We start from the raw sequence: 54,818 nt of genomic DNA, 5'->3' as shown, positions 1-54,818 counted from the left end.
CGGCATCCAGCAACTGGATGGCCTGCTCGCTGGCGGAGCGGTCAAGAGCGGGGGCTTTGGCTTTCGGCATGACGGGGTGGCACGTGCGCCGGGCGCGCAGGATGGCTGCCCCGGATTCTACGATAACTGTCGTCGCCGGCCTGCGTGATACAGTCTTCAGCGTACGGCACACCGCCCCCACGCAAGCATGAAAACGCTGCTGATCGTCTATCACACCATGACCGGAGGCACCCGGCAGATGGCCGAGGCCGCCGCTGGCGCGGCCCGCCAGCAGCCCGGCATCACGGTCGTACTCAAGACCGCTGCCGAGGCAGGCCCGGACGATGTCCTTGGCGCCGACGGCTATCTCTTCGCCACGCCGGAGAACCTGGCCGCCATGGCAGGGATGATGAAGGACTTCTTCGATCGCTGCTATTACGCCGCGCTGGACCGCATCAACGGCCGCCCCTACGCCACCATGATCTGCGCCGGCAGCGATGGCCAGAATGCGCTGCGCCAGATCGAGCGCATCGCCACCGGCTGGCGGCTCAACGCCGTGGCGCCGGGGCTGATCGTCTGTACGCATGCGCAGACACCGGAGCGCATCCTTGCGCCCAAGCAGATCGAAGCCGGGGACTTGGCGCGTTGCGCGGAGTTGGGTGAGGGGTTGGCAGCGGGATTGGGGCTTGGGGTGTTCTGATGGCACGCCAGGTGCCGTACCGCGCTATCGGGCGGGGCGGGCCTGTTCTCAGGCAGCCAGTGGTGTGATGCCGCTCGGGGTGTCATTGCCGCCCCCTTCCTCCTGCACGATCAGCGCGACGCCACGCCGCCTGGCCGCAGCCATGCCGATACTGACGGCGATTTCGCGATCCTCGCAGTGCACCAGGCCCTTGCGGGCACTTTCGACCGCCAGTTCCCAGCCTTGCGCCGTCTGCCTGATCAGGAAGTTCGCAGCCATGGGTCGCTCCGTCGTTGGTGTTCTTGCAGCGTAGTCCATTGGCCTGCCAATGAAATCGGCGTCAGTCCGATAGCGTGCGGGCACTTCTCCTACACCGGGGTGGGGACGGTTAAATCCAGGCGCCGTACCTGACACACAATAATCGCGGAAATATGATTGTTGATGCATGTCATGGTTATAACGCCCCGATCGATCCAAAAATCCTCCTCGACTACGAGAAACCTGAGCCCCGGACCCGCGAGGAGCCGTGCCGCGCACGGTGACACGCCGGGTCATGATTATCGGTGACAGGCCCGGGCAAGCCGGATCAGCAACCGGCTTGCCCGCGCCCATTCCCGATATATCGGAGGAGAACAATGGATGTACACGATATCGCCGGCACGGCTGTGGCCGGCTCACCGGCCCCGGTTCCGCGCGCCAGGCCCCCGCGTCCCGGCAAGAGCATGCTGCAGGATGTTGAGCAGATCCGCCTGGCAATCGAGATGATCGGCCTGGGCGCCCGCCTGCAGGTGCTGGAGTCCGAAGTGTCTCTGCCACGCGTGCGCCTGATCCGGCTGTACAAGGAGCTGTGCGGGGTGTCGCCGCCCAAGGGCATGCTGCCGTTCTCCACGGACTGGTTTGTCTCCTGGCGCCCGAATGCCCATGCCTCGATGCTGCTTGGCGCCTACCGCTTCATGACCAGCCGCGGCAGCCTGGACGGGATCCGCGCGGTCTTGTCCAGCTACCGCATGTACCGCGAACAGCTGTGCGCCACCGGCGAGGCCTCGCAGCTCAGCTTTACCCGCGCCTGGACGCTGGTGCGCTTCTATGAGCGCGGCATGCTGCGGCTGGCGCGCTGCAGGGACTGCCGGGGCGAGTATGTCGTGCAGGCCGACGATGCGCGCCACCGCTACGTCTGCGGACTGTGCTTGCCGCCTGCGCGCGCAGGCAAGGGCCGCAAACCCGCGCCGGCGGCGTTGGCCGGCTGACGCCGCGCAAGGCGTCCCAGTGTCTGCCGCCGCACAGTCCGGTGCACGGCAGGCTTCCATGATGAGTGCTACTGCCATCCAGGCCGCCGGCGTTTCAGGCCGGCCCCGCTTGTACCAGGGAGCCTCGCCCATGTTCAGGATCACCATGCTTGGAAAAAAGACCGGCGCGGCCGCGCCCGACAACAATGACCACAACACCGCCGAATCTCCCGCTCCGGGTGCACCTGGCGAGCCGGGCAAGACGATGCCGGAACAGCTGGCGCAAAACCTCAAGACACAAGGCGATGCCATGATCCAGTATGGCGCGCGCCTGCTGGTGATGCGCGAGCTGCTGTGCTCGCTGACCACAGGCCTGCCGCCGGCGGCGCGCGCCAGCGCCGAGCAGCGCTTCCGCCAGCGCATCAACCAGTTGATGTCGCTGACCGACGACCATGTCCTGCCGGCGGAATTCCACCGCGCCCTGCTGGCCGAGGTCAATTACTACCTGGGCGAATTGAAAAAACCCTGAGCAATTCCTGCCCGATAATCCCGCCGGTCATTATTGCAGGCGTGACGACGCCGCCTGCGCGTATTATTCAGCGCCATTTTCCCTTCCCCGGATCGCACCCCGGCACAGTCGGAAATGCCCTGCCCCGGCCCGAGCATTTCCGCTGAATCACCCAGGCGCTGCAATAATCTCCCCCTGTTTGCTACTGGTAGTAACCGTCATCGCCGGGCAGCTGCCATCGTGCTACAGTGCGCCCTTCAGAGAAAGCTTGCGCAGCGACGCATAGCGCACCCACGCCGCCCTTCGGCCCGCGCGCCGTGCCGGGGGCGCCGCCCTGGCGTCCCGCCTTGCTTTGTCAGCCTCCGACGCGCACACCGTGCCGCGCCAGGCGCCGGGCATATGCCGGGGGCCGGCCCTCGCTCTTCCCGTCGTTCGGGTGCACCCCGTTCGCCACCAGCCAGTGGCGCCGAATTATTGCCGCGCAGCCGCCTGCCCGGGGCCTTTGCCCGAGCCGCCGCTGCCGCTCCTAGGATCTACATGAAACACCGGCTCCAGGCTGCGCTCACCATCGCAGTCTTCAAGCTCGTCGCCGCCCTGCCGTACGGTGTCACCGCACGCCTGGGCGATGCGATCGGCAAGCTGCTGTATCGCATCCCCAGCCGCCGCCGGCGCATTGTCCATACCAACCTGTCCCTGTGCTTCCCGGACATGGATGCAGACACGCGCGACAAGCTGGCACGGAACCACTTCGGCCACGTCCTGCGCAGCTACCTGGAGCGCGGCGTGCAGTGGTTCGGCAGCGCCGAGCGCCTGGGCAAGCTGGTGGAACTGGACTCGCGCATCGACCTGGCCTCGTGCGCGGAGCATCCGACCATCTTCATGGGCTTCCATTTCGTCGGCATCGAGGCCGGCTGCATGTTCTATTCGATGCGCCACCCGGTGGCCTCGCTGTACACCAGGATGTCCAGCCAGATGCTGGAAGACATCTCGCGCACGCAGCGCGGGCGCTTTGGCGCCGAGATGATCCCGCGCAGCGGCAGCGGCAAGCAGGTGGTGCGCACGCTGCGCGCCGGCTGCCCGGTAATGCTGGCGTCGGACATGGATTTCGGCATCAACGATTCGGTGTTCGTGCCGTTCTTTGGCGTGCCGGCCTGCACGCTGACCTCGGCCTCGCGCCTGGCCAGCATGACCGGCGCGCGCGTGGTGCCCTTCACCACCGAAGTGCTGCCCGACTACCGCGGCTACCGGCTGCGCATATTCGACCCGCTGGAAGGCTTCCCCTCGGGCAGCGTCGAGGAAGATTCGCGCCGCATGAACGCCTTCCTCGAAGCCCAGATCGCCACCATGCCGGAGCAGTATTACTGGATCCACCGGCGCTTCAAGAACCGGCCCGCAGGCATGCCGTCGGTGTACTGAGCCCGGATTATCCGGCGGCGCGGCGCCAGGCCTCCTGGATGTCCGCCACCAGCCGCTCCAGCTGGGCCGCATAGCGGGCATTGTCGCGGCTGCGCTCGCTCTCGTTGAACGGGAAGCTGATATTGAGCCCGTAAAGCTGCTGGTCCGGCCCGGAAAATGCGGCCCCCACGGCCAGCAGGTGCCCGGGCTGGTAGGCCGCGGTGCAATAGCCGTGCCGCTGCGCCTGCGCGATGCCGCGCAGCACCTTGGCCCGCATGTTGATCCAGTCCTCGCCCTGGCGCGCGGCGATGCCGGCCAGCAGGTCCTCCCTCACCCCCTCAGGCTGCGCCGCCAGCCATGACAGCCCGATCGCCGTCATCTCCATCGGCACGCGGGTTCCCGGCACCACGCGCCGCGTGCGCGACACGCTGTCGCGGCTGTGCCGGATCGACGCCAGGTACACCATCTCCAGCTGGTCGCCCACGGCCAGCCCCACGTTGACCTTGCCGGCCTCGGCCACCTTGCGCATCAGCGGCAAGGCAATGTCCGGCGCGCGGCTGGACTGGTGGAAGGCATCGGCCAGGCTCAGCACCACCGGCGCCAGCCGGTAGGCGCGTTCGTTCACGTCATAGCGCAGGAAGCCGGCATCCACCAGCGAGCGCGTCAGCCGGCTGACGGTGGGGCGCGGCAGGCTGGTGCGCACCGCCAGCTCGGCATTGGTCAGGCTGGTGGTGCCAACACGGAAGGCCCGCAGCAGCACCAGCCCGCGCTCCAGCGACTGGCTGCCCGCGGTGTCGCGGGTAAAGCGGCCGGTCTGGTGCGTGACGCGGCGGGTGGAGGGCTCTGGCAGCACGGCGTCCGGCATCGCCAATAATTTCAGTTAGTGAAATTAGAGTATAGCGGTACGGCCGTGCGGCGCGAATACTGTGTCCATCCCGGCCCCCGAGCCGATCCACCACAGAGGAACGCCCCGCATGTCAGCCGACGCCAATATCCAGGTCACCCATGAAGGCCACGTCGCCCGCATCGTCCTGTCCCGCCCACCGCACAATTTTGTCGATGCCGACATCATGCGGCGCCTGGCCGACACCCTGCAGGCGCTGGACGACAACGAGAACTGCCGCGCCATCGTGCTGGCGTCCGGCGTCAGCGCCTTCTGCGCCGGGGCCGACTTCAGCGGCGCCGACCAGGGCGCGATAGCCAACGACCCGGGCGGCTTCTACGCGCATGCGATGAGGCTTTACCGCAACCGCAAGCCGATCGTGGCCGCGGTGGAAGGCGCCGCCATCGGCGCCGGCATGGGGCTGGCGCTGGTGGCGGACTTCCGCGTGACCTGCGCCGAGGCACGCTTCAGCGCCAACTTCAACCGGCTGGGCTTTCACCCCGGTTTCGGCATGAGCCTGACGCTGCCGCGGCTGGTGGGCGAGCAGCAGGCCGCGCTGCTGTTCTATACCGGCCGGCGCATCACCGGCACCGACGCGGTCGAGATCGGCCTGGCCGATGAACTGGTGGAAAAGGCGCAGGTCAATGCCCGCGCCATGGCCCTGGCGCAAGAGATCGCCGCCTCTGCCCCGCTGGCCGTGGAATCCACGCGCGCCACGCTGCGCGAAGGGCTGGCCGACCGCATCGCCGAGATCAACCAGCGCGAACTGGCAATCCAGCACGGACAGTTCCGCAGCGAAGACTTCCGCGAGGGCGTCGCCGCCATGGCCGCGCGCCGCGCCCCTGTTTTCAAGCGCCGTTGAAGGAGTGGCCCCGATGAGCGAACAAGACACCCGCGCCACGCCGGCCGGCCCGCTGGACGGCATCCGCGTGCTCGACCTCACCGCGGTCGTGCTCGGGCCGCTGGCCACGCAGGTGCTGGCCGACTTTGGCGCCGACGTGATCAAGATCGAAGGGCCCGAGGGCGACCTGATGCGCGCCAACGGCGTCTCGCAGCACGCCGGCATGAGCTCGATCTACCTGGCGCTGAACCGCAACAAGCGCTCGGTCGTGCTCGACCTGAAGACCCCCGAGGGCGCCGAGGCGCTGCGCGGGCTGATCGCCAGCGCCGACGTGCTGGTGCACAACATGCGCGTAGCCGCGATCGAGCGGCTGGGCTTCGGCTATGCCGAAGTGGCGCGCATCAATCCGCGCATCGTCTACTGCGTGGCCACCGGCTTCGGCCAGGACGGTCCGCACCGCGACAAGCCGGCCTTCGACGACATCATCCAGGCCGGCTGCGGGCTGGTCGCGCTGGGTTCCACCACCGGCGATCGCCCGGAGTACGTGCCCAGCCTGATCGCCGACAAGACTACCGGGCTGGCCCTGGCCAACGCCGTGCTGGCAGCCCTGCTGTGCCGCGAGCGCCACGGCGTCGGCCAGTCGGTGGAGGTGCCGATGCTGGAGACCATGACCGCGTTCGTGATGGCCGAGCACCTGGGCGGCCTGACCTTCGAGCCCGCACCCACAGGCGCCGGCTACGCCCGCCTGCTGCAGGGCGGGCGCCGACCCGCGCCGACCCGCGACGGCTGGATCTGCGCCCTGCCCTACACCGAGCGCCACTGGCAAGCCTTCTTCCGCGCCGTGGGCCGCGACGACCTGGCCGAGCGCTACGAGGTGGCCGACCGCGCGCAGCGCAACGCCAATATCCGCGCGCTGTACGGTCACCTGGCCGAGTTGACGCCGGCGCGCACCACCGATGAATGGATGGCGCTGTTCGAGTCGCTCGACATCCCCGCCACGCCGATCTACGGCCTGGACGCGCTGGTCGACCACCCGCACCTGCGCGCCGTCGGCCTGTTCCAGGAAACGCAGCACCCCACCGAAGGCCCGCTGCGCGAAGTGCGCCCCGCCGCGCGCTTCTCGGCCACGCCGCTGTCGCTGCGCCGCCATGCGCCGGGACTGGGCGAACACACCGCCGAAGTCCTGCAGGAGCTGGGCCTCGCCCAAGGCGTCAGCCAACCATAACGAATCAGCAGGAGACAGGGCATGAACTTTGAACTGGACGACGAACACCGGATGCTCAAGGACCTGGTCGCGCGCTTTGTGCGCGAGCAGCTGATCCCGCTGGAACCCGCGGTGCTGGCGCGCGAAGCCGCCGGCGGGCAGATGACGCTGCTGCCGGAAGAGCATGCGCGGCTCGACGCGATGTCGCGCGAACTGGGCCTGTGGGGCCTGGATGCGCCCACGGAGATGGGCGGCGCCGACCTGCCCACGGTGGCCATGGTGGGTGTCAACGAAGAACTGGGCAAGACCATCACGCCCTACGAATTGCCGCCGGACTCGCCCAACCTGCGCATGCTGATGCTGAGCGCCAGCGAGGCCCAGCGTGAGCGCTACCTGGCCCCTTACGCGCGCGGCGAGACCGTGTCGGCCATCGCCATTTCCGAACCCGGCGCCGGCGGCGACCCCGCCATGATGACCACGCGCGCCGAACGCGACGGCGAGCACTGGGTGCTCAATGGGCGCAAGATCTGGATCAGCCGCGCGGCACGCGCCGACTGGACCATCGTCATGGCCGTGACCGACAAGGCCAAGGGCGCGCGCGGCGGCATCTCGGCCTTTATCGTCGAGCGCGGCACGCCGGGCTTCCGGGTGGAGCGCCGCATCCCGATGATCGGCGGCGCATCGACTTACGAGGTGGTGCTGGAAGACTGCCGCATCCCCGCCTCGCAGCTGCTGGGCACCGAGGGCCAGGGCTTTGCGCCGATGCAGGCGCGGCTGTCCACGCGCCGCGTGCAGATGGCCGCGTGGTGCATCGGCCGGGCGCAGCGGGCGCTGGACATGATCTGCGAGTACGCGCCGCAGCGCCAGACCTTCGGCGCGCCGCTGGCGCAGCGCCAGGCGATCCAGTGGTGGGTGGCCGACGCCGCCACGCGCATCCACGCGTGCCGCCTGATGACCTACGAAGCCGCCAGCCGCATCGACGCCGGCGACGAGGCCCGCACGCAGGTATCGATGATCAAGGTATTCGCCACCGAGATGGCGTGGGACGTGATCGACCACGCCATGCAGACCTTCGGCGCGATGGGCATGACCAAGGAGCTGCCGCTGCAGCAGATGGCCAACGAGACCCGCCTGATGCGCATCTACGAAGGGCCCAGCGAGGTGCACCGCTGGGTCATCGCACGCGACCTGCTCGGCTTGCGCCGTTAGGCCCCCGCTTATCCCCTTGCACCGGCGGGAACACGCCGGGCATTCCACGCTCAGGAGACACCATGCAACAGGTTTTCCGTTCCCGCCGCCGCTTCCTTGGACTGGCTGCCGCCGCACTGGCGGCCATCGGCACCGCCACGCCGCTGGCGGCGCCCGCCGCCGAGTCCGCCGACGCCTTCCCGTCCCGCCCGATCCGCTTTGTCGTGCCCTTCCCTTCCGGCAGCGGCACCGACACCACCGCGCGCATGTTCGCCAAGAAGATCGGCGAGCTGACCGGCCAGGGCGTGGTGGTGGAGAACAAGCCCGGCGGCAACGGCTTCATTGGCGTGCAGACCGCGCTGAACGCGCCGCCAGACGGCTACACCGTCTTTATCGGCAGCAATTCCACGCTGTCGACCAACGCCGCCACCTTCCGCAAGCTGCCGTATGACCCGCTGACCGACTTTGCGCCGATCACGCTGCTGTCGCGCGGGCCATGCGTGATCATCGTGCCGGCAAGCTCGCCCTACCGCACGCTGACGGAACTGCTGGAAGATGCCCGCAAGCGCCCCGGCGCGCTCAATTACGGCTCGGGCTCGATCTCCTACACGCTCTACTCCGAGTGGCTCAACGACCTGGCCCGCATCAAGACCACCGCCGTGCCGTACAAGGGCGCTGGCGATGCCATCAACGGCGTGATGGCGGCCAATGTCGACTTCGCCGTGGTGGATGCCACCGGCGCCATCGAACTGGTCCGCGGCGGCAAGGTCCGCGCGCTGGCCTACACCGCACCGCAGCGCTCGCCGCTGCTGCCGGACGTGCCCTCCATCGCCGAAGCCGGCCTGCCGGACTTCCTGGCCTACAACTGGGTAGCCGCGGCGGTCTCGGCAAAGACGCCGCCGGCAGTGGTGAAACGGCTGCAGGACCTGTTTGCGCAGGCCGGCAGGGCCCCGGATGTGCGCGAGTACTACACGCGCCAGTCGACCAAGCTGATCCTGTCATCGCCTGCCGAAATGCTGCAGTACCAGAAGGACGAGATCCAGCGCTGGAAGCGGCTGGCGGAGGTGGCCAAGATCCCGCTGCAATAACCGCGTGGCCCTGCCGCTGCCTCAGCGGCTGTGCTCGCTCAGCAGCACCGTCAGGCGCTGCGCCAGCGGCGACAGGTAGGCGCCCTCGCGCGAGATCACGCCGATGTTCCGGCGCAGGTCCAGCTCCTCCACGCCCAGCGGCAGCACGCGCAGGCCGTGCTGCATGGCATCGCCGCCTTCATTGGCGATGCTCAGCATCTGCGTGCCCTGCATCAGCGCAAACAGCGAACTGCTGCCAAAGTCGATCTCGATGCGCGGCTGCGGCTCCGGCAGGCCGCGCTGGCGGAACGCCGCGTCCACCTGCTGGCGCAGCGTGATATGCCCTTCGGGCAGCAGCCATTCCTGGTCCGCCAGGTCCGCCAGCCGCAGCTTGCGCCGCTGCAGCAAGGCATGGCCCTCGTCCGCCACCACCACCAGCCGGTCGTCAAAGAGCGGCTGCACCGCCAGGCCGGTCGATGAGGCTGCCAACGGCGCCGGTGCCACCGCCACATCCAGTTCCCCCGCCGCCAGCAGGTCCAGCAGGTCGCGCGCCAGCCTGCGGCGCAGCCGCAGCCGTGCCACGGGACGCTCGCGCACCAGTTGCCGGCAAGCGCCCAGGATCACGTTGCCCGGGATCGACGGCGAATAGCCCACGCGCAGGATGCCCTGCTCGCCGGTGCGGATGCCCAGCATCTCCTTGATGCCGTCCTCGTATTCCAGCTGGATGCGCCGCGCCCGCTCCAGGAAGCGCGTGCCGGCGTAGGTGGCGGTCATGCCGTTGGCGGTGCGCTCGAACAGCGGCAGCCCGGCCTGGGTCTCCACCCGCTGCACCGCCTTGGTCAGCGCCGGCTGGCTGATTCCCAGCGCGTCGGCGGCACGGCCGATGCCGCCGTGCGCCGCCACGGCGAGGATGTATTCGATATCCCGCGTCTCCATTGCCTCACATTCCTGATGGTTATGGCTTTATAGCCAATACTTCATTGTGGTGATGCCAGCCATCTTACAGACTACGGCGCACGAGCACACGTAAAAGCGCTCACCGGAATCAACAGGCATCAACGGAGACAGCATGGGTTTCGCGTATTTCCTGCGCCGCGCCGCGCGCTACTGGGGCGACCAGCCCGCCATCCTCTACCAGGACCGGGTGGTGACCTATCGCCAGCTGGACCAACGCTCAACGCGCCTGGCCAATGCGCTGCTGGCACTGGGCCTGCAGCCCGGCGACCGCGTCGCGGTGCAGTCGCGCAACCGGCCCGAGCTGGTCGAACTGGAATGCGCGCTGTACAAGGCCGGCCTGGTCAAGGCGGCGCTCAACCCGCGCTTCACCGCGGCCGAGGCCAGCGACGTGGTCGGGAACTGCACCCCGCGCGTGCTGATCACCGGCCCCGGCTACACCGGCCATGCGCGCACCACGGCCGGCTTCGGCAGCATCGAGACCTTTATTGCCATCGGCGATGCGCCGGCGGGCTATGTCGAGTATGAAGCGCTGCTGGCCAATGCCGGCACCACGCCGCCTGACATCACCCCCGCCCCCGACGACCTGGCCGTGCTGCACTTCTCGTCCGGCTCCACCGGCAAGATCAAGGCTGCCATGCAGAGCTACGGCAACCGCATGGCGGCGCTGCGCAAGATGGTGTCCGGCATGGACCGCCCGGCCCGCCCCGGCGACCGGCTGGCGCTGATCGGGCCGGTCACGCACGCCTCCGGCATGCTGATGCAGCCCTACCTGTACCAGGGCGCCACGCTGGTGCTGTTCGAGAAATTCGAGCCCGCGCACTTCCTGGCCGAGGTGGCGCGGCTACGCATCACCCACGTGTTCATGGTCCCGGCCATGATCAACATGCTGCTGGCCGAGCCCACGCTGGCCCAGGCCGATCTGTCCAGCCTGAAGACTCTGGCCTACGGTGCCGCGCCAATGGCGCCGGCACGCATCCGCGAGGCCTGGGAGCGCATCGGCCCGATCCTGTCGCAGGGCTATGGCGCCAGCGAATCGACCTCGGGCGTCACACGTCTGTCCACCACCGACCATGCCGACGCCATTGCCAACCACCCTGAGCGCCTGGCCTCCTGCGGCCGCGCCCTGGGCGAGACCGAAGTGCGCGTGGTCGACGAGCAAGGCAAGGAGGTCGCCGTGGGCGAGATCGGCGAGCTGGTGATCCGCGGCGAAGACGTGTTCCACGGCTACTTCAACGAGCCCGCGCTGACGCGCGAGACCATCATCGATGGCTGGCTGCACACCGGCGACATGGCGCGCGTGGACGAGGCCGGCTACCTGTACCTGGTCGACCGCAAGAAGGACATGATCATCTCCGGCGGCTTCAACGTCTATCCGACCGAAGTGGAAGCCACGCTGTACCAGCACCCCGACGTACTGGAAGCCTGCGTCATCAGCGTGCCGGACGACACCTGGGGCGAAAGCGTCAAGGCCGTGGTCACGCTGCGCCCCGGGCGCGAGGCCACCGCGCAGCAGCTGATCGCGCATTGCCGCGAGCGCATTGCCGACTACAAGTCGCCGCGCTCGGTGGACTTCGTCGCCGAGCTGCCCAAGAACGCCAGCGGCAAGCTGGCCCGCAAGATCGTGCGCGAACGCTACTGGCAAGGCGTCGGGCGCCGTGTGAATTGAAGGAGCCCGCCATGTTCGATCACCTGACCAATCCCGTACTGCTGGAAACCCGCGCCGGCATCCGCCGCTTTATCGACGAAGAACTGCGCCCGCTGGAACAGGAACTCGGCCTGGGCTCTGAAGACCCGTGGCCGCGCGAGACCCTGCGCAAGGTCTGGCGCCGCTCCAGCGAGCTGGGCTTCTACGCCGCGTGCCTGCCGACATCGCTCGGCGGCAAGGGCCTGAACATCCAGGAGCAATGCGCGCTCAAGGCCGACCTGGCCGCCAGCGGCTCCACCCTGGCCGCGCACGTGCTGGGCGACCTGGGCGGCCCGCCGCGCGTGGGCAACATGCTCAAGTACGCCACGCCGGACCAGCTCAAGCGCTACTTCGAGCCCGTGATCCGCGGCGAGAAGTCGACCTGCTTCGCACTGACGGAAACGCATTCCGGCTCCGACGCGCAAAGCATCAGGACCTCGGCCGTGGCCGATGGCGACGAGCTGGTCATCAACGGCGGCAAGCACTACATCAGCGGCGCGCCGTTCGCCGACTTTGCCATCGTCATGTGCGTGACCGACGCCACCACCACGCCGCCGGCCATCACCGCGGTGCTGGTCGACCTGGACCTGCCCGGCGTGACGGTAAGCAACGAGTACGTGCCGATGTCGGGCCAGCATATCGACGGCGACATCCGCTTCGAGAACGTGCGCGTGCCGCGCGCCAATATCTTTGGCGGCGAAGGCAACGGCTTCAAGCTGGGCATGTCGCGCATCAACGTGAACCGCCTGCTGCACTGCCCCAGCATGCTGGGGCTGGCCACCAGGGCATATGAGTCGTCGGTGGCATATGCCGGCCAGCGCCGCCAGTTCGGCGGGCCGATCGCGCGCTTCCAGGCGATCCAGCACATGCTGGCCGACATGGCCGCCGCGCTGTGGGCCTGCGAGAGCATGATCACGCACACCGCCGCGCTGGCCGATGCCGGCGCCGACCTGCGCATGAAGGCTGCGGCGTGCAAGCTCTTTGTCTCGGAGCGCTGCTTCGAGGTGGCGGACAAGGCCGTGCAGATCCACGGCAACGTCGGCGTCACGCGCGGCCATCCGGTGGAGCAGACCTTCCGCAAGCTGCGCATGTTCCGCATCTTCACCGGCACCAGCGAGATCCAGCGCAACACCATTGCGCGCGCTATCCTTGAACCGCTGCAGCAGCAGAAGGCCTGACCGTGCCGGCGGCACGGTCGCCGCCGGCATGAACACCATAAGACAAGACCACGGAGACCAAGCATGAACCGCCGAAACTGGCTTGCCACCGCCGGCGCCGCCGCGCTGGGCAGCCTGCTGCTGCCGGCCCGCGCCGCCAGCGCTTCATCCAGCTACCCCAGCCGCCCGATCCGGCTGATCGTTCCGTTTATCGCCGGCAGCACGCCCGACAACGTGGCCCGCACGCTGTCGGCGGAGCTGGGCAAGAAGCTCGGCCAGCCGCTGGTGGTCGAGAACATGCCCGGCGCCGGCGGCATCATCGGCGCCAGCGCGCTGCGCCGGGCCGCGCCCGATGGCTATACGCTGGGCATACTGGCCAATGCGCACGTGATCAACGTGCACATGTACCGCAAGATGCCATACGATCCGATCCACGACTTCACGCCGATCACGGCCCTGTCCGGCGGACCGTCCGCGCTGGTGGTGCCGGTCTCGTCGCCCTACAAGACCGCTGCCGAACTGATCGCCGCCATGAAGAAAGCGCCGGGCAAGTTCAACTACGGCTCCGGCGGCAAGGGCAGCATCGCCCATCTTGCGGTGGAAACCATGCTGCACCAGACCGGCTGTGACGCCGTGCATATCCCTTACAAGGGTGCGCCGGAAATCATCACCGCCATGCTGACCGGACAAACCCAGTTCGGCATGCCGGTGCTCGGCACCGCAACGCAATACGTGCGCAATAACCAGGTCAGGGTGCTTGCCGTCACTGCGGCCACCCGTTCGCCGTTCTTCCCGGACGTGCCAACCATGGCCGAAGCCCTGCCCCCGGGCTTTGTCATCGACAACTGGAGCGGCCTGTTCGCACCGGCCAACTTCCCGGCCGAACTGACCCAGAAGCTGCATGCCGCCGTCGGCGCCCTGCAGACGGCCGGCGTGTTTGATGCCCAGCTCAAGGCCAATGCCGGCGAACTGCGCCGCAGCGCCTCGCCCGCGCAGTTCGGCACCATTGTCGCCAGCGACAACGCGCGTTACGGCGACCTGATGAAGTCGATCGGCATGCTCGGCGACCTGGGGTGAGCGTCCGGTCCGCCCCGCGCCGCACGCCACCTTCCGCACGTGCGGCACCCCTTCTTTCGTTCTCCCCCCAGGGCGCTGTATGAAGCCAGAATGGTCCTGCCTCAAGGACGTCACCATCATCGACGTCAGCCAGTTGCTGCCCGGTCCGCACGCATGCAGCCTGCTGCGGCAACTGGGTGCCGATGTCATCAAGGTAGAGCAGCCCGGCACCGGCGACACTGCGCGGCAGCTTGGTCCGACGGTGTTTGCACAGTTCAATCGCGGCAAACGCTCGGTAGCGCTGGACTTGAAGACCGATGCTGGCCGCGAAGCCTTCCTTGACCTGGTCCGCAATGCCGATGCCGTGGTGGAAGGCTTCCGCCCCGGCGTGATGGCGCGACTCGGGCTGGGCTATGAAGCACTGGCGGCGGTCAATCCGGCCATCGTGCTGTGTTCGGTCTCGGGCTTCGGCCAGACTGGCCCCTATGCCAGCCACGCCGGGCATGACCTGAACTACCTGGCGCTGGCCGGCTATTGGGCGACGCCGGTGCAGGTGCACGACAAGGTCTCGCGCCCGCGCGTGCGGGTGTCGGATTACGCCGCATCCGGCTACGCGGCGCTGTCGCTTGCAGTGGCGATCATGAGTGCGCACCAGAACGGGCAGGGGCAACATCTGGATGTCTCGATCCATGACGCGATCCTGTCGTGGACCGCCCATGGCGTCTGGGCCGCCCGCGGGCATGAGGCATCGCCGCAGGCATCCCCTACCGTGATGCCGGAGAACGATCTCTTCGAGACGCGCGATGGCCTGCATCTGGCGATGGGCATCCTCGAGAACAAGTTCTGGGTCAACCTGTGCGAGGCGCTGGGTGATGAGTTCCCGGCCCTGCGCGATCCGCGTTTTGCCACGCGTGCCGGACGGTACGGGCACAAGGTGGAGGTCAATGACCTGATGGCGGCGGTGTTCCGCACGCGCGACCTGGCCGAGTGGGAGGCGTTCTTCGGGCCGCTGGATATTCCGTTCTCGCCGTTGCTGGGGGCGACGGCGCTGTTTGAGGATCCGCATGTGCAGGCGCGGGAGGTGGTGCGGTCCGTACCCGCGGAAGGCGGGATTGCTGTGAATTTTCCGGTGAAGTTTTCGTTGGGGTTGCCGGAGGGGGAGGATTTTGTGGCTCAGGTGGGGGAGCATAGTGTGGACGGATCCCTGCCAAAGATCTTCGCTGGCGGGATCGGGAACGCATAATTTGGCTTAGTTCCATGCCGCGACCACCTCGCATTCCAAGACTCAACGATTTCCGACTCGCCTGAGTTGCCGCAAGCTTCGCGCGCCTCTTCCGAATGCGACATCTCTTATCGCCTGCATGACTCTGGCAGGAAATACTGGTTGCGTCATCGGATCGCCGGTGACCGGGCGTGGAAACCCGAGGTGTCTCCGGGCAGGAGAGTCGCATCCCATACGGCACTCCTGCGTGCTCGCATGAACGCATCGTTCCATGGCGGGCCAGGCGAGGCAGCCGCAAGGCTGGCTGGTTTTCCCGGAGACTGGTTTCCACCCTCGCAGTCTGGCCCGCCACCTTCACCTTCAAATGAGTGGCGCGCCTTAACCTGCTAAGGAGTCAGTAATGGTCGATGCAATCGAAACCAACGCGTGCCTGCATGAAGTGCGTGCCGGCATTGATGGCGTACTCGTACTGCTGGAGCAGCAAAGCGTGCGCTCGGAAGCGTGCTTCAGCGCGCTCTGCCTGCTTGAAATGGTGAAGGCAAAGCTGGATGCCTTGATGGCGGCCGGGCCGCTTGCGGGATAGCAATGCCTCTGGTCTGGCGGTGCTTCGGCACCGCCAGACAGTCCTCGTGGAAGCCGCATCAAGCGTGGCCGTTCGAGCGGATCTGCCGCACAGTATCTCCCCTCAAGGAATTTGGCAGGCACTGCCTGGCAAATGTGCGCCCAAAACATCACTTGAGCTCACCACCCTTTCCCAGGCGTTCTCCTTGCCCTTTTTCGCCGCTTCACAGCTAGTACGGCGTCACCGCCGCGCCTCCTGTTGCTCGTCGCCGCACGCGTTGCGCAATTGCACGTCCCCGTCGTGACGATGTATGTGCAATTCGGCGTTCTCTCGTCTGGCCACCCCCCAACCCGCAGCGATTGCCGCCTCCATGGTCGGAAATTTCTGGGCCTTTATATTGAGGCCGCCGAACTCCAATGCCCAGCCATCTTCTGCGGGCAGAACGCGAATGATCCGCGATTGCATAATGACCCCTCTCTGAATTCCCCGCGACGTATAACGGGCGTCGCGTAATGTCGAGCAAAAACATGTTCCGCTGGCAAGCGGAGCTGGGTAAGAGGCGGGATCATCCGGGGGGAACCGAATCGAGGGTACGTCGTGCATCGCTGTACCTGCGTCGGCGAACACACGAGCAGGAATGCTGCTGCATGGGCGGGCACCTTTCGCTGCCGTATGAGCAGAAGACGCAGCAATCACCGGCCTTGGGCCTTAGCATCGCGTGGCAGCACTCGCACTCATAGCACCACTGGCAGGCATCGATGGGCATGGTTTCTTCTTTTGCATGCGCGCACTTGGGGCAGGTGATGATTGACTGCAGCTTGACGGCGCTCATCATTTCTCTTTGCCTCACGGCCGATGGGCAGCAGACGGTCACCGTGCCTGGCGCTCCGATCCCTGTCGTTACCCATCGAAACGCAATCCGCCCTTCCCGTATGTGCGGTTTAGGCGTAGCGTAGGTCCGTACCAAGGTACGGAGTCAAGCGATGGAGCACACACTAACAATCGGGAAGCTGGCCAAGGCGGCTGGTGTTGGCGTGGAGACGGTACGCTACTACCATCGGTGCGGCCTGCTGCCGGTGCCGGAGCGTGCCTATGGCGCCATTCGACAGTATTCGCAGCAGAGCTTGCAGCGGCTTCATTTCATTCGCCAGGCCCAGTCGCTCGGGTTCACCCTGGATGAAATCCGGGTACTGCTGCGACAGAACGATGGCAGCACGTGCAGTACAGCCCGCGCGCTGGCCGAGCAAAAGCTCAGTCTTGTTGAGGAAAGAATGAAGGATCTGCGACGAATGCGAGCGGAACTGAAGAATCTCATTGGGCAATGCCACGCCAATGGCAATGAGGCTTCTTGTCCCTTGATTGACACCTTGTCTGCCAACATGAGAGCAGAGAACGCTCGTGACGCTCCATTTCGGCATCGGTGAACGAGGTACCCGCTGAGTCCGTCCGGTACACCGCTCGATGTGCCGGCGGTGTACATAGGAACGGTTGTGCCGGCCAAACGGCAAGCAGCGTGACGCGAGTTGCGCAACGTCCACCGTGGGCCGACACCGTTCCTGCACAGCGTCTTCCGCTCAGCGCAACGATCGGAACGCAGATCGTAGCTCCGCGCTGAACAGCTCCGGTTCTTCCCAAGCCGCGAAGTGACCGCCTTTGGCAACGCGGTTGTAGTAGATCAGGTTTGGATAGGCTCGTGCCAACCACTGCCTCGGTGGCCGGTAGACCTCGCCAGGGAAGACGGTCACTGCCACTGGAACGGTGATGGGGGAATTCCTTGCCGGGGCGGCACTGGTTTCCCAGTAGATCCGTCCGCTCGACCCGCCTGTATTTGTGAGCCAGTAGAGCGAGATGTTGTCAAGGATCGCGTCACGGTCCAGTGACCGCTCAGGATCGCCACGCGTGAATACCCAGTCGGCCTGCTTGTCATAGATCCACGCTGCCAGCCCCACTGGCGAATCGGCCAGGCCAAAGCCGATGGTCTGCGGCCGCGTTTGCATGATGGCCGCGTAACCGAATCCCTTGTTGAGGAAATCCCTCGCCTCATCGAACACCTGCTTTTCTTCGGTGGTCAGGTTTGCCGGCGCAGGCTCCCCGCTTTTCAGCGCCATGGCTATTGCTGGTGGCAACGTCGTGGCGCGCTCGATGCGGCTGACGTGGATGCCAAGCAGTCCTTCAGGCGCCAGACGGCCAAGTGCGTCGGAGATGATGGCGCCCCAGTCGCCTCCCTGCGAAACGTAGCGCGCATATCCGAGCCGCTTCATCAGCACGTCCCAGGTGCGTGCGATGCGATCCGGATTCCAGCCAGTGTCTGCGGGCTTCTGTGAAAAGCCGAAGCCGGGAATCGACGGAATCACCAGATGAAACGCGTCGTTCGCAGTGCCGCCGTGCGCGGTGGGGTCCGCCAGCGGGCCAAAGGTCCGTGGCAGAGGGGCGCTCATGTGTCGTGCGGGATCCCGTCGTCCTCAGACGAGGTCGGCTGCCCGGGCCCCGCTCGCAATGCGGGCTTACCGGAATGAAGCGCGAATCTCTGCCACGGTTTGCTGGGGGTCCTGCAGGTGCGGGTAGTGCCCAACCCCGTGAAGCAGGGTGAACGCTGCATGGGCCTTCTCGGCGAACTCGATGCCCATGTCCTTATTGATGTAGATGTCTTTCTCACCCCAGACTACCTTCACGGGCGTCTTGAGCCGGCCCAGGTTCGCCTCGAAATACTCCTGGTCCCGCGTGAAGTGCAAGTAGTAGTGATAGAAGGCGTCCGCTGACGTCATCTCCCCATGGCTCCATCCGCGTGACATGTCGTCCTTGAGTTCGCCGGATATGTCGAACTGCGCTTCCCTGGCCAAGCCGCGCCTGTAGGCATTCTGGAGAACATCCTCGCGATTCTTGTTCAACTGAACACGAGCCAGCTCGGCCGAAGGTTGCGACTTCAGGCTCTGCAGGCTTTCGTACATGTAACGAGGTCTGTTGAACGGGGCGAAGTCGCCCACGATGATCGTCCTGGCAATGTCCGGCTCCTCGAGAGCCAGGAGAAGGGCAGGCAAGGCTCCGATATCCGTTGCGTAGATCGTGAGCTTTGACGTGCCGATGCCCGCCTTGCGGATGTACTCCTTCAGAACCCGGGCATAGTCTCTGGGCGCATAGGAGAACTTGTCGGCCGTTGGTCGTGATGAGAGGCCGTAGCCAGGCCAATCGATGGCGTGTACTTCGTAGTCATCGCCGAGAGTCAGGGCAATGTCCTTCCAGGCGTACAGGGTCTCCGGGAATCCATGCAGGAAGAGAACGGTCCCTCTCGGACTGGGGTTGTGCACCACCATCGTCCTGAGCGAGATGTCCGAGTCGAGTTTGATGAATCCGATCTCGGCTTTCTGTACCGGCTTGTTGGCGTGGTGGGCGCATCCCGACGCAATCAAAGCGCCGAGGACGAGAACGGAGGCAAGCAGCCGCGGCAGGAATGACCTGGACATGTCAGTGGTCCTCGATGCGGGCCTGCCGGCTCAGTGAATCAGGCGATCGACCTGCGTTTGCAAACGCGGACCGACCAGGAGGATGGCGGGAATGACGATCACATATCCGATGCCCCAGGAACGCAGCCACGTCAGGGCAAATCCTTCCGAGAATCCGAGATTGAGAGTAAGGAGGACAAAGGAAATGATCCCTGTCGTCACGACTCCCATCGACAGGGCGAATGCGACTTTCCGTTTCAGCTGCACGCTCATGGTTGCTTCCTTTGGCAGATAGAATACCAATTGGTATATTTTTGGTCGAAAAAATCACTTCAGATCGACGATGGTTTTTTCTACCGCCGACATCACGGCCTTGCTGTAGCCAGCGTTGCCTGTGAGGCGAGAGATCATGATGGCGCCCTCGATCAATGCAATCAGCGTGACGGCAGTCTGCTCGGCATCGACGTCTTTGCGGAACTCCTGCGAAGCAATCCCTGCCTTGATGACTTTGACAAGATGCGTCTTCCAGCCCCGGAAAGCCTCCATGGCTTTCTCGCGCAGGGCCGGGTGCGTGTCGTCGGCTTCAATCGCTGTGTTGAGCAGCGGGCATCCCCCCACGGGGAATTCCTCAGGCAGGCTTTCATACACGCCTGTCAATGCGAGCAGCTGCTCCTTGCTGGTTTCTCTCGTGGCCATTACGGCCCGGACTGCCGCCTGCGCCTGCTTCCAGTTGTGATCGAAAGCAGCCAGGGCCACTTCCTCCTTGTTGGCAAAGTTGCCGTAGACGCTGCCCTTCGTCAGCCCGGTGGCCTCCGTCATATCGGCCAGGGACGTACCGGCATAGCCTTTGACGTTGAAGATCGGGGCTGTCTTCTCGACGATGAACTGGCGGGTTCGCTGAGCTTTATTCATGGAAGCCAGAATATACCAATTGGTATTTTTGTCAAGTGCATCGATGAATCCGCTCGGAGTGATCCCCCCTGCCCCCGCCATCAGCCTGATGAATGCGTTCAATCGCCTGGCGATCAGCTTCCTCCGCGCGCCGGAAGCTGCGCTCGCGCTCAAGGACTGATTGGAACGCCATACCAAGGCGGCGCGCGGCGCAGATGCGGCCGATGCCACCATCTGCGGGGCCATCTAACATGGCGCCATGCCAGCCTTTGCCGTGTCGCCCAAGCCGGTGCCTTCGAGTCCGGCGCATACTGTGTTCTTGTACGGCGGGATCGCCACGGGCTTTCACTGACGGCATGAGACCACCGGAACACGGATGCCATTGCGATGCGCACACCTGAAGACCCGGCCATGATTGTCAGCAGAGGCTGGCTAGCGCGCCTGGTCCTGCCCGCAGGCATTCATCCCGGCGCCTTGCCGCTTCTCGTTGGCCGCGCGCTGCGCGGCTTCTGTGACGGCTTTATCGCCGTGCTGTTGCCGGCGTACCTGCTGGCTCTGGGCTTCGCGCAGCTGGCAGTGGGGCTGGTCAGCAGCGCAACCCTGATCGGCTCGGCGCTGGCGACGGTCCTGGTGGGCATCATCGGCCACCGCTATCCGCAGCGCAGGCTGCTGATGTCGGCGGCCGCGTTGATGGCCGCCACCGGCATAGGCTTCGCCGGACTGTCCTCCCTCTGGCCGCTATTGCTGGTCGCATTCGTCGGCACGCTCAACCCCAGTTCCGGCGACGTCAGCGTCTTCCTGCCGCTTGAGCATGCCGGTCTTGCCGATTCAGCCTGCGCCGATGCCCGCACTGCCCTGTTCGCCCGCTACAGCCTGACCGGGGCCCTCTGCGCGGCCATTGGTGCGCTGGCGGCGGCGCTGCCGGACTGGCTCGCGGCGCAACTTGGGGTTCCTGTCCTCAGCGCGCTGCGCGCCATGTTCATGGTCTATGCCCTGACCGGTGCCGCACTCTGGTTCCTCTATGCCCGCATGCCGGAGCCGCCACCGCACCTGGCAACGGCGAGAGTCCCGCTGGGACCGTCTCGCCGGATCGTTACCCGCCTTGCCCTGCTCTTCAGCGTCGACGCATTTGCCGGCGGCCTGGTGGTGAATTCCCTGCTGGCGCTATGGTTGATGCAGCGCTTCGGCCTTTCCATTGGTGCCGCCGGGCAGTTCTTCTTCTGGGCCGGGCTGCTTAGCGCCGGCTCCCAGCTCGTGGCCGCACCGCTGGCTCGCAGGTTCGGTTTGCTGAACACGATGGTGTTCACCCATATCCCATCCAGCCTCTGCCTGATCGCGGCCGCGTTCTCCCCCTCCCTGCCGGCGACGCTGGCGCTGCTGCTCGTACGCAGCGCGCTGTCGCAGATGGATGTGCCGACCCGGACCGCCTATGTCATGGCCGTGGTGACGCCGCCCGAGCGGCCGGCGGCGGCAAGCCTGACTGCCGTGCCCAGGAGCCTGGCTGCCGCATTCGGCCCGACCCTGGCGGGCGCGCTGCTGGCGATGGGCTGGGTCGGGACGCCGCTGGTTGCCTGCGGCGTGCTCAAGATCGCCTACGACCTCGCACTCCTTGGTGCATTCCGGCGGGTCAAGCCCCTCGATTAACGCGCCGGGCCGTCGCGTAAAGATCCGAAAGAGAAGCGTCGCGCCGGCGCAGCATCTCCGCCAACAGCGGCAGCCTTACCACCACGCATCACGATCGCCAGCGGCCAAGAAGGTGCACCTTGGCTCCCGCGCGCATGCTGATCGCCCGAATCTTTATACGTTCTTTATACGCACCGGCCATCTTTCTACCCTGTTTTTACGACCCCGTCGCTAATCTGCAAGCCGAAACCATTCAAGGGTGCTTTGTTATGGACGGGATCTATTTGATCGTATTGATTGGCTTCGCCGTGCTGAGCGCAGCCCTGCTGGGGCTTTGCGCCGTGCTTGCGCCGAAATCTCCGGCAGGCAGCGGCCACGGCGGCGCGCATGACCAGATGGCGGCAAAGAACAGCGCGTCGGACAGGAGGCTGTGATGAGCTGGACCGATCTGTTGAGCGGCGTGCTGGCCATTGCCATTTTTGTTTACCTCCTCATTGCGTTGTTCCGGCCGGAGAAATTCTGATGTCCTCCCAATTCGTGGGCCTGCTGGTCCTCTATCTCGCCATCCTGCTGGCGTGCGCCCCTTTTCTCGGACGCTATATCCGGCGTGCGGTGGAGGATGGCAACTATTCGCTGACCGCCTGGGGCCGGCCGCTGGAACGGCTGCTGTATCGCCTGGGCGGCGTGCGTGCCGATGCCGGGATGGGGTGGACGCAGTACGCCGTCGCGGTGCTGGCATTCAACCTGCTTGGCGTGGTGGCAGTCTATGCGCTGCAGCGCCTGCAAGGCATGCTGCCGCTCAATCCGCAGGGCTTTGGCGCGGTTTCGCCGGACTCGGCCTTCAACACGGCGATCAGCTTTGTCGCCAACACCAACTGGCAAGGCTATGGCGGCGAGTCGACCATGGGCTATCTGACGCAGATGCTCGCGCTCACCGTGCAGAACTTCCTGTCCGCGGCGACCGGCATCGCCGTGGTGTTCGCGCTGATGCGCGGATTCGCGCGCCAGAGCGCCGCCACCATCGGCAATTTCTGGGTCGACATGACGCGGGTCACGTTGTACGTGCTGGCGCCGATCGCGACCGTGATTGCACTTGCCCTGGTCAGCCAGGGAGTGACCCAGAACTTCGATGCCTACAAGGAAGCCAGCCTGGTCACGCCGGTGGAGTACAGCCAGCCTAAGCTCGATGCGGCCGGGCAACCGGTGCTCGATGCACAAGGCAAGCCGGTGACGGAAGACCTGAAGACCGACAGGCAGACGCTGGCGATGGGCCCGGTTGCCTCGCAAGAGGCCATCAAGATGCTGGGCACCAACGGTGGCGGCTTCTTCAATGCCAACTCGGCGCATCCGTTCGAGAACCCGAATGGCCTGGCCAACCTTCTCGAGATGCTGGCGATCTTCCTGATCCCGGCGGCGCTGTGCTTCACCTTTGGCGAAATGGTGGGAGACAGGCGACAGGGTGTGGCGGTGCTGGCTTCCATGACGGTCATCTTTGTCGCGATGGCCTGCGTGGCGGCGATGTCCGAGCAGATGGCGACCCCGGCGCTGGCCGGATTGCCGGTGGATCACGCCGCGTCGCTGCTGCAGGCCGGCGGCAATATGGAAGGCAAGGAAACGCGCTTCGGCATCGCCGCTTCGGCACTGTTCGCCACCATCACGACCGCGGCGTCGTGCGGCGCGGTCAATGCCATGCATGACTCCTTCACCGCCATCGGTGGCCTGGTGCCGATGCTGCTGATGCAGCTGGGCGAGGTCGTGTTCGGCGGCGTCGGCTCGGGGCTGTACGGCATGCTGGTCTACGCCGTGCTCGCGGTGTTCATCGCCGGACTGATGATCGGGCGCACGCCGGAGTACCTCGGCAAGAAGATCGAAGTCTACGAGATGAAGATGACGGCCGTGGCGATCCTGGTCACGCCCCTGCTGGTGCTGCTCGGCACGTCGGTGGCGGTGATGACCGAGGCCGGACGCGCCGGTGTGTTCAATCCCGGCACGCACGGCTTCTCCGAGATCCTGTACGCGCTCTCGTCGGCGGCCAACAACAATGGCAGCGCCTTTGCGGGCTTGTCCGCCAACACCCCGTTCTACAACACGCTGCTGGCGGCGGCCATGTGGTTCGGCCGGTTCTGGATCATCATCCCGGTGCTTGCGCTGGCGGGCTCGCTGGCAGCCAAGAAGCGCGTGCCCGTGAGCGGCGGCACGATGCCGACGCACGGCCCGCTGTTCGTCGTCCTGCTGGTGGGCACCGTGCTGCTGGTCGGTGCGCTGACCTATGTCCCGGCGCTGGCGCTGGGGCCAGTCGCCGAGCAACTCCAGGGCGCGGTGACGGCAACCGCGGCGAAGTAAAGCGACGACTGACGACGAAATATCGAGCATTCCTACACGTCCGGACCCTGCCCTGCCTCACCGATGCAGGTGCCGGATGGCTCTAGCGGATTGCGGAGAAACCATGCAACAAGATTCGATGGCCCCGGTGGCCAAGCGCGGCGCCAACACGGCTGAAGCGTCTTCCTCCAACACGATTCAGGCAAAGAGCGCGCCGGTGTCCGACCGCCAACACGGCTCCCACCATCATCGCCCGCCGGCGCGCAGCATGTTCGCGCCGGAGCTGGTGAAGCCCGCGCTGGTCGCGGCCTTCGGGAAGTTGTCGCCGCGCGACCAGCTGCGCAACCCGGTGATGTTCGTGGCCTACGTGGGCAGCATCCTGACGACGATCCTTTTCCTGAAGGCCATGGCCGCGCCGGCGGCAGCCCCCGGTGGGGAATCCGCGGGCTTCATCCTGGCGGTGTCGGTGTGGCTGTGGTTCACGGTGCTGTTCGCTAACTTTGCCGAGGCACTTGCCGAAGGCCGAAGCAAGCAGCAGGCGGAAGCGCTGCGCGGCCTGAAGACCACCGTCACCGCACGTGTGCTGAAGGACGGCAAGCGTGGCAGTGCCACCGAAGCGCGCCCCGCCACGGCGCTGCGCCGTGGCGACGTGGTGCTGGTACAGGCCGGCGAGATGATCCCCGGCGACGGCGAAGTGATCGACGGCGTGGCCTCGGTCGACGAAAGCGCCATCACCGGCGAATCGGCGCCGGTGATCCGCGAGTCGGGCGGCGACTTCTCGTCGGTGACCGGCGGTACACGCGTGCTGTCCGACTGGATCGTGGCGCGCATCACGACCAACCCGGGCGAGAGCTTCATCGACCGCATGATCACGATGGTTGAAGGCGCCAAGCGGCAGAAGACGCCGAACGAACTGGCCCTGACGATCCTGCTGGTCGGGCTGACCATTGTGCTGCTGCTGGCCACGGCCACGCTGCAGCCGTTCTCGCTCTACAGCGTGCTGGTGGCAAAGGCAGGCGTTCCGGTGACGATCACGGTGCTGGTGGCCCTGCTGGTCTGCCTGATTCCCACCACCATCGGCGGGCTGCTGTCAGCCATTGGCGTGGCGGGCATGAGCCGGATGATGGAAGCCAACGTGATTGCCACCTCGGGCCGTGCGGTCGAAGCCGCTGGTGACGTGGACGTGCTGCTGCTCGACAAGACCGGCACCATTACCCATGGCAACCGCCAGGCATCGCGCTTCATCCCGGCCCCGGGCGTGTCGCCGCTGCAGCTCGCGGAAGCGGCGTGGCTGTCGTCGCTGGCCGACGAGACCCCGGAAGGCCGCAGCATCATCACGCTGGCACGCCAGCTGCCGGGGCTGGCGGCGCCGGTGATGGCGAGCCTGAAGCCGGAGTTCGTGCCGTTCAGCGCCCAGACCCGCATGAGCGGGGTTGACCTGAGCGATGGCGGCGGCGAGCGTCACGTGCGCAAGGGTGCGGCCGATGCCGTGCGCCGCTACGTCACGGAACGTGCCGGCAAGTTCCCCGATGCTGTCCTGCAAGCCGTCGATGAGGTTGCCCGCGCCGGCAGCACGCCGCTGGTGGTAGCCGACGCCAACGGCGGTTCGGTACGCGTGCTTGGCGTGATCGAGCTGAAAGACATCGTCAAGACCGGCATTCGCGAGCGCTTCGGCGAACTGCGCAAGATGGGCATCAAGACCGTGATGATCACCGGCGACAACCGGCTGACGGCGGCTTCGATTGCGGCGGAAGCCGGCGTTGACGACTTCCTGGCCGAAGCCACGCCGGAAGCCAAGCTCAAGCTGATCCGCCAGTACCAGGCCGACGGGCGGCTGGTCGCGATGACCGGCGACGGCACCAACGACGCGCCGGCACTGGCCCAGGCCGACGTAGCCGTAGCGATGAACAGCGGCACGCAGGCGGCCAAGGAAGCCGGCAACATGGTGGACCTCGACAGCAACCCGACCAAGCTGATCGAGATCGTCGAGATCGGCAAGCAGATGCTGATGACGCGCGGCTCGCTGACGACCTTCAGCGTGGCCAACGACATCGCCAAGTACTTCGCGATCATCCCGGCGGCGTTTGCCACCACCTATCCGCAGCTCAACCTGCTCAATGTGATGGGGCTCGCCACGCCGGCGTCGGCCATCATGTCGGCGGTGATCTTCAACGCGCTCATCATCGTCGTGCTGATCCCGCTTGCGCTCAAGGGCGTGGTCTACCGGCCGCTGGGCGCCGCGGTGCTGCTGCGCCGCAACCTGCTGGTCTACGGCCTGGGCGGCATCCTGGTGCCGTTTGCCGGCATCAAGCTGATCGACATGATCCTGGCCCTGTTTGGCTGGGTCTGATTTTCTGCCACGATTCGGAGCGCTCATGAATACGCAAGTGCAGTCCCCGCAGCCGTCGCCGGCACCCGTGCAAGGTGGCTTGCTGCGGCCAATGTTGGTGGTGTTCGTTGGTCTTTCGCTGGTGACCGGCCTGCTCTATCCCGGCGCGATCACGGCAATCTCCAAGGCCGTGTTCCCGCATCAGGCAGCCGGCTCGCTGATCGAGAAGGATGGCAGGACAGTTGGCTCGGAACTGATCGGCCAGCCGTTCTCCGACCCGAAGTACTTCTGGGGCCGGCTGTCGGCCACGGCGCCGATGCCGTATAACGCCGCGGCTTCGGCGGGATCCAACCTGGGCCCCACCAATCCGGCGCTGACCGATGCCGCGCGCGCGCGCGTCGTCGCCCTGCACGCCGCGGATCCGGACAACCAGGCCCCCGTTCCGGTGGACCTGGTCACTGCCTCCGGCAGCGGGCTCGACCCGCACATCAGCCCTGCGGCCGCTGAGTACCAGGCGGCGCGCATCGCCCGCGCCAGGGGGATTCCGATCGAACAGGTGAAGCAATTGATTGCGGCAAATACCGAAACGCCGCTACTGTCGGTCCTGGGCGGTCCGGGAGTCAATGTCCTGAAGCTGAACCTTGGCTTGGATGCCATTGCACGGAAATAGCCCAGTGCCGGGACGCGGATGCGAAGCAGAACCGGTTTGCCAATGCCAGCATAGAGGGTGAGCCGACCGATGCCTGATGCCGAATTGCGCGAAGCCGGCTCGCGCCCCGACCCCGATGCCCTGCTCCAGATGGTGCAGGAAGAAGGCGCTCGCGCTTCGCGCGGCAAGCTCAGGGTCTACTTTGGCGCTTCCGCCGGGGTCGGCAAGACCTTCGCCATGCTCACCGCGGCGCGGACGGCGTCTGCACGGGGCACCGATGCTGTCATTGGCATCGTGGAGACCCACGGCCGCGCCGAGACCGAAGCGCTGATCGCCGGTATCGAGCGCTTGCCAATGAAGGACGTGCCGTACCGCGAGCGGGTTCTGCAGGAGTTCGACCTGGACGCGGCGCTGGTCCGGCGACCGGCCCTGGTCCTGGTTGACGAACTGGCCCATTCCAACGCACCGGGCAGTCGCCATCCGAAGCGGTGGCAGGATATCCAGGAATTGCAGGCTGCCGGGATCGACGTCTGGACCACGGTCAATGTGCAGCATCTGGACAGCCTGAACGAGGCGGTGGGCGGCATCACCGGCATCCGCGTCTGGGAGACCGTGCCGGACGTTGTGTTCGACAGCGCCGACGAAGTCGTGCTGGTGGACCTGCCGGCCGACGAGCTGCTGCGCCGGCTGAAGGAAGGCAAGGTCTATCTGCCGGAGCAGGCGCGACACGCGGCGCGCAACTTTTTCCGGAAAGGCAATCTGATCGCCCTGCGCGAGCTGGCGCTGCGCCGGACCGCCGACCGGGTGGACTCCGATGTCCGAGCATGGCGTCAGTCCGAAGCCGTTCAAGGCGTGTGGCGGACCCGGGAGGCGGTGCTGGCTTGCATCGGTAGTGGTGACGATGCCGAGCAGGTCGTCCGGAGTGCGCGCCGGCTTGCCGGCCAGCTCGATTGCGACTGGCATGTGGTGACCATCGCCACCCCCAGGCTGGCACCCCCGTCCGATTTCGCAAAGACTCGCCTGCAGACGGCCATGCGTCTCGCAGAGGAGTTGGGCGCACGCACCGAGACCCTGGCGGGCAACGACATGGTCCAGGCAATCGTGGGGTACGTGCGCCGCCACAACCTGACCAAGGTGGTCATCGGCCGGGCGCCGGCAGACTGGCGCCGGGGCGGCGCCTCCGTTGCGGAGCGGGCCCGCTCCCTTCTCGGCCTGGCCTTGACGCCATTTGTGAACGCGCCGGCCTGGCTGTTCGGCCGCCGCAGTTTTGCCGATGCGCTGGCGCTCGGGTGTCCGGAGATCGATATCATCCGCGTGGCGGCAGACACGACGCGGGTGGATCTTCGCCCGCGCCATGGCACTGAAGCGCCAGACGCCCCAGCGCCAGGCGACGGGGCCACGCGCAAAGATTATTTGTGGGCGGCGGCATGGTGCGCCGGTGCCACGGCACTGTCGGCCCTCGCATTTCCATGGTTCGACGTCGTCAACATTGCCATGCTGTTTCTGGCGGCAGTGGTCGGCGTCGCGCTTCGTCATGGCCGCGGACCGGCGGCGCTGGCTTCGGTATTGGCCGTGGCCGCCTTCGACTTCTTCTTCGTACCGCCGCGGCTGTCGTTCGCCGTCAGCGACGTACAGTATCTGCTGACGTTCCTCGTGCTGCTATCCGTGGGGCTGGTCATCGGGCAACTGACGGCCGGTTTGCGCGAACAAGCGCAGGTGGCGGTGCAGCGCGAGAACGATGCCCGCACGCTGTACGAACTGGCCCGTGAACTCTCCGCGGCGCTGGTGCCGAACCAGATTGTCTCGATCGCCAGCCGTTTCCTGCGTGCTGCCTTCGATGCCAATTCAGCCTTCTTCCTGGTTTCCGCGGAAGGCCGCTTGCTGCCGCCCGTGTCCGATGTCGAGCAGCATGACACCGGGGCGCGAACCGACTCGATCGACCGTGTACTGGCAGAGTGGGTATTCGATCACGGCCAGCCCGCAGGCACCGGCACGCATACCTTGCCCGGCAGCACCGTGCTGTATCTGCCATTGAAGGCGCCGATGCAGACCCGTGGCGTGCTGGCGGTCGAGCCTGCGGTATCACGCGCCTTTGCGCAACCTGCGCTACGGCGCCAGGTCGATGTGTTCTGCACGCTGATCGCGATCGCCATCGAGCGCTTGCATTACGTCGAAGTGGCGCAGCTGGCCTTGCTGTCGATGGAGTCTGAGCGCCTGCGCAGCTCATTGCTGGCCGCTGTCTCCCATGACCTGCGCACCCCGCTGACCAGCCTGATCGGCATGGCGGAAACCATGCAGCGCAGCGATCCCGGGCTGGCGCCGTCACTGGCCGAGACCGTGGCCGCCATGCTGGAACAGGCCAGGCGCATGCGGACCATGGTGGTGAATCTGCTGGACATGGCGAAGCTGCAGGGCCGGGAAGTCCGGATGAGCAAGGAGTGGCAATCGGTGGAGGAGCTCGTTGGCGCCAGCCTGGCTGCCATGCGCGAGGCGCTCGAGCACCACCGCGTGGTTGTCGTCGACTTGTCCCGGGTACCCCTGGTCGAATGCGACGCCGTGCTGATCGAGCGCGTGCTGTGCAACCTGCTGGAGAATGCCGCCAAATACACGCCTGCCGGCACAGAGATCCGGCTCTCGGCCGCGCCGGTCGACGACGAGATCAGGATTGCGGTAGAGGATGATGGCCCCGGCGTGCCCAAGGGCAAGGAACGGCAGATCTTCGAGAAATTCACGCGCGGTGAGCGCGAATCCGCGACCGCGGGTGTCGGCCTGGGTCTCGCCGTATGCGAGGCAATCGTGCAAGCCCATGGCGGGCGCATCTGGGTGGAACCCGCGCAACGCCCGGACCGGCCCGGCGGCCAGGCGGGCGCGCGCTTCTTGGTAGCGTTGCCGCGTGGAAATCCGCCGGCGGTGGAGCCGGAGCAGACTGATGCCTAGGGTCTCACGCAAGAAGAGAGGAAGTTGATGCCATTTGATTTTTCCCCGACAGTCCTGCTGGTTGAGGATGAGCCGCATATCCGGCGCTTTGTCCGCTCGACCCTGGAGTCCGAAGGTTGCACGGTGCACGAGGCGGAATCGCTCAAGCGCGGACTGATCGAGGCAGGCACCCGGCAACCTGACCTCGTCATTCTCGACCTGGGTTTGCCGGACGGAGACGGGGTGCGATTGATCAGCGAGATCCGTACGTGGACTGACGTACCGGTGCTGGTCCTGTCGGCACGTAGCGGAGAAGCCGACAAGATCGGTGCGCTGGATGCCGGCGCGGATGACTACCTGACCAAGCCCTTTGGCGTCGGTGAACTGGTCGCGCGCCTGCGCGTGCTGCTGCGCCGGCATGCCAGGGCCAACGCTCGCGGTTCCCACCAGATCCTGTTCGGCGACGTGCAGGTTGACCTGGCCAGCCGCGTCGTCACCCGTTCGGGACAGGCCGTGCACCTGACGCCGATCGAGTATCGGCTGCTTGCGGTTCTGATCGCCCACCGCGGCAAGGTGATGACGCACCGGGAGATGCTGCGGGAGGTGTGGGGACCCTCCCAGGCCGAAAGCAGCCAGTACCTGCGCGTCTATATGGGACATCTGCGGCACAAGCTCGAAGCGGACCCGGCGCGGCCCGCCCACTTGCTGACGGAAATCGGGCTGGGCTACCGGTTTGCCGGGTAGCGCCGAAATCCAGGCGCATTGATTGGATTTGTACGCGGGCACCGCGGCTTTTGATACCGTTTTTACGCGTCAGGCCATATCGTGGCGAGGCTCCCTGCAACGGGGATTTTTTCAACTCTCGCCACAACAACAATGACTGACCTGCGCCAAACCGCGGCCACGCTGCTCGCATGTTCCGCATCTTCCATCTTCCTCGCTGCCATGCCGGCCATGGCGCAATCCCAGCCAGACGCCGCGCCGTCCCCGCATACGTTCACGGCCAACGTGTCGCTGGTCTCGGACTACCGCTATCGCGGCATCAGCCAGACCAACCTGCGCCCGGCCATCCAGGGTGGCTTTGACTACGCCCACGAAAGCGGCTTCTATCTGGGCAACTGGAACTCCGGCATCAGCTGGCTCGAGGATGCCAACCCGGCGGTCTCGGCCGCGGTCGAGATGGATTTCTACGGCGGCTTCAAGAACACCTTCAAGGTCGCCGGCACCGAGTTCAACTATGACCTGGGCGTGCTCGAGTACTACTACCCGGGCGGCTACAACAACCCGCGCCCGTACACCACCGAGCTGTACGCCGGCATCGGCTGGGGCCCGGTCATGCTCAAGTACTCGCACTCGGTCACCAACCTGTTTGGCTGGGCCGACAGCAAGAACAGCTACTACGTCGACCTGAGCGCCAATGTCCCGCTGAATTTCTGGGACCTGACACTGAACGCGCACGTCGGCTACCAGGGCGTCAAGCACAACAGCGACGCCTCGTACACCGACTGGAAGATCGGCCTGACCAAGGACCTGGGCAAGGGCTTCGCGCTGGCGATTGCCTATGTCGATACCAACGCCAAGGAAGTGGCCTACACCAGTGCCAACCGGGGCCGCTACCTCGGCAAGGCTGCGGCCTGGGCGTCGCTGACGAAGACGTTCTGAGCGCGAGCGCCTTGCCAGCGTCGCTGATTTTGATGCGGATTTAACGCCAAGGCCCAACATCCTTGCATCAAATTTAGACGGCGCTGGCTAGCATAAAGCCATGTCCAACACGCGACCCGCTACCGCGCCGGTCCATCCAATCATGCGACAGTCAAGCCTGGCCGTTGATACCGTTCCCCGACGTACCGCCCTGCGCAGCAGCAAGGCCACCATGCCCGTGCTGCGCGCGGTCTCCCAGCCCGCACCGGCCTGGATCCGCATGCATCTTGCGGTGGCATCCACCGAGGTGTTCGGCCTGCGGCAGACCATGCACCGGGTGCTCGGTGAACTGGCCCGCGTCTATGTGGTGAACGTGGACTACCGGCACGGCGAAACCACGCTGCACGTGGAGATCGCACGCGCGGACCGCGACGCGGCCATGCACGCCATCATGACGGCCTTTCCGGCGGCGGAGTTCGGCGTCACGACAGCCCTGGGAGACAACCATGTGGCGCACTGAGGAAGAGAGCTTTTCCGGCGCCGCCGTGCATGCCTGCACCGGTATCGCAGCGGCTTCCCGCCAGACGCCATGGGGCATCTGGGTGCCCATGGTCACGCCGATGCGTGCCGGCTCGCTGGACCTGCCGGGCGCCGCCAGGCTGGCTGAGAGTTACCTCGAGGCAGGCGTGAACGGCCTGATCATCTTGGGCACGACCGGAGAGGGAAGCCTGCTTTCCACCCACGAGCGGCAAGTCTTCACGGCGGCAGTGCTCGAGGCCGTCCACGGCGAGCTGCCGGTGATGGCTGGCGTCGGCGCGATCGATACCCGCGCGGTGTGCGCGCAAGTTGCCGAACTGGACGGCTTTGATCTTGCCGGCTACCTGGTGCCGCCGCCCTGCTACCTGCGGCCCTCCGATGCGGGTATCGTGTGGCATTTCAATGAAGTGGCGCGCGCAACCGAACGCCCCCTGATGCTGTACAACGTGCCGAAGCGAACTGGCTGTGCGATGTCGCCTGCGCTGATCCGATCTCTGCTCGCGCAGCCGCAGATCTCGGCGGTCAAGGAGTGCGGCGCCGGCAATCTCGGGGTCCTTGTCAACGATCCGCATGTCACCGTGCTGTGCGGCGAGGATGCGGCCCTGCTGGATCACCTGCTTGCGGGAGGCGCCGGCGTGATCGCCGCGTCCTCGCATATTCGTCCGGACTTGTTCGTGCGCCTGCTGCATCTGGCACAGACAGGACGCTTCCGCGCGGCCCGCGCCTTGTTCGCGAAGCTCGCGCCGTTGATCTCGCTCATGTTCGCGGAGCCGAATCCGGCACCGGTGAAAGCTGCCCTGGCGCTCTCCGGCGTGATCTCCCCGGAAACCCGCCTGCCGTTGCAGCCGGCAAGTCCCGCGCTGGTCCAGAGGCTGGAAGAGGCCATGGCGCTGCTTCCTCCGCATACTGTTGCACGGGATGAGCATCTGGCGGCCTGAAGGCTGGCCATCCTTGCGATGGCGACGATGAAACCTCCTGTCCCACTCTTCGTCACCTGCACGGCGTGCGGGAACATCCACTCCGAAATCCTGCAGGATATGGTCTCGGGAAAGCTGCCTGAGCCGCTGGCTTGTCCCGCTTGCCACTGTGAGCTGAGCATCGACTGGGACTGGATTCACTGACTAGGCCGAGCAGCCGGAGCTCATCTTCACGGAGCGAAAAGGCGCCCGACGGGCGTAACGCCTGAAAACGGCAAGGACTGGCCATCAGCCCGTCCTTGCCCGACACGCCGGTCGCGGGCTGACTACGCCCTCACCTCACATCCGTCCCTTCCAGGGCACCAGGACCTTCGCCAGCTTGCGCATCAGCAGGTCGAACACGTAGGCGATCAGCCCGATCAGCACGATGCCCATGATCACCACGTCGGTACGCAGGAAGTTGGAGGCATTGAGCACCATCTGGCCAAGGCCGGCGGTGGCGGCCACCATTTCAGCGGCAACCAGGGTGGTCCAGCCGAAGCCGATGGCGATGCGCATCCCGGTCAGGATATCGGGCAGCGCGGCGGGGATCACCACATGGCGGACCACCTGCCACGGCGTGGCGCCCATCGAGTACGCCGCGTTGATCTGCTCGATGGTGACCGAGCGCACGCCGGCCTGGGCCGACATGGCCAGCGGCGCGAAGCAGGCCAGGAAGATCAGCAGCACCTTCGAGGTCTCGTCGATGCCGAACCAGATCACGATCAGCGGCAGGTAGGCCAGCGGCGGCAAGGGGCGGTAGAACTCGATCGGCGGATCGAACACGCCGCGTGCGATGCGCGACACCCCCATCATCACGCCGACCGGCACCGCCGTGACCACCGCCAGCCCGAAGGCGCCGAACACGCGCATCATGCTGGCCGCGAAATGCTCGGTCAGCGGCTGGCCGCCTTGCAGGTTGCCCTGCCAGGCATCGATAAAGGCGGTGACGATGGACTCAGGCGTGGGCAGGAACAGCGGCGGCAGCCAGCGCAGGTGGCTGGCGAGCCACCACAGTGCGAGCAGCAGCACCACGGTGATGGTGGAGATGCGTGAGCTTGACCCCTCGCCGGGCAGGCGGTAGCCCGAGACGGTCTTCATTTGCTGGCTGGCCCCGGCCGCGGCGGCTTTGGTGACGCGCGGCGTGGGTTCGATGCGTTGGACGGAAGCGGGCATCTCGTGTTCCTCAAGCGGTGGCATGGATCAGATCAATGATCTCTTCGCGATAGCGGATGAACTCCGGGTCGGCCTTGACTGCACGGGCGTCCCCGCATTCGATGAAGCGCCGCGCGAACGGCAGTTCATAGGTGTGCGCGATGCGGCCAGGCGACGGCGTCATGACAATCAGCCGCGTGGCCAGGAACAGCGCCTCTTCCACGCTGTGCGTGATAAAGAAGACGATCTTCTGTTCCTTGGCCCAGAGCTTGAGAATCAGCGCCTGGATCGATTCGCGCGTCAGCGCGTCGAGCGCGCCCAGCGGCTCGTCCATCAGCATCACCGCCGGATCACAGGCGAGCGCGCGGGCAATCCCGACGCGCTGCTGCATGCCGCCCGAGAGCTGATAGACCGGCTTGCCGGCGACATCTTCCAGCCCGACCGCGGCCAGCTTCTCATGCGCGACCCGCATCCGTTCGGCACGCGACACCCCACGCAGGCGCAACCCCAGCGCGACGTTGTCCGCCACGCTGAGCCACGGCATCAGGGCGTGCTTCTGGAACACCACGCCGCGTTCGGCACCCGGCCCGCGCACCACCTTGCCGGACAGCCGGATCTCGCCTTCCGAGGGTTCCATGAAGCCTGCGATGCACGACAGCAAGGTGGTCTTGCCGCAGCCCGAGGCACCGAGCGCCACGACGAAATCGCCGCGCTCCATGGTGAGGTTGACTTGCGACAGGGCCAGCGTTTTGGCGCCGCCCGCGACGCCGTAGTTGACACTGAGATTATCGATTTCAAGCTTGTACATGATGGGCTTCCGCAACAGGACTTTCGGGGCCGCGCGGGACTGGCTTGAGCGCGGCGGCCATCTTCAGCGCGATGGGCGCGGCGTCAGCGCAACGCCCGCTTTGCCCATTCCGCATTGACGCCCGGGCCATAGTCCGGCAGGACGGTCTGGATGGTGCCCTGCTCCTTGAGGAACTGCGCCGCGGACTGCAGCGCGCGCGCCGCGCCGCCGCCCAGCCAGCGCTCCGACACCTGCTCCTGCAGCGTGGGGAAGGCGTACAGCGCCATGCTCGCGGGTACCGTCTCGGGCTTGGCGCCAGACACCTTGGCCACCGCCTTCACCATGGGCGAATCGGGGGTCCAGGACGCCTTGTTCTTGCGGTAGTTTTCATCGGCGGCGGCCAGCACGCGCACCAGCTTGACCATGAACTCCGGGTTCTCACGGGCAAACTTCTTGTTGGCGATCATGCCGTCGAAGGTGGCCTTGCCGGTGTCGGCGGCGATCTGGCCGGAGGTCATCAGCACGGTGCCGGACTGCTTGAGCTTGGCCAGCACCGGGTCCCAGATAAAGGTGGCGTCGATGTCACCACGCTCCCAGGCGGCGGCTACTTCGGGCGGGCGCATGTTGACGATGCGGACGTCCTTCGGATTGATCCTGGCGCGCTCCAGCGCGACCAGCGTGTGGTAGTGCGTGGTCGACACGAAGGGCACGCCGACGCGCTTGCCCTTCAGGTCGGCGACGCTGGCGATCTTGCTGCCATTGCGCGCGACCATCGCCTCGGCCGCGTTGATATCGTCCAGGATCCAGAACAGTTCGACATCCAGCCCTTGCGACAGCGCCGACGCAATCGGCGAGGTGCCGGCCTCGCCAATGGCGATCTGGCCCGAAGCCATGGCGCGGATCACGTCCCCGCCGCCGCCGAACTGCCGGAACGAGACCGTGTAGCCGGTCTGCTTTTCCAGCTCCTTCATGTCCTGCGCGTAGCGCCAGGGCACCACCATGTCCTGGTAAGCAATTACTACATTCTTGCTCTGGGCGTGTGCGGCTGGCGCCAGCGCGGCCACCAGGGCGAAATACGTCGCTATCTGCTTGATCCACCGCATGGTTTTGCTCCTCGGAACGGGAAATATGTTTGGGGGTCACGGCTTTATAGGTGAGGGCCATTCCGGGCCTATAGGACCAGTTGCCCGGATTCGCTGGGACCAGAACGGTCCGCGCCGGCGCAGGCCGCGCCAGGCCGTGAAATGGGCTGGCGCGGGTCGGCGTCAATCATGGAAATCCTTAGCGGCCTCCGGCGAGGCCATGGTCGTGCCGGAGGCGCTTGCCGAGGCCGTCGATGGACTCAGTGCACGGCCTGGCGCCGCCCGCGGCAGTCAGGCGGTAAGGGAGAACCCGGAGTCGAAGGTCTGCCGCACATCGAGCCGCTGCTTGAGCAACCCAGCTTTCTGGTAGAAATCCGCCGTGCGCTGCTGCTCGGCGATCAGTTCGGCATCGATCTGCCGCCATTGCGTGTGCCGCCGCTCGAACTGCAGCCGTGCCGCCTGCGGCGGGATCCCGATGATGCGGGCGAGGGCCGCCGAGAACTCCGGCACGTGCTGGTAGGACCATTGCTGCGCACGCACCACCCGGCGCAGGAAGTCTTGCAGCACCGCGCGCTTGGCCGCCAGCGCGGCATCGGTGGCTGCCAGGTAGCTGAGGCCGGACCACAGCCCGCGTCCGCTGACCAGCACGCGCGCGTGGCCGCTGGTTTCCGCCATCGCGGTATAGGGTTCCCACGTCGCCCACGCGTCCACCGAGCCGCTGCTCAATGCGAGCTTGGCATCCGCCGGCGGCAGGAAGCGGAGGTTGGCGTCCTCCGGCTTCAGCCCCGCGGATTCCAGCGCCTTGAGCGTCACCAGGTGGCCGATCGAGCCACGGTTGGTGCCAATGCTCTTGCCTTTCAGGTCGGCCGCCTGCCGCAGCGGCGAGTCGGGCCGCACCAGGATTGCCGTGCCGTAGGGATCAGAGCGGTTGGCGCCGATCAGCTTGATCCGCGTGCCGGCAGCCAGCGCGAAGATCGCCGGGGCATCGCCGATCGGGCCGCTGTCGACCGCGCCCGCGTTCAGCGCCTCGGCAAGCGGTGCCGCGGCAGGGAACTCGGTCCATTGAATGTCGTAGTTCAGGCCGTCGAGCGCGTTGGCGGATTCGAGCAGCGCGCGCAGGCCGCCCTTCTGGTCGCCGGCTTTCAGGACCGGGCGCCCCTGCGCTTGTGCATTGCCGGTGGCGAACGTGGTGAAGGAAAGGATGGGGCCGGAGGCGAGCGCGGCCGTGGCGGCGGCGCCCTGGCGCAGGAACTGTCGTCGGGAAGCGGTCATGGCATTCGCGGGGAGATTGAAACCCACGAACCTACGCGCGCAGCACGCGAAAACCAACGAAGAAAACCGGCATTCCATATGCGTGGAGCATGCCGGACGGGACGTTCTTTGCGATGCTCAGGCGCGCGCCCGCACGCCAGGATGCTTCGTGTCCCTTTACTCTTTGCTCTCTTGTGCTTTCGCCCGGGTAGCCGCGGACGGTGCCTTCCTCTTCGACTTGCCCTGATTGAACGCAATCGCGGCACGGATGAGATTCTTCATGGCACGCGCATCAATCTTGTCGCCCTCGAAGAGATCGATCGCACGCCACTTGTTGCCGCCGAGGCCGGCGTTGAAGAGCTTGTCGGGATCCGGCAGGCTCGCCCCGTTGGTGAAGGTGATCTTCACCTTCTCCTTGTGCGCGTTGGCGACCGCGATCATGCCGTCGCGTGACCACACCGGGCTCCCCATCCATTTCCATTCCTCGATGATCTCGCCGTCGGCCTCGAGGATGGTCTTGCGGAGCTTCGCCAGCGTCTTGCCACGCCAGTCAGTGAGTCCTGCGATCAGCTCGTCGATACGTTCCGATGGATTCATGGATGCCTATTCCTCGAATTTTTCCCGCGCATGAGGCAGCTCGCGTCCGGCCATGACAGAGAGCGTTCCGGTCGATCCCTCGTTCGTTGCCCGATCCGCTTCAGCAGGTTAGCATAGCCCGATTGTCGTGCTTCAAGCACTGTCGTCAGCGGCTATGTCTGCCCTGGGCGACTTGGCCTGTCTGTCAGGTGGTCAGCGTGTATTCGATGGAGTGAAGGCAATGGCGAACCAACCATCCAGGAAGCCGGCGCACGCCGCAACGAAGACTCCGGCCAGGCGGGCCGCTGCCAGCCCGCCCCTGCTCGCAGGCGGCAACCCCCAGATCGCGAAGGCCGACGGAGATGCCCCCGTGCAGGCCTATATCGCCGCCATGCCGGGCTGGAAACAAGACGCCGGGCGCCGTCTCGACGCGCTCATCGAGCGCAACGTTCCCAACGTCCGCAAGGCAGTGAAGTGGAACTCGCCGTTCTATGGCATCGAGGGCCAGGGCTGGTTCCTCAGCTTCCATTGCATGACGAAGTACATCAAGGTGGCCTTCTTCCGTGGCATGTCGCTGCGCCCTGTTCCCCCTGTCGAATCCAAGGACAAGAACACACGCTACTTCCACATCCACGAAGACGCCGAGCTTGACGAGGCGCTGGTGGCAAGCTGGGTCCGGCAGGCATCGGAGCTGCCTGGCTGGGTTCCGTAAGCCCCCGCCCTCAGAACCACGCCGCAAGCGTCCCCAGCCCTTCGATCCCGGCGCTGACGCGGGTTCCGGCAGAGGCAAAGAGCAGCCCGGTGCAGGTGCCGGTGGTCACCACTTGCCCGGCTTTCAGCCCCGCCCCGCGCGCGGCGCAGTGGTTGGCCAGCCAGACCAGCAGCGCGCCGACATCAGGGCTCTGGTGCCCGCCGACGGTATGCGCCACGGTGCGCCGGCCGAAGCGCAGCGTGGCCTCCAGCGCGCCCAGGTGCAGCCACTCGCGCGCGAACGGCGTGGGGCGCCCCGTCACCAGTGCGCCATGGCTGAGCAGGTCGGCCAGCTGCGCATCGCTGCCGGCCCCGAGCCAGTCCTCCAGGCGGCTTTCCACGACTTCAATGGCAGGCACCACCAGCGCAAGCGCGGCCTCGATATCCCGGCGCTCATAAGGCCGGCCGCGCGGCGGCAGGCTGGCGCCGAGCACAAAGGCAACCTCCACCTCGATGCCGCGCAGGCGCCAGGCCGGCCCCCGCAGGCCCACGCCATCCGGCAGCAGGCCGGCCGCCGGCAGCGGCGCACAGGCGGGTTCCTGGCCCGGCCCCCTCGCACCAACCTTCCAGCCGCCAATCGGGCCGATCATGGCAAGCGTGGCATCCTGCACGGCGTAGCTGCCGCCATGCGCAAGCGGGTGCAACAGTGCCGGATCGACGCGCTCGCCGCGCGTACGCGCGACGCAGAGCATCTGCGCGAGCGCCGCCGGCGTACCTGGCGCAACCAGGGTCTTCATCGGCCCTGCCCGTCGAGCGGGAATCCCGGCGCCCTCGGGAAGGCCTGCTCGAACTGGCGCGCGATTGCCAGCAGCAACGCATCCTCGGCCGGCGCCGCCACCAGCTGGAGGCCAACCGGCAAGCCCTCTGCCTCGCCGCATGGCAACGAGATCGCGGGCAGGCCGGCAGCATTGGCGAATGCGGTGAACACCGCATGGCCACGCGGCCCGGCCTCGCGGCCTTCGATCACAGGCGGGTGCGACTGTGCGGCCGGCCATGGCAATGCCGCTGCGGCGGGCGTCAGCAGCAGGTCGTAGCGTGCGAACAGCAAGGAAAGCTCGCTGCGCAGACGCTCCACGGCCATCAGCAGATCAAACAGCTGCACGGCACGCAGGCCTGCGCCAGCCGATGCATTGGCCTGCGTGGCAGCACCGAACGTGCCCGCATCGAGCGGCGGGCAGAACGGCAGTTGCGCGCCGCCCTGCTCCACCAGCCAGGCCAGGCCGGCCTGCGACAACAGCGACCATTTGGCATTGGTCGCTTCAGCCAGATCGAACGCCTGCGCGGTATCCACCGTGTGGCCAAGTTCACGCAGCGCTTGCGCTGCCTGCCCGGTCAAGGCAGCGATGCGCGCATCCACCGGATGATCGCCGAACCGGGGCACGTGCAAGACCCGGCATGGCCGCGGCGGCATCTGCAGCGGCACGCCGGCAAAGCGCCGGGAATCGGGATCGCGCGGGTCGGGCTGGCCCAGCGCCTCGGCCATGGCCATCGCATCGGCCACGCAGCGGGCCAGCGGGCCGACCACTTCATAGCGCATGAAGATCTCTGGCAGCCCATCGCCGCGCGGCAGCCGGCCGGGCGACGGCTTGAAGCCCACCAGCCCGGTATGCGAGGCCGGGCGCCGGATCGAGCCGCCGCCGTCGGTGCCCAGCGCCAGCGGGCAGCAGCCCGATGCCACCGCCGCCACCGCGCCGCCGGAAGACCCGCCCGGCGTCAGGGCCGGCTGCCAGGGATTGCCGGTTGTGCCGAAGACGAGGTTGTCGGTATAGCCCTGCATGGCGAACTCCGGCACATTGGTCTTGCCGAAGATCAGCGCCCCGGCCGCGCGCAGGCGCGCCACCGGTAGTTCGTCGCGGTCCGGGACAAAGCCCGCCAGCGCGCGGCTGCCCCAATGCGTGGGCAGGCCGCGCACGTGCAGGTTGTCCTTGACGGTGACCGGCACGCCATCGAGCGCACCCAGCGGCTCGCCACGGCGCCAGCGCGCGGTGCTCTCCTGTGCCGCCGCCATGGCGCCTTCAGTATCGAATGCGATCACGGCGTTCAGCGCCGGATTGCAGTGCGCCGTGCGCGCCAGGCAGGACGCCAGCGCCTGTTGCGGCGTGAAGCGGCCGGTGGCGTAGCCGTCGGTGAGCGCATGTGCCGGCAGTTTCCAAAGCTCATCCATCGTCGTCTCCGCCGTCCTCAGTGTTCACTTGACCCCGACCAGCGGCCCGATGGTCTGCTTCCAGATGGCCGAGCATTGCGGGTAAGACTTGTCGCAGACCTCGGTCCAGGTCGGCAGCGAGACCGTGGTCAGCGCGTCGCGCACCAGCTGCAGGTCGGCCGGACGCACGGGCACCTCCTTCATGGCGAACTTCTTGCCGGTCTTGCACGGCTCTTTGCCGACGTTGCAGCGCGAGGCATCCTCGAACAACTCGCGCGAGTAGGACCAGGTATCGCGCTCGAAACGCTGGAAGGCCTCGGCCAGGCGCGTTTGCTGGTCGGGCGGCAGCGCGTTCCAGCGGCTGAGCTTGATGGCGTACGCATTCAGCGCGATCTGGAAGCCAACTGGCATGAAGTATGAGGTGACCTCGGGCCATCCCGCCGTGTTCGCCGAGCTCGGGCCGGTGATCGCGCAATCGGTGACGCCGCGCTCGAGCGCCTGCTGGGTCTCGCCGAAGGGGATCGTCACCGGAATGCCGCCGAGCTTCTCGATGAATTTGGCCAGGGACTGGTCATAGACGCGCACCTTCTTGCCCTTCAGGTCGGCCAGTCCGCCAATCGGCGACTTGCAGAACACCACCTGCGGCCCGAACGGCCAGATCCCGAGCAGCTTGGCGCCGTAGCGTTCCTGCAGGCGCTTGTCGAAGGCATTGCGGTAGGCATCCACGGCCTTGCTGGCCGAGCCGTAGTCGGTGCTCAGGCCAACGATGTCCGGCCCGAGGAAGAATGGCTCGTCGCGCGAGACCTGGGCCAGGCGCAGGCTGACGATGTCGAACAGCCCGGAGCGAAGCACGCGCAGGCCGTCTGAATCCTTGATGCCGAGCACATCCATCGGCTTGTAGTCGGCATCGATCGGCAGGCCGGTGTTCCTGGCGAAGTTCTCGAAAAAGGGCTGCTCCTTGTTCTGCTGGATCAGGCCGGTCGCGACGAGGTTGCCGGCTACACGCAGCTTCGTTTGCTGGGCTGGTTGAGCAGGCTGTGCCTGGGCAGTGCCCGGCAGCAGCACGGCGGCAACGCAGGCGACATGGGCGGCCGCGATCAGCGCGCCGGCGATTCGTTTGGCGTTCATGGGAGCTTCCTTGGAGGTCAATGCCCGAACATCAGGTTGGGCAGATAGGTGGCAATCGCCGGGAAATGGATCAGCACGGCGGTCATCACCACCATGGCGGCAAAGAACGGCAGCGTGCCCTGGAAGACTTCATTGATCGATCCTTCGCCGCGCACGCCCTGGATCACGTAGAGCGTCATGCCGATCGGCGGGCTGATCAGCGAGATCTCGCACATCAGCACCATGAACACGCCGAAGAACACGGGATCGATGCCGGCCGCCTGCACGATCGGGAAGACCACCGGGACCGTGCCGACCAGCATCGGCATGGTCTCCAGCGCGATGCCCAGCACCAGGTAGAGGGCTGCCAGCAGCCACAGCAACACTGCCGGCGACACGTCCACCTGCTTCATCAGGCCGGCCAGCGCCTGCGGCACCCCCAGCATGGAGAGCACGAAGTTCAGGTAGAGCGCGGCCACCAGGATCAGCGCGGTCATCGCGGTCAGGCGCAGCGTGGAGCGGAAGCAGTCGTGCAGCATGGCGACGCTGAGCTTGCCGTAGGCGGCCGCCACCGGCAGGCACACCAGCACGCCGAGCGCGGCGCTCTCGGTGACCGTGGCCCAGCCGGTGTAGATGCTGCCCATCACCACCGTGAACACCAGCAGCGGGCCCGCCAGGTGGCGCGAGTTGCTCAGCCTGGCGAGCAGCGGCACACGGGCCTCGCGCGGGCCGCCCGCCGCGGGCTTCCACAGGCAGATCAGCAGGATCGTGGCCAGGAACAGCACGGTCATGATGGCCCCGGGGAGCACGCCCGCCACATACAGCCGCGCCGCCGAAGTATTGGTCATCGAGCCGTAGATGATGAAGGCCACGCCGGGCGGGATCAGGTTGCCCAGGCTGGCGCCGGCCGCGATCGAGCCCAGCACCATGCGCTGGTCATAGCCGCGATTGCGGAAGGAAGGCAGCGCGACCGTGGAAATCGTCGCCGCGGTGGCCACCGATGACCCTGACACCGCCGAGAACAAGGCCGAGGCACCGATATTGGTATGGAGCAGGCCGCCCGGCAGGCGGTTCAGCCAGTCGCCGAGCGACTGGTACATCTTGTCCGTCGCGCCGCCGCGCATCAGGATCTCGCCCAGCAGGATATAGAGCGGGATCGACAGCAGCAGGTAGTCCTCGCCGGCTGCCCACAACTGTTCGCCCAATGCGTCGATCGCTGGCATGCCGAAATAGGCCAGCGCCCCGGCCACGCCCACCACCAGCATGCTGGTGGCCACATGGAAGCCAAGGAACATCAGCCCCAGCATCAGGCACAGCCCGAGCAGGATTTCAATGGGACCGATCATGCTGCCGCTCCTTCGCTCTTGCCTTCAGCGCTGCCCTGGCCTGCGCCATTGCCCTCAGCGGGCGCGGCGGCGACGCGGATGTCCGCCTCCGCCTCGATCTCCTCGGCCAGGGTCTGCGGCCCGAACTGGCTGTTCAGGCGGGCCCAGTCGCGCCGCACCAGCAGCTGCAGGGCGTGCCAGGCAGCGCAGGCCGCCACCAGTGCGAACAGGGCATAGCCGGCCAGCCACAGGGTCTGGGGCATCCACAGGGGCGTGGCAAGCGGCGTGGACGCGGTGCTGTGCAGGTCGATGGTGTCCACCAGCACATGGCCGGCGCGCCAGAGACAGAGTCCGGCCACCGCAGCCAGGCTCAGCATCGCCAGCAGGTTGAGCACGGCCCGCACCTTGACCGGAAAGCGCGTCAGCAGGAAGTCCACCCGGGTATGGCCGCGCCCGACCAGGGTGTAGGCAAAGCCGCACGCGCCAAGGATGGCGTAGGTATAGCCGCCGATTTCATCGATACCCTGCAAGCTGAAGCCACCCAGCTTGCGCCCGAGCATTTCGACGCAGGTCGCCACCGACAGCACGATCAGCCACCATCCGCACAGGATGGCTATACGGTCAATGCCGGCGGCAAGCCGTCGGCTCCAGGGGGTATCGGCAAGCAGGGTCTTCATGGTGCGGGGGCCGGTCGTGACATTGCTTCCATTGAAGCGCATGGCCAGACCCGCGCGGCGGCTTTCCCGCACGCCGGAACTTCTTGAATAAACCCTTAAGAATCAACAGCTTTCCGGCGCGCCCGCGTGGAAAGGCAAGGACGCTGCGGGCACTGGCATCGGGCAGGGCACGCGGGTGCAGCGCCCGCCGTAGGCTGCGCTGATCTCTGTGGCAGCCCAACGCACCCAGGCGCCAAGCTCATCGAAACGGGCACGCACGATGCGCTGGCTGGAACCGGCCAGCGAGACCGCGGCGAAGGGCCGGCCGTGCTCGTCACAAATCGCGGCGGCAATGCAGCACAGGCCGACCGCATTCTGCTCGTCGTCCACCGCATAGCCGCGCCGGCGCACTTCGGCCAGGGTCTCATGCAGGCGCGAGGGGCGCGCAATGGTGTTGTTGGTCAGGCGCGGCAAGCCAAAGGTGCGCAGGTATTGCAGCACGTCGGGTTCGCTCTTGGCTGCCAGCACCGCCTGGCCCATGGCCGTGCCATGCAGCGGCGCACGCTGGCCCGGCCTGGCCAGCGCGCGGCTGCCGTGGGGGCCCTCTGCCTGGCAGGCGAAAACAATCTGCCCGTCGCTGGCCACGCCCAGGTTGACGGTCTCCCCGGACAGCGCGCTCAACCGTTGCATCACCGGCAGGGCAAGTTCGCTGATGCGGCGCCGGCGGGCGAAAGCGGCACCCACCGAGAAGCAACGCACGCCCACGTACCACAGGCTGCGCTCGCGATCGAACTGGACAAACTGGCGCTGCTCCAGAGTGGTCAGCAGGCGATGGACGGTCGACGTAGACAGGCCGCTGCGTGCCGCCAGATCCACCAGCCGGTAGCCCTCGTCGTCATCGGACAACAGCTCGATCAACTGGAGCGCGCGCGTCAGGGACTGCACCGTGCTGTCGCCGTCCCGGCATTCCCGCCCTTCCCGTGACGGAGGGTCGGCGCTGGCGGCAGGCGCCACCGCCCGTGTTGCGGCTTCCTTCCTGGCCTCCCTTGTCCTGGTCGTGGTGCCTGCCATGTGAGTCCCCTTGCTTGCGTTGCCGCACGCGGACGCAAGTTCCGGGCCACTGCCCGGTCACGGGCCTGGCCCACGCCGGACATGGGCATGCGGTCAGCCCGCACCGCCGCCGTGCCACATGCACTCGCTCCGCCCCGCCCTTCGCCCGACTTTAGTGCACAAAATTGTGTACAACCATGATGGAAGCCATTAAGAATATCTCGCCCAACGGCCGAAACACGAAGAGGGAAATCCCTTGTTTTCTTGTGCTGGCTCTTGTGGGCGGCCCGTTTTAACCTGTATACAATATTTCCAGCCGTTGCCTGGCATCCGGATTGCCTTCACCAGCATCCCGGATGCGGGCAAAAAGGCGCCACTTCTCCACCTATCGAGCAGATAACGTTGACGACCCAGCAAAGCATGGCCGCAAAAGCAGAGGCGCCTTCCATTGCGGAACGCATCAGCCAGGCCATCATGGAGCACCGCGTTGCGCCTGGCATGAAGCTGGCCGAGGAACGGCTCGCACTGGCTTTTCGCGTCAGCCGCACGAAGATACGGCAGGCCTTGACGGTCCTGGCCAAGGAAGGACTGGTGCAGCTGCATCCGAACCGCGGTGCCTATGTCACCAGTCCGTCGGTACAGGAAGCACAAGACTTGTTCGCGGCGCGCCGCGTGGTCGAACGTGACATTGTCTGCAATGTGGTCGCGCGCGCTGGCAAGGCCGGGCTACGCCGCCTGCGCCAACACCTGGCCAAGGAGGCCCGCGCCCGCGCGGATAACGATCATCGCACCCTGATCAAGCTCACGGGCGAATTCCACATGCTGCTGGCAGAGCTGGGCGGCAACAGTTTTTTCATCAAGCTGATGGGGGAGCTTTGCCCGCTCACCTGCCTGATCATCGCGCTCTACAACGCACCGAACGCACCGGCTTGCCCGGATGACGAGCACTCCGGCATCGTCGATGCGATCGAGGCTGGCGATGCCGCTACCGCCTGCGCGCGGATGCTTGCGCACCTGGATCACGTGGAACGCGAACTGAACCTCGGGCCGCGCGACAAGGGGGATGTCGACTGGGAGGCGGTGTTCGGCTGATGGCGCAGGCAGCCGGCCGCGCATCACACGGTGTTGCAGAAGACCTCGGTCAGCGTGTTCCCGACGACCGACCATGCGCCTCCCCCTCAGTCAATGGCTCCCGCGGCCGCCCGCCTTCAGACTGCCAGGCGCTCCACCGCCCTCTGACGCCTGACCATCCCCAACGAGAACATCGACAACCCTGCGACCAGTGCCGGCACGCCGATCAGTGCAAACAACGCCGGCATCCCCAACCCCATCGACAGCATCGTCGCCCCGCCGACCGACCCCACCACCGACCCCATCCGGCCAACGCCGTTGGCCCAGCTCACGCCTGTGGCACGGCAGTCGGTCGGATAGAAGCTGGCTGACAGCGCATTCGCACCCACCTGCGACCCTGAGACGCAGAAGCCCGCAAGGAACACCGCCATGCCCGCAGCCACCGGCTCGGAAGCAACGCTGCCCACCGCCGCGATGCCAAGCGCCGCCAGTGAGTAGCTGGACGCCAGCACATAGTGCGGATTGATCCGGTCCATCAGCCAACCCAGCGCAATCGCCCCCACCGTCCCGCCGACCTGGAACATGGTTGTCACCAGCGCGGCCGTGCGCAGCGAATGGCCCGCGGTGCGCAGCAGCGTCGGCAGCCAGCTGGACAGCAGGTAGATCACCAGCAGGCTCATGAAGAACGTCAGCCAGAACAGCAGCGTGCCCCGCAGCAGCTCGGGCCGGAACAGGTGCCGCACGGGCGAGCTGGTGCTGCGCTGTTCGCCGACCACGAAGGTGGCGTCGCGCAGGTCGGCTTGCGGCGCGATCTTCTGCAGCGTGGCGACGATGCGTTCGCGCTGCTTGCCGGCCAGCACGAGGTAGCGCACCGATTCCGGCAGCAGCCACAGCAGCAGCGCCGCCAGCACCAGCGGCATGACCCCGCCGGCCACCAGCACCGAGCGCCAGCCAAAGGCATCGATCAGCCCGGCGGAAGCCAGGCCGCCGAAAGCCGAGCCCAGCGTGAAGCCGCAAAACATGGTCGTGACCAGGAACGAGCGCCGCTTTTCCGGACAGAACTCCGAGGTCAGCGTGATGGCGTTGGGCATGGCTCCGCCCAGGCCCAGGCCGGTCAGGAAGCGCAGCAGCACCAGCATCCACAGGTCCTGCGACCAGGCCGAGGCCAGGCTGGCGGCACCGAAGAACAGCACCGACAGCACCAGCACGCCCTTGCGGCCGAAGCGGTCGGCCAGCGGGCCGAAGAGGAAGGCGCCGACCATCAGGCCGCCGAGTCCGGCGCCGAACAGCGGCGCCAGCTGGGCCGGCGTCAGCTGCCATTCCGCGCGGATGGCTGGTGCGATGAAGCCGATCGCCGCGGTATCGAAGCCATCGACCGCAACGATCAGGAAGCACAGCACGACGATGCTCACCTGGAACGCCGACAGCGGCTGGCGGTCGATGAACGCGGTGACGTTCAGGGGTTGGCTGGCAGGCATGGTGGTCTCCTCCTTGATGCCAGGATTAGGGGCGAGTCACGTCCGGCTGCCTTATGCGCGGCCGCCAGATCGACGGATTGACTGCGAAGAAAAGCTGCGACAGCGGCTTACAGCCACGGCGTGGGGCTCAGGCACTGGTCGGCACGCCAGCCATGCAGCCACTGCAGCGCGTCGTAGAACTGCGCCTGCGTGCGGCCAGTCCACAGGCTGTTGCGCACCAGGCGGTCCACACCCTTGGCGTGGTAGACGCGGCCCATGTCGCGCGCGGCGTACAGCACGCGCGCGGTACGCGGGATGCGGGCCTGCTCGTACAGCTTGAATGCTGCCTCGTAGTCGCCGCCGGCGGCCTGCACCGCGGCGCCCAGCGTGACTGCGTCTTCCAGCGCCTGGCAGGCGCCCTGGGCCACGTATTGGGTCATCGGGTGTGCGGCATCGCCCAGGATGGTGGCGCGGCCGAAGCTCCAGCGCTCGACCGGGTCGCGGTCGGCGGTGGCCCAGCGCTTCCAGGAAGTGGGCCGGTCCAGCATCTGGTGTGGCAGCGGATGGATGCCTTCGAAGTACGACAGCACTTCCGCCTTGCTGCCGTCGCGCACGCCCCAGGTTTCCTGCTCGCGGCTGTGGAAGGTCACCACCAAGTTGTACTGCTGGCCGCCGCGCAGCGGGTAGTGGACCAGGTGGCAGTGCGGGCCGGCCCACACCACCGGTGCATTGACCTGCAGGTCCTGCGGCATGTCGGCGACGTCGACCACGGCGCGGTAGACCACATGGCCGGTGACGCGGGGCTCATCGCCGATCAATGCCTGGCGGATGGCGGACTTGACGCCGTCGCAGCCGATCACCGCGTCGCCATGGTGATGCTCGCCGTGCTGGTCGATCACGGTCACACCCTTGTCGTCCTGCAGTAACCGCTCCACGCGCGTGCTCGTGCGAAAAGTGATCAGCGGATGGTCCTGCACCGCCTCCAGGATCGACACGTGGATATCAGCGCGATGGATCACCGCATAGGGGTTGCCGAAGCGTTCACGATACGCCTGCCCAACGTCAACCTCGGCGATCACGCTGGTATCGATCGCATCGCGCAGGCTGAGGTAGTCGGTAAAGACAGCCCGGCTGCGCGCAGCTTCGCCTACGCCCAGCGCATCCAGTGCGGCAAAGGCGTTGGCGGCCAGCTGGATGCCCGCGCCGATCTCGCCGATCTGCTCGGCCTGTTCCAGCAGTTCGATGCGGATGCCCTGGCGTGCGAGCGCCAGCGCAGCGGCGAGGCCGCCGATGCCGCCGCCGATGATGAGGACCTTGCCGGTCGCGTTGTTGGTACTGCTCATGCTTGTCTCCTGGCCTGCGTGGTGGCGTCAGGCGGTGTAGTCGGGCTGGTGCGCTGGCGCGGCCTGGGCAAAGGCGGGATGGACGCTGGCGTGTGCGTAGACCGCCATCGCGCGCTGGTACCGGCTCAGGTCGCAGCCCATGCGCAGGGCGTTGGCAACTTGCGGCACCAGCGTGACGTCAGCGAGCGTCGGCGCATCGCCGAAGCACCACCTGCCATGCCCGTGCTGCGCCAGCAGGCGCTCCACGCCGGCCATGCCTTCATCGATCCAGTGGCGGTACCAGGCATCCTTCTGCTCGGGCGTGACCTTCAGCACGTCCTGCAGGTAGCGCAGCACGCGCAGGTTGTTGACCGGGTGGATGTCGCAGCCGATCAGCGTGGCCAGTTCCAGCACCCGCGCGCGCTGCACCGGGTCTTGCGGCAGCAGGCGCGGCACCGGCTGGAGCGCGTCCAGGTAGTCGATGATCGCGAACGACTGTCCGAGCGCAAAACTGCCATCCACCAGCGCGGGCACGGTCGCGGACGGGTTGATGCTTCCGACATATTCCGGCTCGCGGTGCTGGCCGGTGCGGATATTGACCGGCAGGTAGTCGTACGGCAGGCCCTTGAGGGCCAGCGCGATGCGCACCCGGTAGGACGTGGAGCTGTTGAAGAAACTATAGAGCTGCATGATCGGTAATGCCTGTGCTGCGATTCAGAGGTTCAGACCACGCGCACGGCCAGTTCGCCGAGGCCGTCCACGCCCGTGACCATGGTCTCGCCGGCCTTGACCGCGCCCACGCCTTCCGGTGTGCCGGTAAAGATCACATCGCCCGGTTCCAGGCGGAAGAACTGCGACAGGTAGGCCACCGTCTCTGCTACCGACCAGATCAGGTGCGACACGTCGCTGCGCTGCTTCGTGTCACCGTTGACGGTCAGCCAGATGCCGGCCTGCTGCGGATGCCCGATCTCGCTGGCGCGGTGGATCGGGGCGACCGGCGCCGAGGCATCGAAGGCCTTGCCGATTTCCCAGGGGCGGCCCATTTCGCGCATCTTCATCTGCAGGTCGCGGCGGGTCATGTCGAGGCCGACGGCATAGCCCCAGACGTGTTCGAGTGCCTGTTCGACCGGGATATCCGAACCAGCCTTGCCGATCACGGCCACCAGCTCGGCCTCGTAGTGGTAGTTCTGCGTCTGCGCCGGATACGGCAGGTCCAGCGTGGTACCTGCCTGCACCGGGACGATCGCGTCCGCCGGCTTGCAGAAGAAGAACGGCGGCTCGCGGTCGGGATCGAAGCCCATCTCGCGCGCATGGGCGGCGTAGTTGCGGCCCACGCAATAGACGCGGCGCACGGCGAACTGGTCGTCGCTGCCGGCAACGGGGATGGAAACGGTGGCGGGGGGCGTGAAGACGTAGGACATGGTTCGAGGTTTCCGGAAGTCGTCAGGTAAGCGGGAGCCTCAGGCGGTGCGCGCAGGCACCGCCCGGGGCAGGTCGGATCAGGGTCGCGAGACGCTCAGGTGCGCGCTTCGCGCAGCAGGTTCATCGCGGACAGCACGGGCCGGTCGGAATAGCTGAACAGCACCGCGTCTTCCAGCGCGCCCAGCTGCACCGGCGCCCACGACGGGGCCACGAAGGTGTCGCGCGGCTCGAACTGGAACTGGTCGTCGCCGATGCGCACCGTGCCGCGCCCTTCCACCACGCTGTAGACGGTGGCGTCGGTGCTGCGGTAGGTCTTTCCCTGGAAGCCCGCCGGCAGGTACTGCATGAAGGTGGCGATGGTCGGCATCGGCCAGCCGCCGGTGGCCGGGTTGATATAGCGCAGCTTGACGCCGTCCCAGGCATCGAGCTCGCCGTTGCGGTAGAGCTGGTCCAGCGCCTCGCGCGAGCGCTCGTACGGGTAGCTGAAGACCGGCGAAGTGGGATCGGTCACGCGGTGCCGCACCGGCACCATGTTATGGCCGAAGCGGGCAAAGCTGTCGCCCTCGACGCGGGTCACGGGCTGCTGGGCTTGCGGGTAGTTCTCGGCAAACCCGGCATCGAACTGCTGCACCAGCGGAATATCCAGCCCGTCCAGCCACACCACCGGCTCGCCGCCGTCCTCGACGGCGGGGTTGCCATGGTCATGCCAGGTCCACGACGGCGTGATGATGAAGTCGCCGGGATGCATGGTGGTGCGCTCGCCGTTGACCGCGGTCCAGGCGCCCTTGCCTTCCACGATAAAGCGCAGCGCGGACTGGGTATGGCGGTGGCTGGGCGCAATTTCGCCCGGCAGGATCAGCTGCAGGCCGGCGTACAGCGTGGAGGTGATGCTCGACTTGCCGGGAATGCCCGGGTTCTCCAGCACCAGCACGCGGCGCACCGCTTCCTCGGCGCTGATGACGCCGCCGGCCTGCATCACCAGCGGGCGGATCTGGGCGTACTTCCAGATGGCGGGAACGATCTGCGGCCGCGGTTGCGGCGGCACCAGCGCGTGCAGCGACTCCCACAGCGGGGTCATGTGGCTGCGGCCGATTTCTTCGTAATAGGCCACGCGGGCCGGGTCTGGGGTGTGTTCGGACATGCTGTCTCCGTGACTTTTGCAGGTGCTTTGGGGAGCGCTCTTTGCGGGTGCCTGTGTCGATGCGCACCGTCTTGTTGTCGTTATACGCCCGGCCCTATAAGATTTGAAATGAACTTTTCATCTTATCGATACGTTTTTTTATATAGGTAGCTTCATGGACTGGACCCAGAGATTGCGGCTGCGCAACCTGCAGATGCTGCTGAGCCTGGCCGAGACCGGCAATATGAGCCAGTCGGCGGCCATGCTGAACACGACCCAGCCGGGACTTTCCAAATGGCTGAAGGACCTTGAGGACGATATCGGGCTGCCCCTGTTCGAGCGCCAGGCGCGCGGGCTGCGGCCCACGCCCTACGGCGAGTCGCTGATCGAGCACGCCCGCCGGATCGAGGCCCAGCTGGATACCGCGCGCGACGACCTGCAGGCCATGCGCGACGGCGGCAGCGGGATCGTGGTGGTGGGTACGTCGGGCGCGTCGTCGGCGGATACCGTGCCGCTGGCAGCGCTGCAATTGCTGCAGCAGATGCCCCGCGCCAGCGTGCGGCTGGTGGAAACGACCATGGACCGGCTCATGAGCCAGCTGGCGCACAGCGAGCTGGATATCGTGGTGGGCCGCTCGGCGCCCGAGCTGCAGGACGCGCACATGCGCACCGAATCGCTCTACATGGAGCCGATCCACTTCGTCGCCCGGCCACGCCACCCGCTGCTTCAAGGCGGGCGCATCGGCTGGGACGACCTGTATCGCCACCGCTGGGTGGTGTGGCCGCGCGGCACGCCCATCCGCAACGCGCTGGAAGGCGCGCTGGCCAGCGCCGAGCGTGCCCTGCCGGCCGATTGCGTGGAGAGCAATTCCACTGTGCTGAATCTCACGCTACTCAACAACAGCGACATGATCGGCCTGGCCTCGCACCGCACCGCGCGCAGGCTGGAAGAGCTGGGCGCGCTGCGCATCGTGCCGCTGCGGCTGGCGGGGTTCGGCTCGGTGTCGATGTACTGGCGTGACGACGCGCAGTCTCGCGCGGCGGTCATGGCCATGCTGGATTGCCTGCGGCGGGCGGCGGGGGCACCGCAGGTGCCGGCGGAAACGCCGGCCTAGTCCAGATCGGGAGACTCTGCCGGCCTCTGCCGGCGTGGCTCAGCGGCTGACCGCGCGCTGGATCGCGAGCGCAGCGGCCACCATGGCCTCGGCGGATTCCAGCGCCCGGGCCGGATCGTCGCGCTTGCGCACCGCGGCTGCGCTGGTCGCACGCGCGGCGCCGTCCGGGCTGGCGGAGAACTTCACCACCGTCAGCCCCCTGGCCGGATTGATATAGATCTTCTGTCCGAAGCGCCCGCTGGCCTCGATGCTGCCGTCGCCGTCGTTGCGCTGGAACCAGTAGTTGCGGTAGCCATAGCCGTCGCGGCCCGGCATGGTGTTGCCGCGCGCAAATCGGGCCTGGTTGCCGGCCGGCTGCAGCGCAATGCGCACCGCCGCCGGCGAGATCCCGCCCGAGGCGTCGCCCGCGGCCGCCCGGCGCACGGCCTCGGCAAAGCGGGCGGCGTCGCGCAGCGTGGAATTCATGCCACCGCTGGCCATTTCCGTGCCCTGGCGGTCCACCTGGGTGTAGGCATCATCGTCGGCAAAGCGGGCCCACAGCCGCTCGGTCACCAGTTGCGCCCAGCTCTTGCCGGTGATGCGTCGCAGCGCCCATGCTACCGCTTCCGGCGAGCCGTTCTGGTAGTACCAGACGCCGCCATCGTCGCGCCCGCCGGTGGCGTGGACGACCTTGAGGAAGTCATAGATGGTGTCCGGCGCCTCCGCCTTGCGCGGCACGATCCCCACCGCCCCGAACAGCGCCAGGTCCGGCGGCAGCCCCTCCGGGTAGCCCACCGGCACCTCCATATCCAGGTTCTGCTGTACCGTGGCCTCGCCGAACGGATTGCCGGCCAGTTCCGGCACATACTGCGCCAGCCGGGCCTGCGGATCGAGCTTGCCCTCCTCGACCAGCATGGCGGCCAGCAGCCCGGTGACGGACTTGGTCATCGAGGCCCAGATATGCGGCTGGTAAGGACCAAAGCCCGCGAGGTAGCGCTCATAGACGACCTTGCCCTGGTGCAGCACGATAAAGCCGTCGGTATGGGTGTCGCGCAGGTAGTCGGCCAGTCGGACCGTCTTGCCGGCCACGGCAAAGGTGGTGCCGTCCAGTTCCGTGCCGGGCTGGCCGGCCAGGGCCAGCGGCTGGCTGGCATGCCGGATGCCCGCCGTCGGCGACATCTCGCGCGCATGCCGGAACGCCCAGCGCATATACGGCGGACGCAGCCCGCTGCCGCGGCTGACCTGCTTGTCGGGCGGCGGCGGAAAGCCCTGCATGACCTCGTCCTCGGCAACGGCCAAAGGCTGGCCGGTGCCCTGCGCCAGCGCAACGCTCATCGGCGCCACCAGCAGCGCCACGGCCAGCCACACCCGACTGCGTCCGAATCCCGTCCTGCGCGACACTGTTTGCGCTTGCATGCTGTCTCCATTCCTGTCCAGGCGGTTGCACGCACGGTGCGCCGCCTTGTATGCATGAGGTGCAAGCCCGCATGGTGCAGGCCGCGGGCGCCATCTTGGAGGAAGCGGATTCCGACCACAATGATGCATTCGGAATAGAGCCATAACCCGGTGGAATGTCAGGCATCGAAGCCGCATAATGGCGAAACCCCTTCCTCTCCGATGTCTGCCATGCAGCTTCCCGACGCCCGCGTCCGTGACCTGCTCCGCCATCCGGGGCGCTTTGCCTGGCACACGCTCAGGCAGTTCCGCGCCAACCAGGGGCTGCTGCTGGCCGGCGCGGTGGCCTACTACGCGCTGCTGTCGATCGTGCCGCTGCTGATCCTGATGATCATTGCCCTGTCGCACGTGATCGAACCAGACCTGCTGTTGTCCACGCTCGCGCGCTACCTGGAGTGGGTGGTGCCGGGGCAGTCCAGGGCGCTGATCACCGAGCTTGCCGCCTTCCTGCGCAACCGTGGCACGATCGGCTGGGTGCTGCTGGTCACCATGCTGTTCTTCAGTTCGCTCGCCTTCACCGTGCTGGAGAATGCCATGTCGGTCATCTTCGAGCACCGCGTGGCGATCCGGCGCCGGCATTTCCTGGTCTCGGCGCTGCTGCCCTACTGCTATATCGCGGTACTTAGCGTGGGCCTGCTGCTGGTCACGGTGGTGTCAGGCGGCCTGCTCGCCATCGGCGAACGGCATGTGGAAGTGCTGGGCCGCGACTGGTCGCTGGACCGGCTCTCGACCGGCCTGCTCTACCTGCTCGGCTTCATTGGCGAGGTGCTGATGCTGACCTCGATCTACATGGTGATGCCGGTTGGCAGGCTGTCGCTGCGGCATGCGCTGAGCGGCGCGTTGGTTGCGGCCGTGCTGTGGGAAATCTCCCGCCATGTGCTGGCGTGGTACTTCACCACGCTGTCGCAAGTGAGCCGGGTCTATGGTTCGCTGACCACGGCGATCGTGGTGCTGCTGAGCCTGGAGATCGCGGCGACCTTGCTGCTGTTTGGGGCGCAGGTGATTGCGGAGTTCGAGCGTGGCGGCTGGGAAGGAAGGCCGGCGCATGCGGAACCGGAAGAATTCCACACCTGAGCGGCGCCGC

At 66.5% G+C, this 54,818-nt stretch carries 56 protein-coding genes (1 of these 56 only partly in view); 29 read left to right on the top strand and 27 right to left on the bottom strand.

The annotated features are described in order from the left end of the window. On the bottom strand, positions 1-70 hold the start of the coding sequence (locus I6H87_RS23395) for a TetR/AcrR family transcriptional regulator (RefSeq protein ID WP_011616890.1). Its footprint begins 536 nt before the window's first position; only the first 70 of its 606 coding nucleotides appear in the window; the start codon lies at positions 68-70; the stop codon falls past the left edge of the window. 117 nt (positions 71-187) lie between these two features. On the opposite strand from I6H87_RS23395, the gene I6H87_RS23390 reads away from it, so the two are divergent. Further along, a complete protein-coding gene (locus I6H87_RS23390; protein WP_010809639.1) occupies positions 188-679 on the top strand; it encodes a flavodoxin family protein in 492 nt (163 codons plus the stop codon). Positions 680-727: 48 nt separating this feature from the next. Here I6H87_RS23390 and I6H87_RS23385 read toward each other — a convergent pair whose 3' ends face one another. Beyond that, a complete protein-coding gene (locus I6H87_RS23385; protein WP_041688042.1) occupies positions 728-937 on the bottom strand; it encodes a hypothetical protein in 210 nt (69 codons plus the stop codon). A 356-nt stretch (positions 938-1,293) separates the two neighbouring features. Between I6H87_RS23385 and flhC the strand changes: the two genes are divergently transcribed. The 3 genes from flhC to I6H87_RS23370 all read left to right on the top strand — a co-directional run bounded on the left by flhC (position 1,294) and on the right by I6H87_RS23370 (position 3,808). Beyond that, positions 1,294-1,905, top strand: a complete 612-nt coding sequence (gene flhC, locus I6H87_RS23380) for a flagellar transcriptional regulator FlhC (protein WP_011616889.1) — start codon at positions 1,294-1,296, stop codon at positions 1,903-1,905. Between the two features lie 130 nt (positions 1,906-2,035). Then, positions 2,036-2,413: a hypothetical protein gene (locus I6H87_RS23375; protein WP_010809636.1), complete on the top strand. Its 378-nt coding sequence runs from the start codon at positions 2,036-2,038 to the stop codon at positions 2,411-2,413. A 516-nt stretch (positions 2,414-2,929) separates the two neighbouring features. Then, a complete protein-coding gene (locus I6H87_RS23370; RefSeq protein WP_010809635.1) occupies positions 2,930-3,808 on the top strand; it encodes a lipid A biosynthesis lauroyl acyltransferase in 879 nt (292 codons plus the stop codon). A gap of 7 nt (positions 3,809-3,815) precedes the next feature. Here the strand turns inward: I6H87_RS23370 and I6H87_RS23365 are convergent, their stop codons facing one another. Continuing rightward, positions 3,816-4,652 (bottom strand): IclR family transcriptional regulator, encoded by an 837-nt coding sequence (locus tag I6H87_RS23365; protein WP_010809634.1) that lies wholly within the window; start codon positions 4,650-4,652, stop codon positions 3,816-3,818. 109 nt (positions 4,653-4,761) lie between these two features. Here I6H87_RS23365 and I6H87_RS23360 point away from each other — a divergent pair, with 109 nt between their 5' ends. The 4 genes from I6H87_RS23360 to I6H87_RS23345 all read left to right on the top strand — a co-directional run bounded on the left by I6H87_RS23360 (position 4,762) and on the right by I6H87_RS23345 (position 8,991). Beyond that, positions 4,762-5,532 (top strand): enoyl-CoA hydratase/isomerase family protein, encoded by a 771-nt coding sequence (locus I6H87_RS23360; protein ID WP_011616888.1) that lies wholly within the window; start codon positions 4,762-4,764, stop codon positions 5,530-5,532. A 13-nt stretch (positions 5,533-5,545) separates the two neighbouring features. Then, complete coding sequence (locus I6H87_RS23355; RefSeq protein WP_011616887.1) at positions 5,546-6,736, top strand: CaiB/BaiF CoA transferase family protein; 1,191 nt, start codon at positions 5,546-5,548, stop codon at positions 6,734-6,736. 21 nt (positions 6,737-6,757) lie between these two features. Then, positions 6,758-7,924 carry an acyl-CoA dehydrogenase family protein gene (locus I6H87_RS23350; RefSeq protein ID WP_011616886.1) on the top strand — a complete coding sequence of 389 codons (1,167 nt, stop codon included), beginning with the start codon at positions 6,758-6,760 and terminating at the stop codon, positions 7,922-7,924. Positions 7,925-7,986: 62 nt separating this feature from the next. Beyond that, on the top strand, positions 7,987-8,991 hold the full coding sequence (locus I6H87_RS23345) for a Bug family tripartite tricarboxylate transporter substrate binding protein (protein WP_011616885.1): 1,005 nt from the start codon (positions 7,987-7,989) through the stop codon (positions 8,989-8,991). 21 nt (positions 8,992-9,012) lie between these two features. Here the strand turns inward: I6H87_RS23345 and I6H87_RS23340 are convergent, their stop codons facing one another. Then, positions 9,013-9,906, bottom strand: a complete 894-nt coding sequence (locus tag I6H87_RS23340) for a LysR family transcriptional regulator (protein WP_011616884.1) — start codon at positions 9,904-9,906, stop codon at positions 9,013-9,015. A gap of 133 nt (positions 9,907-10,039) precedes the next feature. On the opposite strand from I6H87_RS23340, the gene I6H87_RS23335 reads away from it, so the two are divergent. The 5 genes from I6H87_RS23335 to I6H87_RS23315 all read left to right on the top strand — a co-directional run bounded on the left by I6H87_RS23335 (position 10,040) and on the right by I6H87_RS23315 (position 15,629). Next, positions 10,040-11,593, top strand: a complete 1,554-nt coding sequence (locus I6H87_RS23335; protein ID WP_011616883.1) for an AMP-binding protein — start codon at positions 10,040-10,042, stop codon at positions 11,591-11,593. Between the two features lie 11 nt (positions 11,594-11,604). Next, positions 11,605-12,789: an acyl-CoA dehydrogenase family protein gene (locus I6H87_RS23330; RefSeq protein WP_011616882.1), complete on the top strand. Its 1,185-nt coding sequence runs from the start codon at positions 11,605-11,607 to the stop codon at positions 12,787-12,789. A 63-nt stretch (positions 12,790-12,852) separates the two neighbouring features. Beyond that, on the top strand, positions 12,853-13,845 hold the full coding sequence (locus I6H87_RS23325; protein ID WP_011616881.1) for a tripartite tricarboxylate transporter substrate binding protein: 993 nt from the start codon (positions 12,853-12,855) through the stop codon (positions 13,843-13,845). 79 nt (positions 13,846-13,924) lie between these two features. Next, complete coding sequence (locus I6H87_RS23320) at positions 13,925-15,067, top strand: CaiB/BaiF CoA transferase family protein (RefSeq protein ID WP_011616880.1); 1,143 nt, start codon at positions 13,925-13,927, stop codon at positions 15,065-15,067. 379 nt (positions 15,068-15,446) lie between these two features. Continuing rightward, positions 15,447-15,629: a DUF1484 family protein gene (locus I6H87_RS23315; RefSeq protein ID WP_010809624.1), complete on the top strand. Its 183-nt coding sequence runs from the start codon at positions 15,447-15,449 to the stop codon at positions 15,627-15,629. A 219-nt stretch (positions 15,630-15,848) separates the two neighbouring features. On the opposite strand, the gene I6H87_RS23310 is transcribed toward I6H87_RS23315, so the two are convergent. After that, positions 15,849-16,073: a DUF2188 domain-containing protein gene (locus tag I6H87_RS23310; RefSeq protein ID WP_011616879.1), complete on the bottom strand. Its 225-nt coding sequence runs from the start codon at positions 16,071-16,073 to the stop codon at positions 15,849-15,851. A gap of 100 nt (positions 16,074-16,173) precedes the next feature. Further along, a complete protein-coding gene (locus I6H87_RS34490) occupies positions 16,174-16,440 on the bottom strand; it encodes a GDCCVxC domain-containing (seleno)protein (RefSeq protein WP_081050364.1) in 267 nt (88 codons plus the stop codon). A gap of 151 nt (positions 16,441-16,591) precedes the next feature. On the opposite strand from I6H87_RS34490, the gene I6H87_RS23305 reads away from it, so the two are divergent. After that, positions 16,592-17,032: a MerR family transcriptional regulator gene (locus tag I6H87_RS23305; protein WP_010809622.1), complete on the top strand. Its 441-nt coding sequence runs from the start codon at positions 16,592-16,594 to the stop codon at positions 17,030-17,032. A 150-nt stretch (positions 17,033-17,182) separates the two neighbouring features. On the opposite strand, the gene I6H87_RS23300 is transcribed toward I6H87_RS23305, so the two are convergent. The 4 genes from I6H87_RS23300 to I6H87_RS23285 all read right to left on the bottom strand — a co-directional run bounded on the left by I6H87_RS23300 (position 17,183) and on the right by I6H87_RS23285 (position 20,185). Continuing rightward, a complete protein-coding gene (locus I6H87_RS23300) occupies positions 17,183-18,046 on the bottom strand; it encodes an alpha/beta fold hydrolase (RefSeq protein ID WP_011616877.1) in 864 nt (287 codons plus the stop codon). A gap of 66 nt (positions 18,047-18,112) precedes the next feature. After that, entirely contained in the window at positions 18,113-19,069 is a 957-nt protein-coding gene (locus I6H87_RS23295; RefSeq protein WP_011616876.1) for an alpha/beta fold hydrolase, read from the bottom strand. Positions 19,070-19,099: 30 nt separating this feature from the next. Next, entirely contained in the window at positions 19,100-19,321 is a 222-nt protein-coding gene (locus I6H87_RS23290; protein WP_010809618.1) for a DUF2798 domain-containing protein, read from the bottom strand. Positions 19,322-19,375: 54 nt separating this feature from the next. Next, the gene (locus I6H87_RS23285) at positions 19,376-20,185 is read right to left on the bottom strand and encodes a TetR/AcrR family transcriptional regulator (RefSeq protein ID WP_197540022.1); all 810 of its coding nucleotides are present in this window, start codon (positions 20,183-20,185) and stop codon (positions 19,376-19,378) included. Between the two features lie 141 nt (positions 20,186-20,326). Between I6H87_RS23285 and I6H87_RS23280 the strand changes: the two genes are divergently transcribed. The 11 genes from I6H87_RS23280 (at position 20,327) to dapA (ending at position 32,894) form a co-directional block, all read left to right on the top strand. Further along, complete coding sequence (locus tag I6H87_RS23280; protein WP_041688040.1) at positions 20,327-21,583, top strand: MFS transporter; 1,257 nt, start codon at positions 20,327-20,329, stop codon at positions 21,581-21,583. 134 nt (positions 21,584-21,717) lie between these two features. After that, positions 21,718-21,996 carry a hypothetical protein gene (locus I6H87_RS23275; RefSeq protein ID WP_010809615.1) on the top strand — a complete coding sequence of 93 codons (279 nt, stop codon included), beginning with the start codon at positions 21,718-21,720 and terminating at the stop codon, positions 21,994-21,996. After that, positions 21,996-22,085, top strand: a complete 90-nt coding sequence (gene kdpF, locus I6H87_RS23270; RefSeq protein WP_010809614.1) for a K(+)-transporting ATPase subunit F — start codon at positions 21,996-21,998, stop codon at positions 22,083-22,085. Before I6H87_RS23275 ends, kdpF begins: the two co-directional genes overlap by 1 nt. After that, positions 22,085-23,905, top strand: coding sequence for a potassium-transporting ATPase subunit KdpA (gene kdpA / locus I6H87_RS23265; protein WP_011616873.1), 1,821 nt, complete (start codon positions 22,085-22,087; stop codon positions 23,903-23,905). Before kdpF ends, kdpA begins: the two co-directional genes overlap by 1 nt. A 103-nt stretch (positions 23,906-24,008) precedes the next feature. Beyond that, complete coding sequence (gene kdpB / locus I6H87_RS23260; protein WP_011616872.1) at positions 24,009-26,234, top strand: potassium-transporting ATPase subunit KdpB; 2,226 nt, start codon at positions 24,009-24,011, stop codon at positions 26,232-26,234. A gap of 25 nt (positions 26,235-26,259) precedes the next feature. Then, positions 26,260-26,883, top strand: coding sequence for a potassium-transporting ATPase subunit KdpC (gene kdpC / locus I6H87_RS23255; protein ID WP_011616871.1), 624 nt, complete (start codon positions 26,260-26,262; stop codon positions 26,881-26,883). Between the two features lie 69 nt (positions 26,884-26,952). Continuing rightward, on the top strand, positions 26,953-29,799 hold the full coding sequence (locus I6H87_RS23250; protein ID WP_011616870.1) for a sensor histidine kinase: 2,847 nt from the start codon (positions 26,953-26,955) through the stop codon (positions 29,797-29,799). A gap of 27 nt (positions 29,800-29,826) precedes the next feature. Then, complete coding sequence (kdpE, locus tag I6H87_RS23245) at positions 29,827-30,522, top strand: two-component system response regulator KdpE (protein ID WP_011616869.1); 696 nt, start codon at positions 29,827-29,829, stop codon at positions 30,520-30,522. Positions 30,523-30,654: 132 nt separating this feature from the next. Continuing rightward, positions 30,655-31,440, top strand: a complete 786-nt coding sequence (locus I6H87_RS23240) for a TorF family putative porin (protein WP_011616868.1) — start codon at positions 30,655-30,657, stop codon at positions 31,438-31,440. 142 nt (positions 31,441-31,582) lie between these two features. Beyond that, positions 31,583-31,939 carry a hypothetical protein gene (locus I6H87_RS23235; RefSeq protein ID WP_041688036.1) on the top strand — a complete coding sequence of 119 codons (357 nt, stop codon included), beginning with the start codon at positions 31,583-31,585 and terminating at the stop codon, positions 31,937-31,939. Further along, positions 31,926-32,894 (top strand): 4-hydroxy-tetrahydrodipicolinate synthase, encoded by a 969-nt coding sequence (gene dapA / locus I6H87_RS23230; protein WP_011616866.1) that lies wholly within the window; start codon positions 31,926-31,928, stop codon positions 32,892-32,894. Before I6H87_RS23235 ends, dapA begins: the two co-directional genes overlap by 14 nt. 318 nt (positions 32,895-33,212) lie before the next feature. Here dapA and I6H87_RS23225 read toward each other — a convergent pair whose 3' ends face one another. From I6H87_RS23225 to I6H87_RS23205, 5 genes are all read right to left on the bottom strand, one after another. Beyond that, a complete protein-coding gene (locus I6H87_RS23225; RefSeq protein WP_010813419.1) occupies positions 33,213-34,088 on the bottom strand; it encodes an ABC transporter permease subunit in 876 nt (291 codons plus the stop codon). Positions 34,089-34,098: 10 nt separating this feature from the next. Then, on the bottom strand, positions 34,099-34,875 hold the full coding sequence (locus I6H87_RS23220) for a taurine ABC transporter ATP-binding protein (protein WP_010813418.1): 777 nt from the start codon (positions 34,873-34,875) through the stop codon (positions 34,099-34,101). A gap of 83 nt (positions 34,876-34,958) precedes the next feature. Next, entirely contained in the window at positions 34,959-35,957 is a 999-nt protein-coding gene (gene tauA / locus I6H87_RS23215) for a taurine ABC transporter substrate-binding protein (protein WP_010813417.1), read from the bottom strand. A 270-nt stretch (positions 35,958-36,227) separates the two neighbouring features. After that, positions 36,228-37,208 (bottom strand): ABC transporter substrate-binding protein, encoded by a 981-nt coding sequence (locus I6H87_RS23210; RefSeq protein WP_010813416.1) that lies wholly within the window; start codon positions 37,206-37,208, stop codon positions 36,228-36,230. A gap of 156 nt (positions 37,209-37,364) precedes the next feature. Then, positions 37,365-37,784: a DUF1801 domain-containing protein gene (locus tag I6H87_RS23205; protein WP_010813415.1), complete on the bottom strand. Its 420-nt coding sequence runs from the start codon at positions 37,782-37,784 to the stop codon at positions 37,365-37,367. Positions 37,785-38,004: 220 nt separating this feature from the next. Between I6H87_RS23205 and I6H87_RS23200 the strand changes: the two genes are divergently transcribed. Next, positions 38,005-38,475, top strand: coding sequence for a DUF1801 domain-containing protein (locus I6H87_RS23200; RefSeq protein ID WP_010813414.1), 471 nt, complete (start codon positions 38,005-38,007; stop codon positions 38,473-38,475). 10 nt (positions 38,476-38,485) lie between these two features. Here I6H87_RS23200 and I6H87_RS23195 read toward each other — a convergent pair whose 3' ends face one another. The 6 genes from I6H87_RS23195 to I6H87_RS23170 form a co-directional block, all read right to left on the bottom strand. Next, positions 38,486-39,250: a fumarylacetoacetate hydrolase family protein gene (locus I6H87_RS23195; protein ID WP_010813413.1), complete on the bottom strand. Its 765-nt coding sequence runs from the start codon at positions 39,248-39,250 to the stop codon at positions 38,486-38,488. Then, positions 39,247-40,677, bottom strand: coding sequence for an amidase (locus I6H87_RS23190; RefSeq protein WP_011616865.1), 1,431 nt, complete (start codon positions 40,675-40,677; stop codon positions 39,247-39,249). The genes I6H87_RS23195 and I6H87_RS23190 overlap by 4 nt, the downstream gene beginning before the upstream one ends. Positions 40,678-40,701: 24 nt before the next feature. After that, positions 40,702-41,784 (bottom strand): TRAP transporter substrate-binding protein, encoded by a 1,083-nt coding sequence (locus I6H87_RS23185; RefSeq protein WP_011616864.1) that lies wholly within the window; start codon positions 41,782-41,784, stop codon positions 40,702-40,704. Between the two features lie 17 nt (positions 41,785-41,801). Then, on the bottom strand, positions 41,802-43,109 hold the full coding sequence (locus tag I6H87_RS23180; RefSeq protein ID WP_011616863.1) for a TRAP transporter large permease: 1,308 nt from the start codon (positions 43,107-43,109) through the stop codon (positions 41,802-41,804). After that, positions 43,106-43,765: a TRAP transporter small permease subunit gene (locus I6H87_RS23175; protein ID WP_231881493.1), complete on the bottom strand. Its 660-nt coding sequence runs from the start codon at positions 43,763-43,765 to the stop codon at positions 43,106-43,108. The genes I6H87_RS23180 and I6H87_RS23175 overlap by 4 nt, the downstream gene beginning before the upstream one ends. A gap of 102 nt (positions 43,766-43,867) precedes the next feature. Then, a complete protein-coding gene (locus I6H87_RS23170; protein WP_081225766.1) occupies positions 43,868-44,815 on the bottom strand; it encodes an IclR family transcriptional regulator in 948 nt (315 codons plus the stop codon). A gap of 381 nt (positions 44,816-45,196) precedes the next feature. Between I6H87_RS23170 and I6H87_RS23165 the strand changes: the two genes are divergently transcribed. Beyond that, entirely contained in the window at positions 45,197-45,886 is a 690-nt protein-coding gene (locus tag I6H87_RS23165) for a GntR family transcriptional regulator (protein WP_041688034.1), read from the top strand. Between the two features lie 116 nt (positions 45,887-46,002). On the opposite strand, the gene I6H87_RS23160 is transcribed toward I6H87_RS23165, so the two are convergent. The 5 genes from I6H87_RS23160 to gtdA all read right to left on the bottom strand — a co-directional run bounded on the left by I6H87_RS23160 (position 46,003) and on the right by gtdA (position 51,207). Continuing rightward, a complete protein-coding gene (locus I6H87_RS23160; protein WP_011616860.1) occupies positions 46,003-47,343 on the bottom strand; it encodes an MFS transporter in 1,341 nt (446 codons plus the stop codon). A 107-nt stretch (positions 47,344-47,450) separates the two neighbouring features. Next, positions 47,451-48,665 carry a 3-hydroxybenzoate 6-monooxygenase gene (locus I6H87_RS23155; RefSeq protein ID WP_011616859.1) on the bottom strand — a complete coding sequence of 405 codons (1,215 nt, stop codon included), beginning with the start codon at positions 48,663-48,665 and terminating at the stop codon, positions 47,451-47,453. Between the two features lie 27 nt (positions 48,666-48,692). Next, positions 48,693-49,334: a maleylacetoacetate isomerase gene (gene maiA / locus I6H87_RS23150; protein WP_011616858.1), complete on the bottom strand. Its 642-nt coding sequence runs from the start codon at positions 49,332-49,334 to the stop codon at positions 48,693-48,695. Positions 49,335-49,366: 32 nt separating this feature from the next. Next, positions 49,367-50,065, bottom strand: a complete 699-nt coding sequence (locus tag I6H87_RS23145) for a fumarylacetoacetate hydrolase family protein (protein WP_010813403.1) — start codon at positions 50,063-50,065, stop codon at positions 49,367-49,369. Between the two features lie 95 nt (positions 50,066-50,160). Beyond that, entirely contained in the window at positions 50,161-51,207 is a 1,047-nt protein-coding gene (gene gtdA, locus I6H87_RS23140) for a gentisate 1,2-dioxygenase (RefSeq protein WP_010813402.1), read from the bottom strand. Between the two features lie 154 nt (positions 51,208-51,361). On the opposite strand from gtdA, the gene I6H87_RS23135 reads away from it, so the two are divergent. Then, positions 51,362-52,300 (top strand): LysR family transcriptional regulator, encoded by a 939-nt coding sequence (locus I6H87_RS23135; RefSeq protein WP_011616857.1) that lies wholly within the window; start codon positions 51,362-51,364, stop codon positions 52,298-52,300. A gap of 39 nt (positions 52,301-52,339) precedes the next feature. On the opposite strand, the gene I6H87_RS23130 is transcribed toward I6H87_RS23135, so the two are convergent. Next, a complete protein-coding gene (locus I6H87_RS23130) occupies positions 52,340-53,695 on the bottom strand; it encodes a serine hydrolase domain-containing protein (protein ID WP_011616856.1) in 1,356 nt (451 codons plus the stop codon). Between the two features lie 201 nt (positions 53,696-53,896). Here I6H87_RS23130 and I6H87_RS23125 point away from each other — a divergent pair, with 201 nt between their 5' ends. Beyond that, positions 53,897-54,808 (top strand): YihY/virulence factor BrkB family protein, encoded by a 912-nt coding sequence (locus I6H87_RS23125; RefSeq protein ID WP_011616855.1) that lies wholly within the window; start codon positions 53,897-53,899, stop codon positions 54,806-54,808. Positions 54,809-54,818 lie beyond the last annotated feature (10 nt).

The organism is Cupriavidus necator, assembly GCF_016127575.1.
Lineage (GTDB): Bacteria > Pseudomonadota > Gammaproteobacteria > Burkholderiales > Burkholderiaceae > Cupriavidus > Cupriavidus necator_D.
The sequence above is the reverse complement of the archived record's forward strand: the minus strand, read 5'-3'. Positions and strand labels throughout refer to the sequence as shown.

Excerpts from the sequence above, each read along its gene's own strand:
- I6H87_RS23390 (WP_010809639.1), top strand. The coding sequence starts at position 188 with ATGAAAACGCTGCTGATCGTCTATCACACCATGACCGGAGGCACCCGG.
- I6H87_RS23385 (WP_041688042.1), bottom strand. The coding sequence starts at position 937 with ATGGCTGCGAACTTCCTGATCAGGCAGACGGCGCAAGGCTGGGAACTG.
- flhC (WP_011616889.1), top strand. The coding sequence starts at position 1,294 with ATGGATGTACACGATATCGCCGGCACGGCTGTGGCCGGCTCACCGGCC.
- I6H87_RS23375 (WP_010809636.1), top strand. The coding sequence starts at position 2,036 with ATGTTCAGGATCACCATGCTTGGAAAAAAGACCGGCGCGGCCGCGCCC.
- I6H87_RS23370 (WP_010809635.1), top strand. The coding sequence starts at position 2,930 with ATGAAACACCGGCTCCAGGCTGCGCTCACCATCGCAGTCTTCAAGCTC.
- I6H87_RS23365 (WP_010809634.1), bottom strand. The coding sequence starts at position 4,652 with ATGCCGGACGCCGTGCTGCCAGAGCCCTCCACCCGCCGCGTCACGCAC.
- I6H87_RS23360 (WP_011616888.1), top strand. The coding sequence starts at position 4,762 with ATGTCAGCCGACGCCAATATCCAGGTCACCCATGAAGGCCACGTCGCC.
- I6H87_RS23355 (WP_011616887.1), top strand. The coding sequence starts at position 5,546 with ATGAGCGAACAAGACACCCGCGCCACGCCGGCCGGCCCGCTGGACGGC.
- I6H87_RS23350 (WP_011616886.1), top strand. The coding sequence starts at position 6,758 with ATGAACTTTGAACTGGACGACGAACACCGGATGCTCAAGGACCTGGTC.
- I6H87_RS23345 (WP_011616885.1), top strand. The coding sequence starts at position 7,987 with ATGCAACAGGTTTTCCGTTCCCGCCGCCGCTTCCTTGGACTGGCTGCC.
- I6H87_RS23340 (WP_011616884.1), bottom strand. The coding sequence starts at position 9,906 with ATGGAGACGCGGGATATCGAATACATCCTCGCCGTGGCGGCGCACGGC.
- I6H87_RS23335 (WP_011616883.1), top strand. The coding sequence starts at position 10,040 with ATGGGTTTCGCGTATTTCCTGCGCCGCGCCGCGCGCTACTGGGGCGAC.
- I6H87_RS23330 (WP_011616882.1), top strand. The coding sequence starts at position 11,605 with ATGTTCGATCACCTGACCAATCCCGTACTGCTGGAAACCCGCGCCGGC.
- I6H87_RS23325 (WP_011616881.1), top strand. The coding sequence starts at position 12,853 with ATGAACCGCCGAAACTGGCTTGCCACCGCCGGCGCCGCCGCGCTGGGC.
- I6H87_RS23320 (WP_011616880.1), top strand. The coding sequence starts at position 13,925 with ATGAAGCCAGAATGGTCCTGCCTCAAGGACGTCACCATCATCGACGTC.
- I6H87_RS23315 (WP_010809624.1), top strand. The coding sequence starts at position 15,447 with ATGGTCGATGCAATCGAAACCAACGCGTGCCTGCATGAAGTGCGTGCC.
- I6H87_RS23310 (WP_011616879.1), bottom strand. The coding sequence starts at position 16,073 with ATGCAATCGCGGATCATTCGCGTTCTGCCCGCAGAAGATGGCTGGGCA.
- I6H87_RS34490 (WP_081050364.1), bottom strand. The coding sequence starts at position 16,440 with ATGAGCGCCGTCAAGCTGCAGTCAATCATCACCTGCCCCAAGTGCGCG.
- I6H87_RS23305 (WP_010809622.1), top strand. The coding sequence starts at position 16,592 with ATGGAGCACACACTAACAATCGGGAAGCTGGCCAAGGCGGCTGGTGTT.
- I6H87_RS23300 (WP_011616877.1), bottom strand. The coding sequence starts at position 18,046 with ATGAGCGCCCCTCTGCCACGGACCTTTGGCCCGCTGGCGGACCCCACC.
- I6H87_RS23295 (WP_011616876.1), bottom strand. The coding sequence starts at position 19,069 with ATGTCCAGGTCATTCCTGCCGCGGCTGCTTGCCTCCGTTCTCGTCCTC.
- I6H87_RS23290 (WP_010809618.1), bottom strand. The coding sequence starts at position 19,321 with ATGAGCGTGCAGCTGAAACGGAAAGTCGCATTCGCCCTGTCGATGGGA.
- I6H87_RS23285 (WP_197540022.1), bottom strand. The coding sequence starts at position 20,185 with ATGGCCCCGCAGATGGTGGCATCGGCCGCATCTGCGCCGCGCGCCGCC.
- I6H87_RS23280 (WP_041688040.1), top strand. The coding sequence starts at position 20,327 with ATGCGCACACCTGAAGACCCGGCCATGATTGTCAGCAGAGGCTGGCTA.
- I6H87_RS23275 (WP_010809615.1), top strand. The coding sequence starts at position 21,718 with ATGCTGATCGCCCGAATCTTTATACGTTCTTTATACGCACCGGCCATC.
- kdpF (WP_010809614.1), top strand. The coding sequence starts at position 21,996 with ATGAGCTGGACCGATCTGTTGAGCGGCGTGCTGGCCATTGCCATTTTT.
- kdpA (WP_011616873.1), top strand. The coding sequence starts at position 22,085 with ATGTCCTCCCAATTCGTGGGCCTGCTGGTCCTCTATCTCGCCATCCTG.
- kdpB (WP_011616872.1), top strand. The coding sequence starts at position 24,009 with ATGCAACAAGATTCGATGGCCCCGGTGGCCAAGCGCGGCGCCAACACG.
- kdpC (WP_011616871.1), top strand. The coding sequence starts at position 26,260 with ATGAATACGCAAGTGCAGTCCCCGCAGCCGTCGCCGGCACCCGTGCAA.
- I6H87_RS23250 (WP_011616870.1), top strand. The coding sequence starts at position 26,953 with ATGCCTGATGCCGAATTGCGCGAAGCCGGCTCGCGCCCCGACCCCGAT.
- kdpE (WP_011616869.1), top strand. The coding sequence starts at position 29,827 with ATGCCATTTGATTTTTCCCCGACAGTCCTGCTGGTTGAGGATGAGCCG.
- I6H87_RS23240 (WP_011616868.1), top strand. The coding sequence starts at position 30,655 with ATGACTGACCTGCGCCAAACCGCGGCCACGCTGCTCGCATGTTCCGCA.
- I6H87_RS23235 (WP_041688036.1), top strand. The coding sequence starts at position 31,583 with ATGCGACAGTCAAGCCTGGCCGTTGATACCGTTCCCCGACGTACCGCC.
- dapA (WP_011616866.1), top strand. The coding sequence starts at position 31,926 with ATGTGGCGCACTGAGGAAGAGAGCTTTTCCGGCGCCGCCGTGCATGCC.
- I6H87_RS23225 (WP_010813419.1), bottom strand. The coding sequence starts at position 34,088 with ATGCCCGCTTCCGTCCAACGCATCGAACCCACGCCGCGCGTCACCAAA.
- I6H87_RS23220 (WP_010813418.1), bottom strand. The coding sequence starts at position 34,875 with ATGTACAAGCTTGAAATCGATAATCTCAGTGTCAACTACGGCGTCGCG.
- tauA (WP_010813417.1), bottom strand. The coding sequence starts at position 35,957 with ATGCGGTGGATCAAGCAGATAGCGACGTATTTCGCCCTGGTGGCCGCG.
- I6H87_RS23210 (WP_010813416.1), bottom strand. The coding sequence starts at position 37,208 with ATGACCGCTTCCCGACGACAGTTCCTGCGCCAGGGCGCCGCCGCCACG.
- I6H87_RS23205 (WP_010813415.1), bottom strand. The coding sequence starts at position 37,784 with ATGAATCCATCGGAACGTATCGACGAGCTGATCGCAGGACTCACTGAC.
- I6H87_RS23200 (WP_010813414.1), top strand. The coding sequence starts at position 38,005 with ATGGCGAACCAACCATCCAGGAAGCCGGCGCACGCCGCAACGAAGACT.
- I6H87_RS23195 (WP_010813413.1), bottom strand. The coding sequence starts at position 39,250 with ATGAAGACCCTGGTTGCGCCAGGTACGCCGGCGGCGCTCGCGCAGATG.
- I6H87_RS23190 (WP_011616865.1), bottom strand. The coding sequence starts at position 40,677 with ATGGATGAGCTTTGGAAACTGCCGGCACATGCGCTCACCGACGGCTAC.
- I6H87_RS23185 (WP_011616864.1), bottom strand. The coding sequence starts at position 41,784 with ATGAACGCCAAACGAATCGCCGGCGCGCTGATCGCGGCCGCCCATGTC.
- I6H87_RS23180 (WP_011616863.1), bottom strand. The coding sequence starts at position 43,109 with ATGATCGGTCCCATTGAAATCCTGCTCGGGCTGTGCCTGATGCTGGGG.
- I6H87_RS23175 (WP_231881493.1), bottom strand. The coding sequence starts at position 43,765 with ATGAAGACCCTGCTTGCCGATACCCCCTGGAGCCGACGGCTTGCCGCC.
- I6H87_RS23170 (WP_081225766.1), bottom strand. The coding sequence starts at position 44,815 with ATGGCAGGCACCACGACCAGGACAAGGGAGGCCAGGAAGGAAGCCGCA.
- I6H87_RS23160 (WP_011616860.1), bottom strand. The coding sequence starts at position 47,343 with ATGCCTGCCAGCCAACCCCTGAACGTCACCGCGTTCATCGACCGCCAG.
- I6H87_RS23155 (WP_011616859.1), bottom strand. The coding sequence starts at position 48,665 with ATGAGCAGTACCAACAACGCGACCGGCAAGGTCCTCATCATCGGCGGC.
- maiA (WP_011616858.1), bottom strand. The coding sequence starts at position 49,334 with ATGCAGCTCTATAGTTTCTTCAACAGCTCCACGTCCTACCGGGTGCGC.
- I6H87_RS23145 (WP_010813403.1), bottom strand. The coding sequence starts at position 50,065 with ATGTCCTACGTCTTCACGCCCCCCGCCACCGTTTCCATCCCCGTTGCC.
- gtdA (WP_010813402.1), bottom strand. The coding sequence starts at position 51,207 with ATGTCCGAACACACCCCAGACCCGGCCCGCGTGGCCTATTACGAAGAA.
- I6H87_RS23135 (WP_011616857.1), top strand. The coding sequence starts at position 51,362 with ATGGACTGGACCCAGAGATTGCGGCTGCGCAACCTGCAGATGCTGCTG.
- I6H87_RS23130 (WP_011616856.1), bottom strand. The coding sequence starts at position 53,695 with ATGCAAGCGCAAACAGTGTCGCGCAGGACGGGATTCGGACGCAGTCGG.
- I6H87_RS23125 (WP_011616855.1), top strand. The coding sequence starts at position 53,897 with ATGTCTGCCATGCAGCTTCCCGACGCCCGCGTCCGTGACCTGCTCCGC.